58 protein-coding genes, 2 pseudogenes and 1 riboswitch are annotated in these 57,671 nt (G+C 29.1%); of the genes and pseudogenes, 47 read left to right on the top strand and 13 right to left on the bottom strand.

Going from position 1 to position 57,671, the window contains the following annotated elements; translation table 11 throughout:
- The first annotated feature begins 217 nt into the window (after positions 1 to 217).
- The 7 genes and pseudogenes from BUB83_RS03830 (at position 218) to BUB83_RS03800 (ending at position 7,300) form a co-directional block, all read left to right on the top strand.
- On the top strand, positions 218 to 1,357 hold the full coding sequence (locus tag BUB83_RS03830; RefSeq protein ID WP_073337131.1) for a PfkB family carbohydrate kinase: 1,140 nt from the start codon (positions 218 to 220) through the stop codon (positions 1,355 to 1,357).
- A gap of 173 nt (positions 1,358 to 1,530) precedes the next feature.
- A complete protein-coding gene (locus tag BUB83_RS03825; RefSeq protein ID WP_073337130.1) occupies positions 1,531 to 2,421 on the top strand; it encodes an ABC transporter ATP-binding protein in 891 nt (296 codons plus the stop codon).
- Entirely contained in the window at positions 2,414 to 3,214 is an 801-nt protein-coding gene (locus BUB83_RS03820) for an ABC transporter permease subunit (RefSeq protein WP_073337129.1), read from the top strand. Before BUB83_RS03825 ends, BUB83_RS03820 begins: the two co-directional genes overlap by 8 nt.
- 282 nt (positions 3,215 to 3,496) lie before the next feature.
- Positions 3,497 to 4,397 (top strand): annotated as a pseudogene (locus BUB83_RS03815) (NUDIX hydrolase).
- A 24-nt stretch (positions 4,398 to 4,421) separates the two neighbouring features.
- Positions 4,422 to 5,225 (top strand): ribose-phosphate diphosphokinase, encoded by an 804-nt coding sequence (locus tag BUB83_RS03810; RefSeq protein ID WP_073337128.1) that lies wholly within the window; start codon positions 4,422 to 4,424, stop codon positions 5,223 to 5,225.
- Positions 5,226 to 5,261: 36 nt separating this feature from the next.
- On the top strand, positions 5,262 to 5,801 hold the full coding sequence (locus BUB83_RS03805) for a cysteine hydrolase family protein (protein ID WP_073337127.1): 540 nt from the start codon (positions 5,262 to 5,264) through the stop codon (positions 5,799 to 5,801).
- 38 nt (positions 5,802 to 5,839) lie between these two features.
- Positions 5,840 to 7,300 carry a nicotinate phosphoribosyltransferase gene (locus tag BUB83_RS03800; protein ID WP_073337126.1) on the top strand — a complete coding sequence of 487 codons (1,461 nt, stop codon included), beginning with the start codon at positions 5,840 to 5,842 and terminating at the stop codon, positions 7,298 to 7,300.
- 126 nt (positions 7,301 to 7,426) lie between these two features.
- Here the strand turns inward: BUB83_RS03800 and BUB83_RS03795 are convergent, their stop codons facing one another.
- The 3 genes from BUB83_RS03795 to BUB83_RS03785 form a co-directional block, all read right to left on the bottom strand.
- Positions 7,427 to 8,161, bottom strand: coding sequence for an amino acid ABC transporter ATP-binding protein (locus tag BUB83_RS03795; RefSeq protein WP_073337125.1), 735 nt, complete (start codon positions 8,159 to 8,161; stop codon positions 7,427 to 7,429).
- 18 nt (positions 8,162 to 8,179) lie between these two features.
- Positions 8,180 to 8,962 (bottom strand): amino acid ABC transporter permease, encoded by a 783-nt coding sequence (locus BUB83_RS03790; RefSeq protein ID WP_073337124.1) that lies wholly within the window; start codon positions 8,960 to 8,962, stop codon positions 8,180 to 8,182.
- Between the two features lie 66 nt (positions 8,963 to 9,028).
- Positions 9,029 to 9,847 (bottom strand): transporter substrate-binding domain-containing protein, encoded by an 819-nt coding sequence (locus tag BUB83_RS03785; RefSeq protein WP_073337123.1) that lies wholly within the window; start codon positions 9,845 to 9,847, stop codon positions 9,029 to 9,031.
- Positions 9,848 to 9,953: 106 nt separating this feature from the next.
- Positions 9,954 to 10,135, bottom strand: a riboswitch (Lysine riboswitch).
- A gap of 744 nt (positions 10,136 to 10,879) precedes the next feature.
- Here BUB83_RS03785 and BUB83_RS03780 point away from each other — a divergent pair.
- The 3 genes from BUB83_RS03780 to katG all read left to right on the top strand — a co-directional run bounded on the left by BUB83_RS03780 (position 10,880) and on the right by katG (position 14,899).
- A complete protein-coding gene (locus BUB83_RS03780; protein WP_084133389.1) occupies positions 10,880 to 11,635 on the top strand; it encodes a glutamine amidotransferase in 756 nt (251 codons plus the stop codon).
- 464 nt (positions 11,636 to 12,099) lie between these two features.
- Positions 12,100 to 12,432: a hypothetical protein gene (locus tag BUB83_RS03775; RefSeq protein ID WP_073337122.1), complete on the top strand. Its 333-nt coding sequence runs from the start codon at positions 12,100 to 12,102 to the stop codon at positions 12,430 to 12,432.
- A gap of 265 nt (positions 12,433 to 12,697) precedes the next feature.
- Positions 12,698 to 14,899: a catalase/peroxidase HPI gene (katG, locus tag BUB83_RS03770; protein ID WP_073337121.1), complete on the top strand. Its 2,202-nt coding sequence runs from the start codon at positions 12,698 to 12,700 to the stop codon at positions 14,897 to 14,899.
- 81 nt (positions 14,900 to 14,980) lie between these two features.
- Here the strand turns inward: katG and BUB83_RS03765 are convergent, their stop codons facing one another.
- Positions 14,981 to 15,481 carry a hypothetical protein gene (locus tag BUB83_RS03765; protein WP_207649324.1) on the bottom strand — a complete coding sequence of 167 codons (501 nt, stop codon included), beginning with the start codon at positions 15,479 to 15,481 and terminating at the stop codon, positions 14,981 to 14,983.
- A gap of 23 nt (positions 15,482 to 15,504) precedes the next feature.
- On the bottom strand, positions 15,505 to 15,849 hold the full coding sequence (locus BUB83_RS03760; protein WP_073337119.1) for a sulfite exporter TauE/SafE family protein: 345 nt from the start codon (positions 15,847 to 15,849) through the stop codon (positions 15,505 to 15,507).
- 581 nt (positions 15,850 to 16,430) lie between these two features.
- Between BUB83_RS03760 and BUB83_RS03755 the strand changes: the two genes are divergently transcribed.
- From BUB83_RS03755 to BUB83_RS03745, 3 genes are all read left to right on the top strand, one after another.
- A complete protein-coding gene (locus BUB83_RS03755; protein ID WP_073337118.1) occupies positions 16,431 to 16,862 on the top strand; it encodes a MarR family winged helix-turn-helix transcriptional regulator in 432 nt (143 codons plus the stop codon).
- Entirely contained in the window at positions 16,862 to 18,250 is a 1,389-nt protein-coding gene (locus BUB83_RS03750; protein WP_073337117.1) for an MATE family efflux transporter, read from the top strand. The genes BUB83_RS03755 and BUB83_RS03750 overlap by 1 nt, the downstream gene beginning before the upstream one ends.
- Before the next feature lie 275 nt (positions 18,251 to 18,525).
- The gene (locus BUB83_RS03745; RefSeq protein ID WP_073337116.1) at positions 18,526 to 19,281 is read left to right on the top strand and encodes a DUF975 family protein; all 756 of its coding nucleotides are present in this window, start codon (positions 18,526 to 18,528) and stop codon (positions 19,279 to 19,281) included.
- 135 nt (positions 19,282 to 19,416) lie between these two features.
- Here the strand turns inward: BUB83_RS03745 and BUB83_RS03740 are convergent, their stop codons facing one another.
- Positions 19,417 to 19,773, bottom strand: a complete 357-nt coding sequence (locus tag BUB83_RS03740; RefSeq protein ID WP_073337115.1) for a NifB/NifX family molybdenum-iron cluster-binding protein — start codon at positions 19,771 to 19,773, stop codon at positions 19,417 to 19,419.
- Between the two features lie 387 nt (positions 19,774 to 20,160).
- Here BUB83_RS03740 and BUB83_RS03735 point away from each other — a divergent pair.
- A pseudogene (locus BUB83_RS03735) lies at positions 20,161 to 21,231 on the top strand (PEP/pyruvate-binding domain-containing protein); the annotation flags it as partial.
- 191 nt (positions 21,232 to 21,422) lie between these two features.
- Here BUB83_RS03735 and BUB83_RS03730 read toward each other — a convergent pair.
- Entirely contained in the window at positions 21,423 to 21,971 is a 549-nt protein-coding gene (locus BUB83_RS03730) for a hemerythrin domain-containing protein (RefSeq protein ID WP_073337113.1), read from the bottom strand.
- 175 nt (positions 21,972 to 22,146) lie between these two features.
- On the opposite strand from BUB83_RS03730, the gene BUB83_RS22175 reads away from it, so the two are divergent.
- The 3 genes from BUB83_RS22175 to BUB83_RS03720 all read left to right on the top strand — a co-directional run bounded on the left by BUB83_RS22175 (position 22,147) and on the right by BUB83_RS03720 (position 24,791).
- Positions 22,147 to 23,004, top strand: coding sequence for a transposase (locus BUB83_RS22175; protein ID WP_200801426.1), 858 nt, complete (start codon positions 22,147 to 22,149; stop codon positions 23,002 to 23,004).
- 15 nt (positions 23,005 to 23,019) lie between these two features.
- Complete coding sequence (locus BUB83_RS22895; protein ID WP_207649325.1) at positions 23,020 to 23,493, top strand: DDE-type integrase/transposase/recombinase; 474 nt, start codon at positions 23,020 to 23,022, stop codon at positions 23,491 to 23,493.
- A 614-nt stretch (positions 23,494 to 24,107) separates the two neighbouring features.
- Positions 24,108 to 24,791, top strand: a complete 684-nt coding sequence (locus BUB83_RS03720) for an HAD family hydrolase (RefSeq protein ID WP_073337112.1) — start codon at positions 24,108 to 24,110, stop codon at positions 24,789 to 24,791.
- 122 nt (positions 24,792 to 24,913) lie between these two features.
- Here BUB83_RS03720 and BUB83_RS03715 read toward each other — a convergent pair whose 3' ends face one another.
- Positions 24,914 to 26,440: a sensor histidine kinase gene (locus BUB83_RS03715; RefSeq protein WP_073337111.1), complete on the bottom strand. Its 1,527-nt coding sequence runs from the start codon at positions 26,438 to 26,440 to the stop codon at positions 24,914 to 24,916.
- Complete coding sequence (locus BUB83_RS03710; protein WP_073337110.1) at positions 26,437 to 27,108, bottom strand: response regulator transcription factor; 672 nt, start codon at positions 27,106 to 27,108, stop codon at positions 26,437 to 26,439. The genes BUB83_RS03715 and BUB83_RS03710 overlap by 4 nt, the downstream gene beginning before the upstream one ends.
- A gap of 308 nt (positions 27,109 to 27,416) precedes the next feature.
- Between BUB83_RS03710 and BUB83_RS03705 the strand changes: the two genes are divergently transcribed.
- The 4 genes from BUB83_RS03705 (at position 27,417) to BUB83_RS03690 (ending at position 31,362) form a co-directional block, all read left to right on the top strand.
- Positions 27,417 to 28,112, top strand: a complete 696-nt coding sequence (locus tag BUB83_RS03705) for a polyphosphate polymerase domain-containing protein (RefSeq protein ID WP_073337109.1) — start codon at positions 27,417 to 27,419, stop codon at positions 28,110 to 28,112.
- 11 nt (positions 28,113 to 28,123) lie between these two features.
- Entirely contained in the window at positions 28,124 to 28,792 is a 669-nt protein-coding gene (locus tag BUB83_RS03700) for a DUF4956 domain-containing protein (protein WP_073337108.1), read from the top strand.
- A 15-nt stretch (positions 28,793 to 28,807) separates the two neighbouring features.
- Positions 28,808 to 30,556, top strand: coding sequence for a CotH kinase family protein (locus tag BUB83_RS03695; protein ID WP_073337107.1), 1,749 nt, complete (start codon positions 28,808 to 28,810; stop codon positions 30,554 to 30,556).
- Between the two features lie 320 nt (positions 30,557 to 30,876).
- Positions 30,877 to 31,362, top strand: a complete 486-nt coding sequence (locus tag BUB83_RS03690) for a hypothetical protein (protein ID WP_073337106.1) — start codon at positions 30,877 to 30,879, stop codon at positions 31,360 to 31,362.
- A 68-nt stretch (positions 31,363 to 31,430) separates the two neighbouring features.
- Here the strand turns inward: BUB83_RS03690 and BUB83_RS03685 are convergent, their stop codons facing one another.
- Positions 31,431 to 32,948 carry a SulP family inorganic anion transporter gene (locus tag BUB83_RS03685; protein ID WP_200801425.1) on the bottom strand — a complete coding sequence of 506 codons (1,518 nt, stop codon included), beginning with the start codon at positions 32,946 to 32,948 and terminating at the stop codon, positions 31,431 to 31,433.
- A gap of 281 nt (positions 32,949 to 33,229) precedes the next feature.
- Between BUB83_RS03685 and BUB83_RS03680 the strand changes: the two genes are divergently transcribed.
- On the top strand, positions 33,230 to 33,832 hold the full coding sequence (locus BUB83_RS03680; RefSeq protein ID WP_073337105.1) for a hypothetical protein: 603 nt from the start codon (positions 33,230 to 33,232) through the stop codon (positions 33,830 to 33,832).
- Here the strand turns inward: BUB83_RS03680 and BUB83_RS03675 are convergent, their stop codons facing one another.
- Positions 33,833 to 34,246 carry a hypothetical protein gene (locus BUB83_RS03675; RefSeq protein WP_073337104.1) on the bottom strand — a complete coding sequence of 138 codons (414 nt, stop codon included), beginning with the start codon at positions 34,244 to 34,246 and terminating at the stop codon, positions 33,833 to 33,835.
- Positions 34,247 to 34,346: 100 nt separating this feature from the next.
- Between BUB83_RS03675 and BUB83_RS03670 the strand changes: the two genes are divergently transcribed.
- From BUB83_RS03670 to lpdA, 20 genes are all read left to right on the top strand, one after another.
- Positions 34,347 to 35,372 (top strand): patatin-like phospholipase family protein, encoded by a 1,026-nt coding sequence (locus BUB83_RS03670; RefSeq protein WP_159434044.1) that lies wholly within the window; start codon positions 34,347 to 34,349, stop codon positions 35,370 to 35,372.
- 211 nt (positions 35,373 to 35,583) lie between these two features.
- A complete protein-coding gene (locus BUB83_RS03665) occupies positions 35,584 to 36,228 on the top strand; it encodes a TetR/AcrR family transcriptional regulator (protein ID WP_073337102.1) in 645 nt (214 codons plus the stop codon).
- The gene (locus BUB83_RS03660) at positions 36,221 to 37,075 is read left to right on the top strand and encodes an ABC transporter ATP-binding protein (protein ID WP_073337101.1); all 855 of its coding nucleotides are present in this window, start codon (positions 36,221 to 36,223) and stop codon (positions 37,073 to 37,075) included. The genes BUB83_RS03665 and BUB83_RS03660 overlap by 8 nt, the downstream gene beginning before the upstream one ends.
- A gap of 1 nt (position 37,076) precedes the next feature.
- Entirely contained in the window at positions 37,077 to 38,111 is a 1,035-nt protein-coding gene (locus tag BUB83_RS03655) for an ABC transporter permease (protein ID WP_073337100.1), read from the top strand.
- Between the two features lie 16 nt (positions 38,112 to 38,127).
- Entirely contained in the window at positions 38,128 to 39,129 is a 1,002-nt protein-coding gene (locus BUB83_RS03650) for an ABC transporter permease (RefSeq protein WP_073337099.1), read from the top strand.
- Between the two features lie 30 nt (positions 39,130 to 39,159).
- On the top strand, positions 39,160 to 39,366 hold the full coding sequence (locus BUB83_RS03645) for a hypothetical protein (protein ID WP_073337098.1): 207 nt from the start codon (positions 39,160 to 39,162) through the stop codon (positions 39,364 to 39,366).
- 134 nt (positions 39,367 to 39,500) lie between these two features.
- Positions 39,501 to 40,190, top strand: a complete 690-nt coding sequence (locus BUB83_RS03640) for a response regulator transcription factor (RefSeq protein ID WP_073337365.1) — start codon at positions 39,501 to 39,503, stop codon at positions 40,188 to 40,190.
- Between the two features lie 116 nt (positions 40,191 to 40,306).
- A complete protein-coding gene (locus tag BUB83_RS03635) occupies positions 40,307 to 41,230 on the top strand; it encodes an ATP-binding cassette domain-containing protein (RefSeq protein WP_073337097.1) in 924 nt (307 codons plus the stop codon).
- A complete protein-coding gene (locus BUB83_RS03630; RefSeq protein WP_073337096.1) occupies positions 41,223 to 42,122 on the top strand; it encodes an ABC transporter permease subunit in 900 nt (299 codons plus the stop codon). Before BUB83_RS03635 ends, BUB83_RS03630 begins: the two co-directional genes overlap by 8 nt.
- A 28-nt stretch (positions 42,123 to 42,150) precedes the next feature.
- Entirely contained in the window at positions 42,151 to 42,876 is a 726-nt protein-coding gene (locus BUB83_RS03625; protein ID WP_073337095.1) for an ABC transporter ATP-binding protein, read from the top strand.
- Positions 42,873 to 44,552 (top strand): putative ABC transporter permease subunit, encoded by a 1,680-nt coding sequence (locus BUB83_RS03620; protein WP_073337094.1) that lies wholly within the window; start codon positions 42,873 to 42,875, stop codon positions 44,550 to 44,552. The genes BUB83_RS03625 and BUB83_RS03620 overlap by 4 nt, the downstream gene beginning before the upstream one ends.
- A 56-nt stretch (positions 44,553 to 44,608) precedes the next feature.
- Positions 44,609 to 45,508, top strand: a complete 900-nt coding sequence (locus tag BUB83_RS03615) for a sensor histidine kinase (RefSeq protein WP_073337093.1) — start codon at positions 44,609 to 44,611, stop codon at positions 45,506 to 45,508.
- A gap of 172 nt (positions 45,509 to 45,680) precedes the next feature.
- Positions 45,681 to 46,100, top strand: coding sequence for a type VII toxin-antitoxin system MntA family adenylyltransferase antitoxin (gene mntA / locus BUB83_RS03610; protein ID WP_073337092.1), 420 nt, complete (start codon positions 45,681 to 45,683; stop codon positions 46,098 to 46,100).
- The gene (locus BUB83_RS03605; RefSeq protein ID WP_073337091.1) at positions 46,097 to 46,492 is read left to right on the top strand and encodes a HepT-like ribonuclease domain-containing protein; all 396 of its coding nucleotides are present in this window, start codon (positions 46,097 to 46,099) and stop codon (positions 46,490 to 46,492) included. The genes mntA and BUB83_RS03605 overlap by 4 nt, the downstream gene beginning before the upstream one ends.
- A gap of 53 nt (positions 46,493 to 46,545) precedes the next feature.
- Positions 46,546 to 47,724 (top strand): sensor histidine kinase, encoded by a 1,179-nt coding sequence (locus BUB83_RS03600; RefSeq protein WP_242950624.1) that lies wholly within the window; start codon positions 46,546 to 46,548, stop codon positions 47,722 to 47,724.
- Positions 47,725 to 47,826: 102 nt separating this feature from the next.
- Positions 47,827 to 48,015 carry a response regulator gene (locus BUB83_RS03595; protein ID WP_084133387.1) on the top strand — a complete coding sequence of 63 codons (189 nt, stop codon included), beginning with the start codon at positions 47,827 to 47,829 and terminating at the stop codon, positions 48,013 to 48,015.
- Between the two features lie 136 nt (positions 48,016 to 48,151).
- Entirely contained in the window at positions 48,152 to 49,405 is a 1,254-nt protein-coding gene (locus BUB83_RS03590) for an EAL domain-containing protein (RefSeq protein ID WP_073337090.1), read from the top strand.
- A 43-nt stretch (positions 49,406 to 49,448) separates the two neighbouring features.
- Entirely contained in the window at positions 49,449 to 49,880 is a 432-nt protein-coding gene (locus BUB83_RS03585; RefSeq protein ID WP_073337089.1) for a MarR family winged helix-turn-helix transcriptional regulator, read from the top strand.
- Between the two features lie 164 nt (positions 49,881 to 50,044).
- Positions 50,045 to 50,398, top strand: coding sequence for a carboxymuconolactone decarboxylase family protein (locus BUB83_RS03580; protein ID WP_073337088.1), 354 nt, complete (start codon positions 50,045 to 50,047; stop codon positions 50,396 to 50,398).
- Positions 50,399 to 50,456: 58 nt separating this feature from the next.
- Positions 50,457 to 52,154 (top strand): dihydrolipoyl dehydrogenase, encoded by a 1,698-nt coding sequence (lpdA, locus tag BUB83_RS03575; protein ID WP_073337087.1) that lies wholly within the window; start codon positions 50,457 to 50,459, stop codon positions 52,152 to 52,154.
- An 85-nt stretch (positions 52,155 to 52,239) separates the two neighbouring features.
- On the opposite strand, the gene BUB83_RS03570 is transcribed toward lpdA, so the two are convergent.
- Complete coding sequence (locus BUB83_RS03570) at positions 52,240 to 52,923, bottom strand: GntR family transcriptional regulator (RefSeq protein WP_073337086.1); 684 nt, start codon at positions 52,921 to 52,923, stop codon at positions 52,240 to 52,242.
- Between the two features lie 32 nt (positions 52,924 to 52,955).
- Positions 52,956 to 53,798 carry a YitT family protein gene (locus BUB83_RS03565; protein ID WP_073337085.1) on the bottom strand — a complete coding sequence of 281 codons (843 nt, stop codon included), beginning with the start codon at positions 53,796 to 53,798 and terminating at the stop codon, positions 52,956 to 52,958.
- Between the two features lie 174 nt (positions 53,799 to 53,972).
- Here BUB83_RS03565 and BUB83_RS03560 point away from each other — a divergent pair, with 174 nt between their 5' ends.
- The 5 genes from BUB83_RS03560 (at position 53,973) to BUB83_RS03540 (ending at position 57,164) form a co-directional block, all read left to right on the top strand.
- A complete protein-coding gene (locus tag BUB83_RS03560) occupies positions 53,973 to 54,827 on the top strand; it encodes an aldo/keto reductase (RefSeq protein WP_073337084.1) in 855 nt (284 codons plus the stop codon).
- An 83-nt stretch (positions 54,828 to 54,910) separates the two neighbouring features.
- Positions 54,911 to 55,291, top strand: a complete 381-nt coding sequence (gene gloA / locus BUB83_RS03555; RefSeq protein ID WP_073337083.1) for a lactoylglutathione lyase — start codon at positions 54,911 to 54,913, stop codon at positions 55,289 to 55,291.
- A 36-nt stretch (positions 55,292 to 55,327) separates the two neighbouring features.
- Entirely contained in the window at positions 55,328 to 55,705 is a 378-nt protein-coding gene (gene yedF / locus BUB83_RS03550) for a sulfurtransferase-like selenium metabolism protein YedF (RefSeq protein ID WP_073337082.1), read from the top strand.
- Positions 55,706 to 55,723: 18 nt separating this feature from the next.
- Positions 55,724 to 55,999, top strand: a complete 276-nt coding sequence (locus BUB83_RS03545; protein ID WP_073337081.1) for a putative Se/S carrier protein — start codon at positions 55,724 to 55,726, stop codon at positions 55,997 to 55,999.
- A gap of 19 nt (positions 56,000 to 56,018) precedes the next feature.
- Complete coding sequence (locus BUB83_RS03540) at positions 56,019 to 57,164, top strand: aminotransferase class V-fold PLP-dependent enzyme (protein WP_073337080.1); 1,146 nt, start codon at positions 56,019 to 56,021, stop codon at positions 57,162 to 57,164.
- The last annotated feature ends 507 nt before the right edge of the window (positions 57,165 to 57,671 follow it).

The following is a 57,671-nucleotide window of genomic DNA, read 5'->3' as shown; positions in this document are numbered from 1 at the left end:
TTATTTAGCTACTTTTTTTTGCGTGAATAAATTTTGTGTTTTAAAAGCGAAAGTTTTATTTAATATTTTATCCTTGACAGGTTTGATACAAAAATATAAAATTGAATTAACAATAATTGTAATTAAAAAAGTCAATATTTTAAAATGTAAATAAGCTTGAAAGTTCCAGGAGCATATTAATTAACATAAACCAAATTCTAATATAGAAGGTGAAATTATGGAAAATTTATTAAAAGCAAAATTAAATGAGTTAGTTACAATCTTAGAGGGGAAAGATAGGACAGGCTTAAAAGCAGTTATTGGACTGGACGGTTTTGTAGATGAAATTCTTCATGTAGTAGCAACTAGAAAGAATGCAATGGAATATGAAAGATTAAAAACCATAAAAGAATATGGAGAAAAAATTATTCAAGCCTCAGGACTTAGCACAAATATTGAGATGGTTAGGCTCCAAGAAAAATTAGGAGGAAATGGTCCTATTCTTAGCAATGCTCTTGCTCAATATGGAGTAGATTTATCTTATATAGGAGCATTGGGATATCCTCATTTAGAAAAAGTATTTGAAGCTATGGCTGAAATTTGTAAAGTTTATTCAATTGCTAATCCAGGTCATACAGATGCTGTGGAGTTTGAAGATGGAAAGGTAATGGTTGGAAAGTTAGAATCACTTAAAGATGTGAATTGGGATAATATAAAAAAAATAATAGGCATCACAAAATTAGTTGAACTGATAAATGAGTCAAAACTTTTAGGACTGGAAAATTGGACAATGCTACCTCATATGAGTGACATATGGAAAGGTTTACTTGAAGAAGTGTTTCCTTTATTAAATAAAAGCAATGAGGAAAAGCTTGTGTTTTTTGATTTGGCAGATCCAGAAAAAAGAGAAAAAGAGGATATTCTTGAAGCCATTAATCTTATACAAAGTTTTAGTGAGTACTTTAAAGTTATACTAGGATTAAATTTTAAGGAAGCAGTTGAAATAGCTGAAATTCTTGGATTAGAAATAATTAAAAATGAAGATAATAAAGTAGATTTAAAGATATTGGTAACACAATTAGCTGAAAAATTACAATTATACAGTATGGTAGTTCATCCTACTATAGAAGCCTCAACTGTAATTAAAGGAACCTACTACAACGTAATGGGACCTTATACTCCAAAACCAAAGCTTACCACAGGAGCTGGAGACAATTTTAATGCAGGATTTTGTTTAGCACAAATGATGGAGTTAACCCCAGAGCAATCTTTAATAATGGGTGTGGCTACATCAGGTTTTTATGTTAGAAATGCAAAAAGTCCAACTTTTAACGAAGTAATAGAATTCTTAAAGTTGTGGAGTGAAGATAGTATTTGAGAATATTGAAAGATAAAAAAAATTTAAAAATCAAGTTTAGAGGCTATAAAACAGCCTCTTTTACTATTCTTTTAATTATATAAGTTTGACAGAAAATTTAGAGGAATATATAATTTAATTAAAGACCGACGTTTGGTCAAAGGTGATTATTAAGATTGAATGGAGGCTTGCAAATGATAGAACTAAAAAATCTCACTCAAGTTTATAAAAGTGGTAAAGGGATATTTGATGTTAATTTTAGTGTTAAAGAAGGTGAAGTTTTCGGTTATCTGGGACCTAATGGTGCAGGAAAAACAACCACAATCAGAAACCTACTTGGGTTTGCTAACGCAAGTGAAGGATCAGCCACAATAAATGGGCTTGATTGTCGAAAAGATGCTAAAGAATTGCAGAATATTATTGGATATTTACCAGGAGAAATGGCGCTATTTGATAATATGACAGGTATGGAATTTTTGAAATTTATGACTGATATGAGAAAAACAAAAGATGTTTCAAGAAGAGATGAATTAATTGAAAGATTTCAACTAGACACTAAAGGAAAAATAAAAAAAATGTCTAAAGGCATGAAGCAAAAGCTAGGTATTATTACTGCTTTTATGCATGAACCTGAAGTATATATTCTAGATGAACCTACTAGTGGTTTGGACCCATTTATGCAGAATATATTTTTAGAATTAGTACAAGAAGAAAAGAAAAAAGGAAAAACAATTTTAATGTCTTCTCACATATTTGAGGAAATTCACAGAAGTTGTGATCGTGCAGTAATTATTAGAGAAGGAAAAATAGTAGCTATAGAAGATGTTAAGGCCTTGGATGAGATGAAAGCTAAAACTTATGTTATAACTTTGGGCTCTTCTACAGATGCTAAGAAAGTACTTTATAGTGATTTTGAAACTAAAAAAATATCTGATGATAAAGTACAAGCAATAGTTAAGTATCCGTATAACCAATTTTTTTGGTTCCTATCCACCTGTGATGTTACAAAACTTGAAGTAAAACAGGAATCTTTAGAGGATGTATTTATGAAATACTATGGAGAGGATGGACACTCAAATGAATAAAACATTATTTAAATCAAATATCAAATTTAATTGGGGAATATTTGCATTTATATCAGGAATGTTATTAATATATGTTACTACAAGTATAACTATGTTTGACCCAGATGGCGCTGAAGCTATGATGGCTATGTTTGAAATGTTACCAGAAGGAATGATCAAAGCTTTTGGGTTTGATGGATTAGGAGCTGATTTGACTTCTTATTTAGCATCTTATCTTTATGGATTTATTCTTCTTGTTTTTCCAATGATTTATACAATCATGGTGGCTAATAAACTTGTAGCAAAACATGTGGATAGTGGTTCCATGGCATATTTATTAGCAACACCAAATTCAAGAGTAGAAATCATTTTAACACAAGCCATATATTTAGTTACTAGTACTTTTGTATTAATAGTTTTTGAAATAAGTGTACTTATTATAATGGCAGAATCATTGTTTCCAGGTCTTTTAAGAATAAAAGAATTTATTTCATTAAATTTAGTGACATTTTTAGTTATAATAGTTGTAGGTGGGATTAGCTTTCTATGCTCTTGTATCTTTAATGAAACAAAGAATTCAATTGCTTTTGGAGCAGGGATACCTATTATTTTCTTTGTGCTAAAAATGGTAAGTGAGATTAGCGAAAAAGTTGAGTTTTTAAAATATTTTAGTGTTTACTCTATTGTTAATCCTGAAAAGATTATGAATGATGGTTCTTATACTACAATGGTTTGTTTAATTCTTGTTGGAGTAGCAGTAATTTTGTACGGAAGTGCAATTTATATTTTCAACAAGAAAAGCTTGGCTATATAATTAAAAAAGCCTTACATCAAGAAATTGAGATGTAAGGCTTTTTACTATGTTTTTTGATATAAATAATTATTTTGATTAGTAATGAAAATAAATTATAAATAACTCTTTACAAATAAAACCATATATTATATTATTAATACATAAAATCAAATTGATATTATCTAATTGATTAATAGTGATTTGGTGATTTTATGTGAGTAACAAATATTATGATATTTATGTAACTAAATTGGATAGATTTATAAAATAAACTTGAGGTGATATGATTTGGATAAAGAAAAAATAAGTGAAAATAAAGAGGAATTAAATATAAATGAAGAAAAATTTTTGAAAAAATATGATCCGAAAATTTTTGAAAGACCAAGTGTTACTAATGATGTAATTATATTTACAACGGATGACATGAAAGAAGAAAATTCACGAAAAGTTCCCCAAAAAGGACTTCAAGTGTTATTAATTAAAAGAGATGATTACCCTGACAAAGGTAAATGGGCAATTCCAGGTGGTTTTATAAGTATGGATGAAAGCTTAGAAGAAGGAGCTATTAGAAAATTAAAAGATGAAACAGGCATTGATAATGTATAATATGGAACAATTATATAGCTTTGGGGAAGTAAATAGAGATCCAAGAACTAGAGTTATTAGTGTAGGAAATATGGCTTTAATATCAAAAGACAACATTAACTTTAACAAAGAAAAACCTGTAAAAGAAAGTAAATGGTTTTGGGTAGAAAAAAAATTAATTGCAATTCAAAATCATGAAAAATATAACTTGAATAAATATCTATTAAAATTTATTAGTGAAGATGGCGAAATAGAAGTAAAATATGAAATTTCAGAAAAAATTGAAAATAGTATTTTAAGAAGAAAAGAACAAAGCTATAAATTGGTGGAAACTACTAATAAAGACTTAGCCTTTGACCATTATAAAATAATAGATTATGCAATAGATAGAGTAAGAAATAAAATAGAATATACCCCTATTGCTTTAAATTTACTTCCAAGATTGTTTACAGTAAAAGAACTTCAATACGTTTATGAAGCCATAATGGGAAGGGAAATTTTAAACTTTAGAAGAAAAATGGATGATATGATAATAGAAACAGATGAGAAAATAGAGGGTAAGCCTTTTAGACCAGCTAAGATATTCAAGTTTAATGAAAAATGGGAACATAATTTTTAAAAATTTAAGAAAAGAGGTAAAAAAATGATTTATTTAAATGGTGAAAAGCTTAATATAATAAAATTTCCTAATGGTGAAAGCTTAATTAGCAGTGAAAATTTGAAAGTAAAAGCCAATCAACTTAATAATATAAAACTAAAATTTGAAAATGATGAGGATATAACTCATTTGGTATTTCTAAAAAATCATTTAGATGAGGAGAAATCAAAGTGCAATTTAGAAATTGCTTATATGCCCTACAGTAGAATGGATAGAACAGAAGGAATGAGAGTATTTACCTTGAAATATTTATGCAAATTAATAAATTCTTTGGAGTTTGAAGAAGTATTAGTATATGAACCACATTCAGAGGTATGCATGGCACTACTTGATAGAGTTAGATTTATAGATATGTCAAAGGTTTTAACAGAAGAATTAATGAAAAAACTTAATATTAGTGAGGAAAATTTGTATATTGTGTACCCAGATGCGGGAGCTGCAAAAAGATATGGAAAACAAATTGAATATGATAAGGTACTAACTGCAAGCAAGGAAAGAGATTTTAAAACAGGTTTTATAAAGAAACTAGAGATAAATGGAGTTATTGAAAGCCAAAAGTTTAAAGCTATCATTGTAGATGATTTATGCTCACAAGGGGGAACTTTTATGCTTACAGCTTCTAAATTAAAAGAAATGGGAGCTACAGAAATATTTCTTGTGGTAACACATTGTGAAGACACAATATTCAAAGGAGATATTTTAAAAACTGATTTAATAAAAAAAGTTTATACTACAAATAGCATTTTAAGCAAAGACCATGAAAAAATTGAAATAAGTAAAATCATATAATAAAGTTTTATGTATAAAAAATAGGGGGCTAAAAACATGAAAAAATTATTAGTAGTTATTGATTATCAAAAGGATTTTGTGGATGGAGCATTAGGTTTTGAAAAAGCAAAAACTTTAGAAATAGGTATTTATAATAAAGTTAAAAATTATTTAGATAATAAAGATAAGGTTGTATTTACTTATGATACTCACTATGAAAATTATTTAGAAACAAGAGAGGGAAAGAGTTTGCCAGTTCCTCATTGTTATATAAATACTGAAGGACATGAGCTTTATGGTAAATTAAATGAATTTGTAGGAGCAGAAAACACTTTTCATTATAATGAAGAAGCTTTTGGAATAGCACCAAAGGATATGATTAAATTATCAGAAGATATTGGTGATGATATAGAGCTAATAGAATTAGTAGGTGTTGTAACAAATATGTGTGTAATAAGTAATGTTGTAACCTTTCAAGCTCAATATGTAAATGTTGATTTAAGTGTTGATGCATCGCTTTGTGCAAGTTTTGATGAGGAATTACATCATAAGGCATTAGATGTAATTGAAGCTTTAAGTGTTAAAGTAATAAGATAGAGTTGTAGAAAATATTGAATAGGAATGGGGAGAATAAAATGATAAATCCATTATTGTTAACTGATTTTTATAAGACAATACACCATATGTGCTATGCAGAAGGAATGACAAAGCTTGTATCTTACTGGACTCCTAGAATGAGTAGAAAAGAAGATATGGATAAAGTGGTTATGTTTGGGCTACAACCTTTTATAAAGAACTATTTAATAGAATATTTTAATGAAAATTTCTTTAGTGTTCCAAAAAATCAGATTATTGAAGAATACAAAAGAGTTATATCAAAAACTCTTGGTGATATAGCAGCAGATACAAAGCATATAGAAAAGTTACATGATTTAGGATATCTTCCTATACAAATTAAAGCAGTTGCAGAAGGTAGGAGAGTAAATATAAAAACGCCTATGATTGAGATTAGTAATACTCATGATGATTTCGCTTGGCTTGTAAATTACTTGGAGACTTTTATGAGTTGTAATATCTGGCAACCAATGACAAGTGCAACTATAGCTTACAGGTATAGAGAAATTATTGAAGAATATTTTGATTTAACTGTAGAAAATGGTGATGTAAGCAAAGCTTGTGGGGATTTTAGTATGAGAGGCTTTAGTTCAATTGAAAGTGCACAAGCTAGTAGTGCTGGACATTTGCTTTCATTTAAGGGAACAGCAACAATTTCAGCAATACTTTATTTGGAAAAATACTATAATTGCAATATGGAAAATGAAATTGTGGGAAAAGGAACTATGTCAACAGAACATAGCGTTATGTGTAGTTATGGAGTAGATGAAATTAAAGCTTATAAAAGATTGATTAATGAAGTTTTTCCAAGTGGAGTATTTAGTATAGTTTCAGATACTTATGATTATTGGAATGTGATAACTAATATACTTCCAATATTAAAAGATAATATATTAAATAGAGATGGTAAAATTGTAATAAGAGGGGATAGTGGAGATCCAATAAAAATAATCTGTGGGGATAAAGAAGCAAAGAAAGATTCTCCAGAATATAAAGGCACTGTTGAACTTTTATGGGAGATTTTTGGTGGAGAAGTTAATTCAAAAGGATATAAAGTTTTAAATTCTCATATTGGAACAATTTATGGAGATAGTATTACAATTGAAAGATGTAAAGAAATTTGTACACAACTTGCTGAAAAAGGCTTTGCAGCAAATAATTGTACTTTTGGTATTGGATCATATACTTATCAGTATAATACTCGAGATACCTTTGGATTTGCACTAAAAGCTACACATGCAGTAATAAACGGGGAAGAAAAGTTTATTTTCAAAGATCCAAAAACTGATACAGGAAATTTTAAAAAATCGCAAAAGGGAATGTGTTATGTTTACAAAGATGGAGAGGAAATTCTTTATAAAGATGAACTTACTATTAGCCAGCAAGAAGCTTTTAAAGATAACTTATTAGAAATTGTATTTAAAGATGGAAATTTAGTTCGGGATTATTCATTAAAAGAAATTAGAGAAAGATTACATTAATTAGGAAAAATATATGATTTTAATATTAGTATCTAGCAAAAAAGAACTGATTTTTAAGAATTGTATCAACCTTAAAAAATCAGTTTTTTGTTTTATATCAGCATAAGAAAGATAAATGCTTTATTTTTAATTCAAAGTACGCTTTAAAAATTCGCGAGTACGTTCTTGGGTTGGATTATTAAAAATTGTGTCAGGGTGTCCCTCTTCGGCAATAACCCCTTTATCCATAAATACTACACGATCAGCCACTTCTTTTGCAAAGGCCATTTCATGAGTTACAATTAACATTGTAAGCCCTAAATCTGCAAGTTCTTTCATAACTTTTAGAACTTCTCCAACCATTTCAGGGTCAAGAGCCGAAGTTGGCTCATCGAATAGCATAACATCCGGATTCATAGAAAGTGCTCTAGCTATAGCAACACGTTGTTTTTGACCTCCAGATAATTGTTTAGGTTTAGCATTAACAAATTGTTCCATGCCAACTACTCTTAAATATTCCATTGCTACTTTTTCAGCTTCTTCTTTTGAACGTTTTAAAACCTTGATTTGTCCAACTGTACAATTAGCCAGTACATTATGATTGTTAAATAAATTAAACTGTTGAAACACCATCCCTAGGTTTTTACGATACTCATAGACATCATGCTTATCATCTAAAATATTTTCACCTTTATAAATGACTTGACCACCACTTGGCTTTTCTAAAAGATTAACACAACGAAGAAGGGTTGATTTACCAGAACCAGAAGAACCAATAATACAAACTACTTCTCCTTTTTCAACTGAAAAATCTATATCCTTTAAAACTTCATGAGTTCCAAAGGATTTACTTAAATGTTGAATATCAATTATTTTTTCCATAGTTTTTTCCTCCTTCGCTTAATAATTATTTTTTTCATTTTCTTTTGTTCTATGCAACATATCTTCAGGAGTCTCTACCTGCATTTGATTAGAATACATAATATAATCAGTAGGACCATCCATTTTTCTTTCAAAATAACGTAAAAGTCTTGTTACAGAAAAAGTCATTATAAAGTAAAGTATACTTGCAACAAAAAATGATTCAAAGAATCTGAAATTATTTCCAGCAATTGATTTTGTTTGGAAATATAATTCTGATACCGCAATTACATTTAATACAGAGGTATCTTTTATATTTATTACAAATTCGTTTCCAGTTGCAGGTAAAATATTTCTAACTACTTGAGGAAGTACCACGTTTATCATTGTTTGAATATGGTTCATACCTATAGCATGAGCTGCTTCAAATTGTCCTTTATCGATAGAAACTATACCACCACGAACAATTTCTGACATATAAGCACCAGTATTAATAGAAACAATAAAAATTGCTGCATACATTTTATTCATATTTATTCCAAAAGCTATAGCAGACCCATAATAAATTACCATAGCTTGCACAATCATTGGGGTACCACGGAAAATTTCAATATATATAGAAAGTAAGGTAGTAATAATTTTTAGAATTATTTTTTTTGGTCCACGGTCAGGTTGAGGAATAGTACGTATAACTCCAACCAATAAACCAATAATAGAACCTAAAATTGTACCTGTAATAGCGATTAAAAGTGTGACACCAGCTCCACGTAGAAACATAGGCCAATTTTCAGTAATGATTTTTATAATCCATTCAGAAGTCATTTTTTTCCTCCTTGAAAAAAATAATAAAACCCGCTGCAAATAAATGCAGCTGGGTTTAAATAGTCTTTAGTTAGATGTTGGTTGGTTTTTTATAGCATCATCCATGATAGTACTTCTTTCTTCTTCAGAAATTCCAGCTAAAATTTCATTTATTTTTGAAGTTAATTCACTATCTTTAACTAATCCAACAGCTATTGCTGTATCGTCATCAGATGTTTCAAATTTATCAGTGAATTCTATCATTTTGTAGTTTTCATTGGCAGATTGAGCACTAACACCTTCTGGACGTTCAGAAACATATCCATCAATCATGCCGGCTTCTAAAGCAACTCTCATAGCAGGAAAGTTATCCATAGCTTGCTCTTTAACAACACCGTTAATTTGATCTATTACAGAATAGTGGAAAGTATTTAATTGAGCAGTTATTTTTGCACCACTAAAATCTTGTATAGAAGTAGCTCCATCATAAGCGCCACCTTTTTTTACAACCATAACTAAATCTGATTTGTAGTAATTATCTGAAAAATCTATAGTTTCTTTACGTTCTGCAGTTGGAGACATACCAGCAATAATTGCATCAATTTTGCCAGAAGTCAAAGCAGGAACAAGTCCATCCCATTCAGTTTTAACGATAACTAACTCTTTACCAAGTCCGTCAGCAATTTTTTTTGCTATTTCTACATCATAACCGCCTGCGAACTCAGAACCTTCATCAATTTTAATTCCACCATTTGAATCATCCATTTGAGTCCAGTTAAATGGAGCATATCCAGCTTCAAGACCTACTCTAAAAGTTTCTGTTTCAGAAGTTCCCTTTGATCCACATGCTGTTAATAACATAAATGCTGATAACCCCATTGCTAATAATGATAATTTCTTTTTCATGATTATTTCCCCCTGTAATTTTGTTATTATTTTATAAATAAAAAACGGCCTGAGATAAACACAGGCCGCAAAATATCAAATTTGCTTTCAAGCCCTCATTTTCCCTAATGGAGATAGCACACCTTAATAAACAGGGTAGTTTATTAAGACAGTCCTACAGTTCTTAACTGTAGACCCAGCAAATAATAGTGAGAGTATTATTTGCTTCGGCAATATTTCCTTCTTCCTAGTATCAATGCACCTCAAGCTCCACTAAAAACTGTTAAATATCGCGCCTCTACCTCACAAGAAAGTGAGGTTGTATTAAGTTATTAACTATAGTTTATTATAATTTTTTTGTCATGTCAACCGAATTTGTGATAAATTAATAAAATTTTATTGGGTTATTTGCGATTTTATTGTTTTTATTATAGAAGTTTGAATAAAAATATAAATCATAATAAGTATGAGAACTCTAGTTAATTAACAGTTTGGAAACATTTTCAACACTTAGTTGTCACAAAACTGTATTATTATATAAATAAGAAGTAAATAAAAAACTTATCCCCCTAAAATAAGTTAAATATTAACCTCGCACTTCTTAAAAAAAGTGTGGGGCTATTTTTTTATTGTATAGGAAAGTATAAATTTTTTTGATAAAATAGAGTTAGGTAAAGTATTTAAAATCAATGGGTGTCAGGATTATGCAAAATTAATCCAGTTAAAAAATAGAAGTGAATTTATAATGGCCAATGGAGTAATAAAAGAAATTTTTAGAGATAACTCGGATGAGTTTGTGAAACTTTATGGACATAGGATTAGACCGCATATTTTTGATTGAATTTATAAAAAGTTACTTATGCATTAAAAACTACAAAAAACTTTATGCAAGCTAACGCTTAACGCTGACGCTATATTTTGAATTGAGAAGATGCGGCTTTGCCGCCTTTTTTTACAATCTTTGTAATGAGCTAAATTGTATTTATTTTTATATTTAAAAAATTATAATCAAAAATCATAAGATAAAAATATAACTAAAGAGGAGGGTGAAAAATGATTGGAAACAATACTTTTTTGCTTAAAGAGATTAAGGATGAAAATAAAAAAGAGGAAATTGAGATGAATAAGAAAATTTTAATAATCCAAACAGGGGATGCCTATGATGAATTAGTTAATAGGAATTTGAATTTCCATGATATGATTCTAGAAAGAATTAAAACAAATCAATACATACTGTCAAAAGTTTTTAAAGGTGAGAAACTACCGGATTATCAAGATATAGATCGTGTTATCATAACAGGTGCACACAGTATGGTTACCGATGAAGACAGTTGGATAGAGTATTTATCCCATTGGCTTTTAGGGATTGAAAACAGGAATATTCCTGTCCTTGGAATTTGTTATGGACATCAGCTTTTAGCACAAGTTTTTAATGGAGTAACTTCATATCATTCAAATGGACCAGAAATAGGGATGACGGAAATTAAATTAACAAATCGGGGTGAAAAAGATAAGCTGTTTCAAGGGATTGAGAGTACTTTTTATGGATATGTGACACATTCACAAAGCGCAATTAAGTTGCCAAAGGAAGCAATTCTTTTAGCTTATAATGATTTTGAGCCACACCAGAGTTTTAAAATTAAAGGATGTATTTATGGGGTGCAATTTCATCCAGAATTTACAGCAGATATTATAAAAATTTATGCTATAAATCAAAAGGATAAGATTGATTCTTTTGACAAAACTTATAATAATATTATGGAAATTACCAGTGGAATTAAAATATTAGAAAATTTTATGAATTTATAATGTTAGCAAGTGCTCCCAACTACTTATCATATGAGGAAGGTTTTTATTTAAGCAAATTTATTCTCTTTTATCTTATAATTTTTATACTACAAATATTGATACTGTAATAGTAGATGCCTATTAGATATGGAAAGGTATTTAGCCATAAAAAACATAGTAAAAACAAATAGAAGTTTGTATCAAATCAAGGTATATTTGTAATAATAACAATATAGGAATTTCCAGGTAAGTTTAAAACGCTATAGAAAGATAAGGTTGAAATAAGGTATAATTAATATATACTAGGAGTTCAGATTATGGATACAGAAATAAAGCTATGTTAGTTTAAATAGTTAGATAATCAAAGTAAAACTAATAATAAATTAGAAAGAATTGAATCACATTTATCAATACTTAAGAAAGTAAAATTATTATGGAATCTAAAAATGATTCTGTATATAATCTTTTAAAGGAGCTGAAAGACTATGGAAAATGATAAAATATTTAACTTGATGGAAAAAATGTATATTCATATGCAAGAAGGATTTCAAAAAGTAAATAGTGAAATTAGTGAACTGAAGTCTGATGTAAATGGATTAAAACAAGAAGCTAATAAAACAAATACAATAATCGAGAATGAAATAAAACCTAAAATAGAAGATCTGTTTGATGGATATATGCAGAATTCAGAAAAAATAGATACAATTGATAGGAAAATTGATAAACTTCAATTGGATGTGAATTCTCTTACTATTAGAACAGTAAATAATGATTCAAGTATAATTAATTTAAGGAATGAACTAAAAGTAGTAAAGTAAGATGAATAATTATTAATTAAAAAGAGTCTACTCAAATTTTGAGTAGACTTTTTTGAAAGTAAGACGACCTTTTACGATATAGTTGATACATGAATTAATTTTAAAGAAAAACAATTCAAAAAACCTTACCAAACATTATTATCCAATTGACTCATAATACAAGTTATATATTTATATAATTTATTGTAACAGTATTTTTATGAGAAAAGTTGCATTACCTATAGGTATGCAGGTAGGTAAAAAAGACAGGTAAGGAGGATAAGTTATGTTAGAAGGTAAATGTCCGGTGACAGGAAGAACAAGTAGATCAGTAGCTGGTGAGGGAACAACTAATGAGTATTGGTGGCCACAGCAGCTTAAGCTTAATGTTCTTCGTCAAAATTCAGAGCTAAGCAATCCTATGTCTAAAGGTTTTAACTACGCTGAAGAATTTGAAAAACTAGATTATTATGAACTAAAGAAGGATTTATATAAGTTGATGACAGATTCTAAGGAATGGTGGCCTGCTGATTATGGTCATTATGGATCATTTTTTATTCGTATGGCTTGGCATAGTGCTGGAACTTATAGAGTTTACGATGGTAGAGGTGGTGGAGGGCAAGGATTGCAAAGATTTCCACCACTTAATAGCTGGCCTGATAATATAAATTTAGATAAAGCGCGTCGTTTACTTTGGCCAATTAAAAAGAAATATGGAAATAAAATATCTTGGGCTGATCTTATGATATTGACGGGTAATTGTGCATTAGAATCTATGGGGTTAAAGACAATTGGTTTTGGTGGTGGCAGAGTGGATGTTTGGGAACCTCAGGAGGAAATTTACTGGGGTAGTGAAAAAGAATGGCTTGGTGATGAGCGTGATAAAGATGATAATCAACTTGAAAATCCTCTTGCTGCAACACAAATGGGTTTAATTTATGTAAATCCAGAGGGACCCAATGGAAAACCAGACCCTAAAGCATCAGTCAATGATGTAAGGGTAACCTTCTCTCGTATGGCAATGAATGATGAGGAAACTGTTGCTCTTATAGCAGGAGGACATACTTTTGGTAAATGCCATGGTGCTGCATCTCCTTCATATGTTGGACCAGCGCCAGAAGCTGCACCTATTGAACAGCAAGGGCTTGGCTGGAAAAGTAGCTATAAAACTGGTAAGGGTCCAGATACCATAAGTAGTGGCATTGAAGGAGCATGGAAAGCAGAACCTACAAAGTGGACAATGGGTTACTTAAAAACATTATTTAAATATGAGTGGGAATTAGTTAAAAGTCCTGCAGGAGCATACCAATGGTTAGCTATAAATGTAGAGGAAGAGGATATGGTAGTTGATGCTTATGATCCATTAATAAAGCATAGACCTATGATGACTACAGCAGATTTATCACTTATTAATGATCCTATATACGAAGCAATAGCATTAGATTATCTAAAAAACCCAGAAAAATTTGCTGAGGCTTTTGCTAAAGCTTGGTTTAAATTGACCCATAGAGATATGGGACCAATATCCAGATATCTAGGACCAGAAGTTCCAACAGAAAACTTTATTTGGCAAGATCCAGTACCAAAAGCCAACTATAAATTGATTAATAAAAAGAATATTTCAGAACTTAAGAATAAGATTTTAGCTTCAGGATTGTCAATATCAGAACTTGTTACAACAGCTTGGGAATCTGCATCAACTTTTCGTGGTTCAGATAAGCGTGGAGGGGCAAATGGTGCAAGAATACGCTTGAAGCCACAAAAATATTGGGAAATAAATGAGCCGGAGAAGCTTAGCAAGGTTTTAAATACTCTAGAAGAAATTCAAAGTAGTTTTAATAGTTCACATTCAAAGGGAAAAAAGGTTTCTTTAGCTGATATTATTGTATTAGGTGGATGTGCTGCTATTGAAAAAGCTGCCCAAAATGCAGGTTGCAACATTATGGTTCCTTTTACACCAGGAAGAACTGATGCAACCCAAGAGGAAACAGATATACAATCCTTTAGTTTTCTTGAACCTAAGGCAGATGGATTTAGAAATTATGTAAAGGATAAATATGAAGTAACATCAGATAAAATGTTAATTGATAGAGCACAATTATTAACACTAACTATTCCAGAAATGACAGTATTAATTGGTGGTATGCGTGTGTTAAATACTAATTATAAACAATCAAAGGATGGCGTGTTTACAAAGAGAGAAGAATGCCTTACAAATGATTTCTTTGTAAATCTTCTTGATATTAACACTCTGTGGAACCCATTACCTGAATGCAGGGAAAAATTTATAGGTTTAGATAGAGAAACAGGGGATAAAAAGTGGACAGCAACAAAAGTTGATCTTATATTTGGATCAAATTCACAACTCCGCGCAGTTGCTGAGGTATATGCATCTAATGGCAATGAGAAAAAGTTTATAGAAGATTTTGTAGCAGCATGGAATAAAGTAATGAATGCAGACCGTTTTCATATTCAAGAACACCTATAAAGATAAAGGGAACAGCTCTATGAGAACTGTTCCTTTATTAAATTGTAGTGGATTTATTTCATGGCAATCAACAGTTATATTTTAGTTGCTAGGAATATATTTATTTCTTATAGATTCTACATCAACATTATTGATGTCATCAACAATTTCAATAACTCCAGCTATATTATTATCCAATAGAATTGCGTATCCATTTGCAGCGTCAAATTTAATCTGAAGTTCTTTTCCTTTTTCAGCAACAACAATTAATGGATTTAATTCTAACTGAACTCCTAAAATCTCTATAGATTGTTTTTTATTTTCAACTAAAGCAATTTTTACTAATACTTCAGCTAGAAATATACTCAAATCTGGTCCGTATATACTTTCGTAGGGAACTTCTTCAACATCAGCAGCCGCAGATTCTGCGGTGATTAAATCTAGATTATCAGTTACTTTAATCACTCCTGAAATCATACCCATCAAACAACTAAAATTATTATCTTTATCACTAGGGATGAACTTAATTAAATTCTCACCAGAAGTCAATTTCTTTTGAATATTGAAGGAAGGTATAACAATTGCATTATTACAGGATGGCAACTGTTCACCATCTACTATCATTTTTACAGGGATATTTTTTGAACATAAAGAACACTTGGAGTGTATCCTCTTGCCAGAGCGCTTATTTTTACTTCTTGATATCCATCTTTTATAGTAGCTTTTGCAAAATTCGTAGTATTCTCTTCTGTATTATCTGTATCAGTAGAATTATAATTAGTATCTGGAATTAAAGTTTTAATATTTAATCCAGATAAAGCTAAGCCCCTATTTGTCATTATCACTTCTAAAAATAAAATCATAAAACCGCTTAGTTTCAGTATTTTCTTTGTATAATCTTTACTTAAAAATCCTGTAAGAGCACCAAAAGATAGCATCAACGGAACAGTACCTAATGAAAAAGCAAACATTGAGGTAGCTCCACCTATAAAACTTCCAGTATACTCTGAAAACTCCAGGAAGGTTTTTTAAGTTCTTCTCAATTATTTTTTAGCAAGAGGTACAATGCATATCTTGTACTAATATTCTTTCTTTTATTATTTTCACTTTTATCATCCTTTCTTATAAGTTCATTTGATTTTATTTTGCAACATTATTCGAAATTTTGTATAAGTATATTAACATAAAGATGTAGAGATTTTATGGAGAATTAGTTAAGAGTAGTGAAAGGATTTTTGTTTATACTTTCATAGAGTGTATTTTAAATATAAAAAATTTACTAACCAATGCTTATAAATTCACAGATGCAGGGGGGGAAGTTGTTGTTGAGCTGTAACAAACAGAACAAAATCGAGTTAATTTATATGTGCATGACAATGGAGGTGGCATACCTACTGTTTTGTAATTGGTCTTAAAATTAAACGATGGATATATCATATTACTATCAAACGCCATACATAAAATGGTTAGTAAAAATAATAGTTGCCTTTGAAACTATTTTGATGTATAATAACAATGGTTTCCCAAGCAACTATTAAAAAAGGAGAAAAATATGCATAAAATAATAGGAAGAAATATCTCCATATTGTATAGAAATGAAAAAAACTATGCTGATATTAAGTTAAAAAAATATAATTTAAATAAAGTTCAAGCAGAAGTATTGATATTTTTAAAGCATGAGAATGGAGCAAATCAAACTAAAATTAATGAATTCTTTTTATTTAACAAAGCGACTATAACGAAAATAATTTCTCATCTTGAGAAATATGATTATGTTGATAGAGTTATTAGTGAAAATGATAAAAGAGAAAAAGATATATATTTAACTGATAAAGGAAGAAATATTTTGCCTATCATTAAAGAAATTTTGAATGAATGGGAAGATATTATAATTAATAACATTGAAGATGAAGATATTGAAAAAGTTAAATGTATTTTAGCACAAATGGTAGATAAAATAACAAAATTGAAGGAGCAAGAATAATGAATGAAAACATGTATAAACTAGGAAATATGGATGTAAAGAAGTTAATAATAAAAATGTCATTGCCTGCAATGCTGTCTATGATTGTGCAAGCCTTGTATAATGTTGTAGACAGTATATTTGTAGCAAGAATATCAGAACAAGCACTTACAGCTTTATCTATAGCTTTTCCAATACAAATAATAATAATATCAATATTTGTGGGTCTAGGTGTAGGGGTTAATTCATTTATATCAAGAAAGTTAGGCGAGGGAAACAAAAATGATGCTTCAAATGCAGCAGAACACGGATTTGCCATAGGTATTGCATTGTGGAGTATTATTGCTATTTGTGCTACATTCCTACCTAAAATGTTTTTTAGCATGTTTACTGATGATGCAGTTGTAATTAAATATGCGGTACAATATACTACCATCATTATGGTATTTTCTTTTGGTAGTATTATATCTGAAGTATGTATGAATATTTTAAGAGCCACTGGAGATATGATAAGTTCTATGAAAATACAATTATTAGGGGCAATAACTAATATTATTCTTGATCCGATTCTTATTTTTGGATTGCTGTTTTTTCCTAAATTAGGGGTATCTGGAGCTGCTATAGCAACAGTTATTGGTCAAATGAGTGCTATGATATATGCCTTAAAACTTGTACTTAAAAACAAAAATGGATTAGAACTAAACTTAAAGAAATTTCATTATAGTAACAAAATCACAGGGGAAATTTTTAAAGTTGGAATTCCAGCTATAGTTATGCAAATGTTGGGATCTATAATGGTGTCCGGATTAAATCTAATCTTAGCCGGATTTTCAGGAACAGCTATTGCAGTATTTGGAGCATATTTCAAATTACAGTCTTTTGTATATATGCCTGTATTCGGTTTGGTACAAGGAATTATGCCTATAGTTGGATATAATTATGGAGCTAAAAATAAGCAAAGATTATTAGATGCTATTAAATATGGTAGTATATATGCATCTACAATAATGTTGGTTGGTACTATTATATTCATGTCAATGCCAAAACAATTACTTATGCTATTTAGTAGTACACCACAGATGGAAGCAATCGGTATTGATTGTTTAAGAATAATCAGTATAGGATTTGTTTTTTCAGGTACAGCAATAGTTTTATCTACTGCTTTTCAAGCACTTGGGGATGCGCAAGCAAGCCTTATTACATCTTTTACAAGACAGATTATAATTTTATTACCAGCAGCTTACATTTTGAGTAAATTAGTTGGAGTAACAGGAGTTTGGATGGCATTCCCAATATCTGAAATAGTTTGTCTTGCAATTTCTGGGTACTTAGCTATTAAAATTTATAAAGAAAAAATTCAAGACTTAGATGACAAAATTCAAGTTGAACCTAATTGTGATTTAGTATAAAAATGTTAGGTGTCAATTTTTTTAAGAGTAGCACAATGTGCTACTCTTTTTCTGCAAAATTTTATAATTTATATTATATAGGTAAAGCTTACGTAAAATCAACGTATTTTAAATTTTGTTTGCAATTTACCATTAGCTGATAAATTTATTATACTGATAAAATATTAGGTTTTGTAACTTGTTTGTTAATATTGGAAAGAAATTATTGATATAATATATTATATAAAAGGAAATTAGTTTGGAATTTTTCACTTAATTAAAGAGGGGGTAAATGTATGTGGACAAGAGAGTTAATTAAAACTCGAGCAAAAGAAGTTTTAAGATTTACTTACTGGAAGTCTTTTTTAGTTAGTTTAATTATTTTAATAGCAGGAGGTAGTGAAAATTCATGGAATTTTAGCAATACAAGAAATAATTCAGATTCATATATTAATCATGGAAATTCATTTCCTGGAGAAATAATATATGTATATAATAGATTTTTTGCTTTTTTAGCATCCATAATATTGATTTTAATAATTCTTAGAATAGTAATAGGCTATATGCTTGAAGTGGGTGGTAAAAAGTACTTTTTAAAAGCTTCAGAAAAAAATGCTGATATTAGTTACTTGGGTTTTTGCTTTAAAGATGGAAGATATGGTCAAGTTTTAATTACCATGTTTTTAAAAGAAGTGTATACACTGTTGTGGACACTTTTGCTTATAATTCCAGGAATAGTTAAATCATATGCGTATAGAATGGTTCCTTATATTCTAGCTGATAATCCAGGTATTGGTTCAAATAGAGCAATTGAATTAAGTAATGAAATGACAAATGGAGAGAAATTAGATATGTTTGTTTTGGATCTATCTTTTTTTGGTTGGTATTTGTTAGGGGTTCTTTTGTTTGGTGTAGGAGTATTATTTGTAAATCCATATAAGGATGCCACCATGGCTGAGTTATATTTAGAATTACGTGAAAATGCAATAAATAAAGGTTTTACTACTTATGATGAACTTAATCTTCAAAAAGAAAATATAAATTATATATAAACAATACAAAATAGTGTTTTATTTAAAATTTAGTTTTGATTGTGGAACAACCAAAAAACTTAGTAAAGAGAATTTCTCGCGCTGAGTTTTTTGGTTATTACCAAAATATTAATATTATGTTTATTTTTGATTTATTTAGTCATGACATTCATGCTGGTGGCAAGAATCACCAGAGTCAGAAATAACACCTTCAAGCCATTTGGCAGAAACAGTTTTAAGGTCTCCAGAACAACCACGTATTACTTCGATGCCAGAATTGTTCAATACATTTACAGCACCACCACCCATATTACCAGCTAGCATAAGGGATACACCCTTATCTGCTAAAATCTTTGCAATATTTGATTTGCAACCACAGCCGGCAGGTGATGGAATGGTTTCTTCGGAAAGTATTTCTTTGCTATTTAGGTCAATGGTATAAACAGTAAAGTATTCGCAATGACCAAAATGGTCGTCTATAAGATTATCTCTAGATGGTAATGCAATTTTCATAATAGTATTCCCCCTATAAAATATTTAAAGTAGCATCATGCATATAATTTGATTATTAGCATATGCCCCTTTATAATATGATATAGATGTATAAAGGTTATGTCAATAGTTGATTGATGTGATAGCTATAGGAGTTATAAATCAAGTTGCATTGATTTTAGGTTGAGTAAGATATGCCTATAGATTTTTGACTTGATAAATGATAATATATAATTATTATTTAAAATTTTATTGTAGTGAATTTCAAAATTAGTCATATTGGAAACTAGTTCATTGTGAAATCCGAAAGAGATAAAGTAAAGGTTTACTATATATAGAACGATAATAAGGGTTCCTTTAAATAGTGGGATGTATTAAATAATAATTGAAAAAAATGAGGGGATAGAGATGGAAATCAAAAAATATGTGTATCTATTTGATGAAGGTAATTCGAAGATGAATAATCTTCTAGGAGGTAAAGGAGCCAATTTATGCGAAATGAATAATTTGGGGATTCTTGTTCCTTATGGATTTATTATTTCTACAGATGCATGCAATAAGTTTTATCATGAGGGTAGAAGTATACCAGAATATATAATTAATGAAATAGAAGCTTCCTTGATTAAAACTGAAGAAGTTGTAGGAAGAAAGTTTGGTGATAATAAAAACCCCCTTTTAGTAGCTGTTAGGTCTGGTGCGCGAACTTCAATGCCAGGAATTATGGATACTATCTTAAATATTGGGTTGAATGATAAATCAGTAGTAGGTTTAGCGAATATTTCTAATAATGAAAGATTTGCATATGATTCTTATAGAAGGTTTATTCAGATGTATTCAGAGGTTGTTTTAGGTCTTGAAAGAAAAGAATTTGAAGGTATTTTATATACTGCAAAGGAAAAAAAAGGGGCTAAATTCGATACGGATTTGAATACGGAAGAGTTAAAAGAAATTATTGTAAGATTTAAGGAATACATTAGAAAAGAGATAGGGAGAGATATTCCAGAGGATCCAAAAGTACAATTAATTGAGGCAGTAAAAGCTATCTTTGGATCATGGAATAATCCTATAGCAGAGGTTTATAGAAAAACAAATGATATTTCATGTGATTGCGGAACAGCGGTTAATGTGCAAGCAATGGTTTTTGGAAATATGGGTGAAAACTCAGGAACAGGAGTTGCTTTTACAAGAAACCCTGTAACAGGAGAAAATAAGATATTTGGAGAATATTTAAGCAATGCTCAAGGAGAAGATATTGTGTCGGGTAGTAGAACACCTAAATCTATTGAAGAATTAGAAAAAGATATGCCAGAAGTATATAAAGAGTTTATAAAAATTTCACGAAAACTTGAAGAACATTTTAAAGATATGCAAGATATAGAGTTTACTATTGAACAAGGAAAACTATATTTGCTACAAACAAGAAATGGAAAAAGAACAAGAACGGCTGCAGTTAAAATTGCTGCTGACTTCCTTGAAGAAGAAATAAAACAGCATTAACATTTACTTTAATATTGGGGTAAGTGAATTAACATTTTGGAAACATTTTTAACACTTAGTTGTCACATAAGTATATTATTATATTAATAACAGATAAATAAAAAACTTATCCCCCTAAAATAAGTTAAATATTAACCCCAAACTTTTTAAACAAAGTATGGGGTTATTTTTTATTATAGAAATTCTTTTTCCATTTTTTCTAATAAAGCTATATACTTTTTAGCAATTTCGGTATTATTTTCCTCGTAATCTAAGCAAGCAGTTTCTATTTCATTACGACTTTTCTCACATAAATTTTTTTCAGCATAAGTATAAATAACGGAATCTTCCTTATCGATATGACGATTTAAAAGGTCTGTGTAAGAAATTGCATTGGCTATTAAGTCTAATTTAGCTTCATTATCCTCAGAGATAACTTTATTCACTGCTTCTTCTAGCTGTCGAATATATAATCTACCTAAATCATGTTCTACCAACATTCCATTTCTAATAAGCTTATATCCAATTGGGCCCAATTCCTCTTCCATTTTATTAAATAGAAAATTTTCTTCTTTTCCATGATGATGTTTATCAGCATAGTTTTTAATGAAATCTATTACATTAAAGAATTCATTGTATTCAATATCTTCATTATTTAAAACCTTTGAACAAGCTTTTCTTGTAACCTTTAACATTCTTTTTATATATTTATGCTCATGCACCATAATTTCAATACTTTTCATAATAAACCTCCTTGATTTAGATAGGTAGTGTCAAAAGTTATGCTAATAACTTTCACACAAACCCTTTATTTATCTACTTTTTCTATATATAGACTTGCACCCCCTCAATAAAGAGGTTATTATTTTAATTTACGAGATCAAAATTTCCAAATAAAGAAGGAGGCAAGTTTATAACATGATTAATACATTACTAATTCAATACATAACTTATTTGCATAGTTTAGTTACAACTTTAATGGTTATAGTCTTTGGAAAGGGATTTACTTCTCTTCCGGAAGAAAAACCTACTAAAAAGGAGTATCGAAAGATGGAAGTCGATGATCTTCCTATATTTGAAGAACCACAAAAACTAAACTATAAGGAAGTACTTAGAAATTATTTCAATGAACATGGCAAGGAATTAAAGCCTGTGAGATCCCGTAAGGGTAAAACGGCTACGCCTAGTTCTTTAATATGCCCAATTTGTAACGCTCCACATAACTATATCTATGACAACAACGGTGGTGGTGGTCAGTACCTTTGCAAGGTATGTTCCACTACTTTTAAACCCAATAACTATCGTTTAACTGTTAAACTCAAGTGTCCTCATTGCAGTAAGGCTCTTTCAAAAATAAAGGAACGTAAAGATTTTATCATCCACAAGTGCAAAAATGATGATTGTTCTTACTATCAACATAACTTAAATTCAATGACAACTGAAGAAAAAAAGTTATTTAAAAAGGACCCTCAGGCACTTAAGGTAAGATACCTTTATAGAGAATTTAACTTTGATTTTATGCCTCTTAGTAAAGATAGCCCTATCGCTCCAAAACACTCTATTTCTAACTTTATGGCCTCATCCTACACAATTGGCTTAATTCTTACTTATTACGTAAACTATAGCTTATCTTTAAGAAAAACAGCTGCAATAATGTATGATATCCATGGTATAAAAATATCTCATCAATCAATAAAAAACTATGCTGATGCTGTTTCTACAGTTGTTAAACCGCTAGTTGACAACTATCCATATGAGCTATCAGAATCCTTTTGAGGTGATGAAACGTATATCAAAGTCAACGGTAAATGGCATTATATTTGTTTTTTCTTTGACGCTGCAAAGAAAATCATTCTATCTTATCGTATATCTCCAAATAGGGATACTCCTTTAGCTATTAGAGCAATAAACGATGTTTTAGTTAAGCTTAAGGAACTTCCTGAGACACTAAACTTTGTTGTTGATGGCAATCCAATATATCTATTAGCTAGACTATTTTTTGCACAACACAATATAAATTTTGATGTAACTCAAGTTATTGGTCTTACTAATGACGACCCTATTTCTAAAGAATATAGACCCTTAAAACAAATAATAGAATGCCTTAATCGAACTTTTAAACGTAGTTACAAAACAACAAATGGTTTCAATAGCTTTAATGGCTCTATTTCTTTTGTTACCTTGTTTTGTACTTATTTTAACTTTCTAAGACCACATTCATCTATTGAAGGTAGAATTCCAGTTGTAATACCAGAGTTTGATTGAATCAAGGACATGCCCTCTCGTTGGTGTAAATTAATTGAGTTATCTCAAAAATACTGCGTTGAAGCCTCGCAGGCTAACGCCTAATAAATTCAAAATTTAGTTTTACCCTTAAATATTTTTAATTTTTCTAAGGTTTAAGGTCTTTTTGTCGTACCTAAAATCATTAAAATACGCTCCCTGTCGGGATTCCTAATAGGTCTCTTGAGTGAAAAAAAGCTAAGAAACAATTATTTACATTATTGTATTTCCTGATTTTAACTTTTAAATAGCTTTTTCATAAAAGTTTTACACTACCTAGAAATCAAATTTGAGATAATTCAATTCACAGTGGAATACTGTGGATTATATACATAGTATAGCACATAAAAATAAAATGAAGAGTCGCATATGTTACAGGAGTACTCAAATAATTAGCAAAGAATCTATAAAGAATTATGCGGAAGGTGTGTATTATAGATATACCACAGTGAAAGTGATTGGATAAAAATAGCAAGGGCAGTTGCTAATGTTTACTGGTGAAGTTAAAATAAGAATATGAAATTGTAATTATGTTTTATTTATTGTTTAATAACTATAAATTAATCAATCATGTAGGGGTAAAAAGGAGACTAAAAATGTATAATGCGGTGATTTTTGATAAAGATGGAACATTAATGAACACTGATAAGTTATGGAATAAAGTTTACAGAGAAGCTATTGCTATACTTGCTGAAAATTATGGCTTGGATTTAGACTTTGATAAAGTAATGTTATCTATTGGGATTATTGACGATAATCTTAAAAAAGACAGTTTAGCATCTATAGGAAGTGTAAAAGAGGTTCTAGATGAAATAATTAAAAGTTATTCATTAGATATTGATAATAGTAGTATGGAGTATATGTTAGAAAGTTTTGAAAAAACTATAAATGAAAAGGTAAAGGAAAATATAAAATATGTTGAATTATTACATACAGATATTCTACATATGTTGAAGTATTTGGTTAAGAACCAAATAGTTATTGGATTAGTTACAACTGATTCCAAAAAAAATACTATGGGTATGTTAGAATACTTAGGACTAAAAGATTATTTTTATTATATTGGTTGTGGAGACGATTTAGAGCTAAAGTCAAAGCCAGAGGTAGACCATGGCATACATTTTATGAAGGATTTAAGTTTGAGTCCAAGCAGTGTTTTAATGGTGGGAGACAGTTCCTATGATGAACTATTTGCTGAAAAATTAGGAGTTGATTTTCATAAAATAACTATTGAAGAGGATATTTATGATTTATACTGTAAACTAAAAACCAATAAATAAAATTTTTATAATCTTTAAACAATAAATTAAAAGATAAAAGTATATTAAATAAGACAGTAAGTTTAAGCTTACTGTCTTATTTTTGTACAAGTATAACAAAATTGTGAAGATTAGGGTTTAAATTAAGTTCGATTTATATCAATTTCAAACCAAAAGCATATACCCGTAGGTACGTTTTTAGCTCCATAACTATTTCCATGAGCCTCCTGAATGGCTTTTACAATGGATAAACCTAAGCCATGGCCACCTTTTTCTCTAGAACGCGCTTTATCTAATTTATAAAAGGAATCCCATATTTTATCCAAATCTTTCTCATCAATGATTTCACAGGTATTAAAAACTTCAACTTTAATGGTATTATTTAATTTAAAAAGTCTAACTGAAATTTCAAGATTTTCATCAACATAATTAATAGCATTAGTTATATAGTTTTCAAATACTCTTTCAATCATAAAAGCATCGCCAATAACTTCTATGGGCGCAATTGTATTAATAGTAAAAAGTATACTTTTATCTTGAAATATTTTGTTGTATTTATCTAGTGTTTGAACAATAAATTCATTTATCTCAAAAGTAGATTTGTGCAATATGTTATCGCCAAATTCCATTTGATCAATATTTAAAAGACTTTCAACTAATCTATTCATTTTTATAGATTCGTCAATGATAACATCACAATAAAAATCTGATTTTTCTTTATTTTTAATTACATTAAGCTTTAGACCTTCTGCATAACCCTGCATTAAAGACAATGGAGTTTTTAATTCATGGGATACGTTATTAAGAAGAGTACGTCTTTTTTCATCCAATCTATTTTTTTCTTGAATTTCCTTTTCCAGTTGAGTATTTTTAAAGTTTAAAGATGTTATAGTTGAGGATAAAGCCAAAGACATTTTATTTATACTGTCGGCTAACTGCCCAATCTCATCATTTGAAATAACTTCGCATGAAGTATCAAAATCCAGATGTTTTAAACGTTTGGTTACATCATTCATTGCTGTTATAGGTTTTGTAAAATAATTTGAAACAACATATGCAAATATCATTGAGATAGCAAAGACTATCAAACCAATAATCAATAAAAAATCATTGGATACTTTGATGTTAGTTTTTATTGCTGCAATAGGAAGTCTTAATTCAATTAAATTTCCGTTATCTAAAGTTCCGAATAGTAAAAGATTTGTATTAGATAAAAGAGGGTCGCTAGCCCAAACAAAACTGGTTTTATCATCAATTTTCTCGGATTTTGTAATTTGATTTTTAGGACTAGGTGCAGGGTGAATATTAATAGGGGTCTGAGTAACTGGGGCAAAGTTTGTCATATTAATACTCATAAGATTCATTAGTTCATCTAGTAATCTTTTATCAGCTAAAAAACTATTAGAGGCATAAAGTACATCGCCGGTACTGCCCATAACTAATATATCTACATTTGAAGCACTTTCAATAGCAAGAAAATCCAATAAGTTATCATCATAATCAGTTGAATCCATTGAATTAATAGTAGCGTAATAATCTACTAATTTGTTTTTTTGTTTATAAGTATAATAAGATTCCAATAATAGAGTATTAGCTAGTAGTAAAAGAATTACTAGAAAAACAATTAGCGAACCTATTTGAAGAAAAAGTTTCTTTTTTATGGAATTCATTTTATCACCTCAAATTTATATCCATAACCTCTAACAGTTTTTACATAATCCCCGGATTCTTTTAGCTTTATTCTAAGTCTATTAATATGAGTATCTACAGTTCTATCAGTTCCGTCATAGTCATATCCCCAAACCTTACTTATAAGTTGTTCTCTTGAAAGTACGCTATTCTCATTATCTATCATATAAAGTAATAATTTATACTCAGTAATACTTAGATCGATTGTATCTCCTTGGGATTTAACTATATGTTTCTCCGTATCAATTGTTAGGCAATCTTTTATAAGCAAATTACTATCACCATAAGTTCTATCCATTAGTGCATTAACTCGAGCAACTAAAATTGAAGGACTAAAAGGTTTTTTTATATACTCGTCAGTTCCTTTTTTAAAACCAAATAACTCATCGTTTTCTGCGTTTTTAGCTGTAAGCATGATTATAGGAACCTTACTTATTTTTCTGATTTCCTCACAAACTTCCCATCCGGTTAGATAAGGCATCATTATATCTAGAATTACAAGATGTATTGTTGGCTCATTTGTAAATTTTTCTAAAGCTTCTTTACCATCAGATGCCTCTATAATTTCATAACCTTCATTAATTAAAAAATCTGATATTAATATTCTCATTCTCATTTCATCGTCTGCTATAAGAATCTTTTTTTTCATAAAACAAAAACCCCCGGTTAGTAAGAATTTAAATTAAGTATTTACTATAAAATTGTAACTTTATCTTACAATATATATGTTACATCTATATTACATTAACCACAATAAGAAAAATTAATCCTGTGATATTACTGTGACAAACTTAACTTATATTTAATATAACAGTAAGAAAACAAGCAATTCTCAGAAATTATTATGAAAAATATAATTAAATTTTAATTAATATTTTAAAAACAACTAAAACTGTGATATTGTTGTGACAAACTTAATGTATATTTAACATAACACATAAGAGGGGAGGGCAAAAGATGGAATTGTTGAAAGCTAAAAGACATGAATTGAAGTATACAATTAGTGATTTGGATTGTTTGGTTTTAAAAAACAGATTAAGTAAAGTGTTAAAAAAAGACAAAAATTGTCCAGATGAAGGATATAGTATTGCAAGTGTATATTTTGATGATTATAATAATAAGGCTTATGCAGAAAAGTTAAATGGTGATGCTATAAGGCATAAATATAGAATTCGTTTCTATAATGATGATACAAGTTTTTTAAAGCTTGAAAGAAAATCAAAAGTACATCAAATGACAATGAAAGCATCAGGTAATTTAACAGAGGCAGAGGTTAAGGAAATTTATAGTGGAAACTTTGAATTTCTAATGGAGAAAAAAGAAGATTTATATAAAGATTTCTACTTTGAACTATCTAATGGTTTAATTAAACCAAAAGTAATTGTTAGATACAACAGAATAGCTTTTATTCATCCAGTAGGTGATTTAAGGATTACCTTTGATACAAATATAAAAACATCTATGAATCAAGTGAATATATTTAAGGACAACATCAATTATGTACCAGCTTTAGGTATAAATGAAAACATATTAGAAATTAAATTTAATGGAGTTATGCCAGATCATATAAAAACACTTATTGAATCTGGACAAGTAATGGCATCATCGTCATCAAAATACGTTTATTCAAGAAAATATAATTATAAATTTTAGGAGGAATATTTATGTCATTTCAAGATATTTTTAAAGATAGTTTTTTAGAGGGTACAAGTAGTTTATCAGCATTAAACATTGGTGTTACGTTATTATTATCATTCGTAATAGGTTTATTTATTTTTCAAGTATACAAGAAAACTTATCAAAGTGTTGTTTACACAAAAAGTTTTAATATGTCTTTAGTAATGATGACTATGATTACTGCACTAGTGATTATGGCGGTTACTTCAAATGTTGTTTTATCATTAGGTATGGTAGGTGCTTTAAGTATTGTTCGTTTCAGAGCGGCTATTAAAGATCCTATGGATATAGTATTTATGTTTTGGGCAATTGCATCTGGTATTGTTACTGGAGCTGGTTTCTTTTTACTTGCAACGATTGGTGCTTTTGTAATAGGAACAATTCTTTATATATTTAATTTGAATTTAAAAAGCGAAACTCCATATATTTTATTAGTTAATTTTTCTAATCAAGCTGATGAAACTGAAGTTATCAACAGTATTAAATCAAAGGTAGCAAAGTATTTTGTAAAATCAAAAACAGTTGATAGTTCTCAAATTGAATTAACAATAGAATTAAGATTAAAAGGTGAAGAAATAAGTTTTGTAAATGATTTAAAAAGTATAGAATCAGTTACTCATGCAATGTTGGTAAGTAGCAGCGAATATTCTTGTTAGATAGAAGGTGTTTTGATGAAATGGGTTAAAAGTTTAGTAGCAATCATTGTATTAGTGATTGTATTAATTACGGCAGATTTGTTACCAATTGATGCCATTAGCACATTTTCTTTTAATAGTGATAATTCTGTGGATAGCATTATATTTCCTCATGATGAAGTTGTAGAGGTCAATATTGAAATTGATGAAGATGTATATCAAGAAATGCTGACTAATGCCACTGAAGAAGAAATGGTTATGGCAGATATAACTTATAATGGTTACACATTTAGTGATATTGGTATAAGACCAAAAGGAAACTCAAGTTTAAGAGATGTGGCAAGTTCAGATAGTGATAGATTTAGTTTTAAAATTGATTTTAATTATTATCTTGAAGGACAAGATTTCTTAGGTATAACTAAAATAAATCTTAACAATATATTTATGGATCCTTCTTACATGGCAGAATATTTAGGTTATGAAATGCTAGATGAGTTGGATGCGGTTTCTTCAAGAACAACTTATGCGGCGGTGTCTATTAATGGAGAATACTATGGATTATATTTAGCAGTAGAGCAAGTAAATGATTCTTTTTTAGTTGATAACTTTGGTAATGATTCAGGAGAATTGTACAAGCCAGATTTGGGAGTAGGTTCAGACTTAGCGTATATTTCTGATAATGGTATGGATTATACTGGAATGTTCCCGGAAAATATGGACGAATATGATAATGAAACTTTGGTAGAGCTTTTAAAAACAATTGAGGATGGTGGAAATTTAGATTCTATTTTTAATGTTGACTCCTTCTTAAAGTATTTAGCAATTAGTACCATGACAGTGCATCCAGACAGCTATCAAGGTGCGATGTACCATAATTATTATCTTTACAATAACGAGGGGATTTTTGAATGGATTTCTTGGGATTTGAATATGATTTTCAATGGATTTCCAGGGTCAAGTTTAACGGATTTGGAAGCAACTGAATTTTTAATTGACGAACCTGTAAAAGGTGCAATGTCAAATTATCCCTTGATAGAAGCGATTTTCAAGAATGAAGAATATGTAGAGCAATATCATGAATATCTTGAAATTCTATCTGAAGGGTATCTAGCAGAAGATAATATAAACGAAAAATTATTGTCAGTTTATGAAATGATTAAGAGTTATGTTGAAACAGATCCATCTTCTTTTTACACTTATAATGAGTTTGAAACAGCTTTGTTTCAAGATGAAGGCAATAACTTAAGTATATTAAGTTTTGTAGAAAAAAGAGTGGATAATGTAGCTCAGCAACTTTCAGGAGAAATTGCAAGTACAAATAATGGAGAGGGTAATTCAGGTTCTGGATCATCAGGTGGAATGGGCCAAATGCAACCGGGTATGAACCAGGGAACTGGTGAAGGTGTTTCTGGAGAAATGCCTGAACTAGTAGATGGAGAAAGACCTGCAAGACCTGAGGGTATAGAAGGTGAGAGACCGGCAGGTCCTGGAGTAGTAGATGGAGAAATGCCAGCCATGACTGAAACCGTGGATGGAGAAATTCCTGCAATACCTGATGGAGTAGAAGGCCAAATGCCAGAAATGCCTGAAGTGGGAGAAGGTGAAATGCCTGAAACTGTAGATGGACAGATGCAATCAAAGCAACAAGGTATGCAAGATGAGGCAGTAAATAAAGAAGTTATAGTTGAGGAAAGTAGTACTATCAGCACAACAAATATCATTATATTTTTATCAATGGTAGTTGTAATTATTGGAACAAGTTTATATTTATCAAAAAAACACTAAGGATGCGCTTTTGCATCCTTTTTTATTTAAAATAATATTGTAAATGTAGATTTCGTTTTATTAAGTAGTTGTGGTATAATATATATAGGAAGTATTATTTTTATAATATGTGTAATAATATAAAGTATATGGGTTCATTACCATAGTGTTGAAGCATCGTCACCTTATTAGGTGATTTTTTCAACATTTAAGGTTGTTATTATAATGATTTCTATAAAAAATATATGTTTCTATACGCCAAGAGAGCTAAGGGCTCTCAATAAATAGCCGTAATATAAAGTGCTATTTTAGGTGATCAAATATAAGGGAGAATGAATTAATTGAAGAAAAAGTATAATATTAAGAAGACAGTGTCAATGAAAATGTTTATTGAAGAATTTGGAGAAGAATTTTCTGAACATATTAAAGAAAGATTATTAGATTTAGATTTAAGAGGAGTTTTAAAGAGAAAAGAACCAACGTATTGTTTTAATTTAAATCATGTTGAGCATATAATGCACGATACCAAAAATAAAGATAATACAAAAACCCTTAAAAAAGAGTACACTTATGGTGAATTTAAAGTAATAGAAAATGTACTTTATTTTTCGGAAAATTGCTTATTAAGTGATAAAGTAATGCAAGCACCTATTGTAAAAACTATATATGAAGAATTAGATACTGAAGGGCTAGTAAATGATGAAGGTTGCGATGCTAAAATAATTAATGATAGCAATGTAGATTTTGTAGTTGATTCCATATTATCAGTTTGTCCAGATGCATCACAAAAATACTTAGATATTGTAAAACAAATGAGTTCATATTAATAAAACTCAATTCCCTGATAAAAACTAAAAAGGCCATTTCTTATTATAAGGAATGGCCTTTATTTATTTTATGCTAATTCATCTAATGCTACATGGTATTTTGGGTCTTCAATTATATTTATTTCTACAATATTATTTGAATCTTTTATAAAATCGTAACACTCTTGACTTAAATGTCTTAAATGAAGCTTTTTATTTTGAGCTTTATATTTTTCAGTTAAGGTATTTATAGTATCAATGGCAGAGTGATCAAAAACTCTTGCATTCATAAAATCTATAATTACATCTGTAGGGTCATTTTTTACATCAAAAGCTTCAAGAAAATTACGAGAAGAACCAAAGAATAAAGCACCACGTATCTTGTAAATTTTAGTTCCTTTTTCATCAACTTCTTCATAAACATCTATGTTTTTACCTTTTTCCCATGCAAATACTAATGAAGATACAATTACACCTACTACAACAGCAACTGCTAAATCCTCAATAACTGTTATTCCAGAAACTAATACAATAATAAAAGCATCTGATTTTTTTATGTTTCTAATAAGCTTAAAACTACTCCATTCAAAGGTAGAGATAACAACCACAAACATAACACCAATTAAAGCAGCTATAGGAATGTTGTCAATAAGATTTCCACCAAATAAAATGAAACTTAATAAGAATAAAGAAGCAGAAATTCCTGAAAGTCTTCTTTTACCGCCTGAATTAATATTTATCATACTTTGGCCTATCATAGCACAACCACCCATTCCTCCAAAGAAACCAGTTACTATGTTTGCTACACCAAGACCAACACATTCTTTATTACTTTTACCACGAGTATCTGTTATTTCATCAATTAAAGTTAAAGTTAATAATGATTCAATAAGTCCCACTGCTGCAAATATTAATGCATAAGGTAAAACGATCATAAATGTTTCAAAATTAAGTGGTAAATTAGGTATACTAAAAGTTGGTAAACCTCCTGAAACTGATGCAATATCACCAACAGTTCTGGTATCAATATTTAATAGTGTTACTAATAAAGATACAACTACAATTGCTACTAAAGAAGATGGTATTGCTTTGGTAAGTTTTGGTACAAGGTAAATAATTGCAACAGTTAAAGCAACTAAACCTAGCATTATCCAAAGAGAAGATCCTGTCATCCATTGTATATTACCAGAAGAGTCGGCTACTTTAAATTGATTTAATTGAGCTAGTAGAATTACTATGGCAAGACCATTAACAAAACCTAGCATAACTGGATGAGGAATTATTCTTATAAATTTACCCCACTTTAATAGGCCTACAATAATTTGTATAATTCCCATTAAAATTACTGCTGCAAATAAGTATTCTACACCGTGACTTGATACAAGCTCTATCATAACAACTGCAAGTCCTCCCGTTGCACCGGAAATCATTCCAGGTCTTCCTCCAAAAGTTGATGTTATAAATCCTATAAAGAAAGCTGCATATAGTCCCACTAAAGGGTCAACTCCTGCAACAATTGCAAAAGCCACTGCTTCTGGAACTAAAGCTAAAGCTACGGTTAAACCAGATAAAAGTTCATTTTTCAAATTCATTTTTTTAATATCCATATTGTATATGATATTCTCCTTCCGTTTATTATTGTTTATTTCACACAAGCACTTATTTTAACATATACATTAAGTATATTCCACGAAAAATCCCAATTACTTAATAAACAGTAGATATAGGTAGTTAGAAGGAAGAAAATTTTTTATCATTTGATTTTCCATGAAAATTTTAATCTATCAATTTGAATACAAGAAAGTTATATGTTGTATTTCTTAGGTTTTGTAGTTATAATTTGGGTTAAAGGTATATAAAATTTAAATATATTGACAGGGGGATTTTTATGCTTAACAAAAGAAAAAGAAAATCAATGAATTTAGTTCAAACATTAATGGTATTCATTTTTATATTATTTTTAATCCAAGGGTTATATTTTATTGGAAACACTATTGAAGGTAATAGTGTTTTGCATAATTTATTGACTGGAATTATCTTATTTATGATAGCTTTTTTTATGTCTATTGTAATTTTTCAATTTGTGAAAAAAAATTACATTGAAGAAATAAAAAAGGAATTGGCTAATGATATTCTTAAGCACAAAAATTCATTACAAGATAAGGTTAGCTCAACTAATAATAGGATTTTCAGCTTTGAAGCTAATTATTCTAAAAACTTAAAGAAAATGACTAAAGAGTATAATATAAAATCTAAGGAAATAGAAAATATAAATAAGGAATTAGATAATAAACTGAATGAAATTGATAGAAAATCAGCTTATTTGGAAATACAACTTTGTATTTTGAAAGCAGAGAGAATTCAAGGAGAATCTCCAGAGAATATAAAAGAAAAAACTGTTATTTATAAAAGGATAATTGAATTAAGTGAAATTTATCCAGATATTATAACAGCGGAGATATTAGAATCCTTTATTAATTATAATAAATGATTATTTGCTGTCAGAAGCGAAAGTTTTTATGAATTGTTTAGTTGATTCAAGTGATTGCTGTTGTTGAATAGATTTTAACAGTATATCTAAGTTATCAAAATTTTGTATTTTATTGATGTCGTTCAAAAATTCAGGGTCGCTGATTTCTCCATATTTAGATTCAGTGAATTTTAATATTACTGAATGAATTTGTTGTGACTGTGATTTAGAAATAATTTTAATAAGTTCTTCAATTAAAAGCCCAGTTTCAAGGGCTTTTATTAAATTACAAGTTATTACATTAATTATACTTTGAGTAATTTCATCTATAAGACATTTATCAATTAATTTTTCAACAGCTTTTACAATTCCTTTCTCAACACCTTTTTCTACACTTTTCTCTAATGTTTTTTCTAAATCCTTTTCAATACTCAAACAAAGCCAACTCCATTAATCAATTTTATATAAAATATTATAACTAGCACAGAATTATTACAATAATCATATATGTATTATATAAATGGGGGTGGAGATTGTGGCATCAAATTATAAGAATAAATTTGCTGATGCAGTTTTTGAAGGTGGAGGAGTTAAGGGCATTGGACTTATAGGAGCTATGAAGGTTATGGAAGATGATGGGTATGAATGGAGAAATGTAGCAGGGACTTCAGCAGGGGCCATTGTAGCTTCCTTGGTATCAGCAGGGTATAATGCTATTGAGTTAAAAGAAATAATAGAAAATATTAATTATAAGGATATGCTAGGTAATGGTAAAAAAAACAATTGTATGCTAGGCAAAGCAAATAACTTAATATTTAAAAAAGGAATTTATAAAAGTGATTATTTAAAGCAATTTGTTAATGGTTTGTTATATGACAAGCTTAAAAATAAATTAGAAAATAGAAAGCAAGTTAAATTTAAAGATTTAATAATCCCAGGTAAAAAAGGAATTCTTTTAAATAATCCAAAGTATAAAAGAAAATATAAACTTCATATAATAGCCACAGATATAACAAAAGGAAAAATGTTGATTTTGCCAGAAGATATAGCTGACTATGGCTTAAACCCAGATGAATTAGATGTTAGTTTAGCGGTAAGAATGAGCATTAGCATTCCTTTCTTTTTTCAACCAATAATCTTAAAAAGTGCTGTAACAAGGGAAAAATCATTAATTGTAGACGGAGGTGTGCTAAGTAATTATCCAGTTTGGCTTTTTGATGTAAATGGAGTTCCAAATTATCCTACTATAGGGTTTAAACTTGGAGCCAGTGATGAAAAAGCTAGATTAAACAAAACTAATAATATTTTCAATATGGGGGCCGCTGTTATTAGTACAATGTTAGAAGCACAGGACGATGTTCATATAGCTGAAATGGAATATTTAAGGAGCATTAAAATTAATACCTTAAATGTAAAAGCAACTGATTTTGATATAAGTAAAGGAAAGGTAGAAGAACTTTATTTATCCGGTGAAAATTGTGCAAGAAGATTTTTAGAAGTTATGAATCCTAATTATGAAAAATATATTGAGTACAGAAAAAAAAATACCCTTTCCGTATAATCATGGTATCCCTCCACAATGTGGTAGGACTTCGCTAGAGGTACCCTTTCATGTTGTGGTTTTCATTAATAGCCTATCTAGCTACCTCATGGAGTAAGGCGTAACATTATTTTTTCGAATTAATTGACAATTCTTACAATTGAGGATATAATATGACCATAGAGTCACATGACTTGATGGTCATATTATATGTAGTAAAGGGCGGTTGAAGATGCCAAAAGAAATTTTTTTTAATCTACCAGATGAAAAACGTGAAAACATAGAAGAAGCAATTATTACTGAATTTGAAAACTATAACTATGAATTAGCAAGTACTAATAGAATTATTGTAAATTGTGGTATATCTAAGGGAAGCCTTTATCAGTATTTTGAAGATAAAAAAGATATGTATAAATACCTTATGGAAAAAATAACTAACGAAAAGATGAAGTATATGTCTCCAATAATGATGAATCCTGAAGGCTATGATTTTTTTACAATTGTTAGAGAAATGTATATTTCAGGATTGAAGTTTGTAGAAGATCATCCTAGGTTTGTTGCCATAGGAAATAGATTGGTTAAAGACACTACTCAACCAATATACCAAGAAATTATTGGAGATAGTAGTTCTATTGCTAATAATATATTTGAGAGTCTACTTAAACAGGCTTTTGAACGAGGAGAGATAAGAGGTAATATAGACACTAAATTTATAGGGACCCTTATATCCTCAATGAATACTTCAGTGGCGGAGTTTTACCTAGAAAATGTTAATGCTAAATGGGATAATCAATTAATGGAAACAGTAGATAAATTTTTAGATTTTTTAAAATTTGGTATATCAGCAAATAATCAAGGAGGAAATAAAAATGATTAAAGTTGAAGGGTTATATCATTCATACACAAAGGATGAGAATTATTCAGTAAAAGGTATAGATTTTGAAGTTACAAAAGGAGAAGTTTTTGGATTTTTAGGGCCATCAGGTGCAGGGAAATCTACTACTCAAGGAGTTTTAACAGGCTTACTTCCACTACAAAAGGGTAATGTATCTGTAGCAGGCTATGATATTAAACATCCATCAAGAAAAATGTTTAATAAAATAGGAGTATCTTTTGAACAATCTAATGTGTATGGAAAATTAACTGCTTTAGAAAATTTAGAGTTTTATAGAAAATTATTTGATGTTCCAACAAAAGACCCTATGGAACTTTTAAAATTAGTTGGATTAGATCATGTGGCTAAGAAAAAGGCAAGTGAATTTTCGAAAGGAATGAAGCATCGTTTGACTTTTATAAGAAGTATGCTTAATAGCCCTGAACTTTGGTTTCTAGATGAGCCAACAACAGGTCTTGACCCAGCTATAGCTAGCCAAATAAAAGATATTGTTTCTTTTGAAAAGGAAAAAGGAACAACAGTATTTTTAACTACACATAATATGTTTGCAGCAGATCAATTATGTGATAGAGTTGCTTTTATCATCGACGGGGAAATAAAACTAATTGATTCTCCAAGAAATTTAAAACTTCAATATGGTGAAAAATTTGTAGAAGTAGAATATAAAGAAAATGAAGTTTTGAAAAAAGAAAAATTATCATTACTTATTGAAAAAGATAAATTACAATTAAATGAAATTATAAAAGCAGGAAATATTGAGATGATGCATACTAAAGAAGCAACTTTGGAAGAAATCTTTATCAAAGTTACGGGCAGGGGGTTGAAGTAGAATGAAACTATGGTATAGCTTCCTAAAAGATATGAGTTTGTCTTCAAAGAGTTTTTATTTCTATATTGAAGTAATTATGGCTTTTATCTTTGTAGCAGTATTGTTATTTGTGGTTCCAGAAAACTTTGAAGCTAAACAAACCATTTATGCTAGTTTTGATTTAGAAGAACCTTATGAAACTATGATAAAAGAATCTTTAGCAGAAAGTGGAGATGATATTGAGTTCTTTGGTTCAAAAGATCTTGTTAAAGAAAAACTAAGTAAAAATAGAAGTAGTGTAGGTTTATATATTTCCTCTGAAAATGATAAAATTAATTATGAGTATATTCTCCAAGGTTATGAAAATGAAAAGTTTAGAAAAATCATAGAAACATCAACTAAAGCGGCTTTTCTTTCTGAAATGCCAGATTATAAAAAGATCACTAAAGTAACAACCTTAGACAGCAATGCAGAAAAATTAACAGATAGATTAAAAATGGTACCAGTATTTTTAGTACTTAATGTAGCTTTTATGGGGTTATTTATTATTGCTTCTTATATATTTATGGATAAAGATGAGGGCACAATTAAAGCTTTTGCTGTAACTCCAGCTTCGGTATGGCAATACTTGCTTAGTAAAGTAGGAGTTATGTTGATATCCGGTTTGCTTTCTGGATTGATAGTTACTATTTTTGTTGCAGGAACAAATGCCAATTATCTTCAGTTGATGTTATTATTAATTTCTTGTAATATATTTGGTTCATCGGTGGGTTTATTTATTGCAAGTTTCTTTGATTCAATAACAAAAGCTATGGGGTGGCTTTATATGGCGATAATCACCATGGGTTTTTCTACAGTGTCGTATTACATGCCATCTTTTTCTCCAACAGTGTTAAAGATTTTACCGTCTTACCCAATGCTATTTGCATTTAGAGAAACCCTTCTTCAGCATGGAGATACTAGTTATGTTTATGCTAACATTGTAGGTTTCACTTTGCTAGCTATTATATTTTTTCTTTTAGCTAACCAAAGATTTAAGAAAACATTAACGGTTTAAGGAGGGATGATTCTAAATGATTAAAAGAATACTCGCAGTTATGAATAGAGATTTAAAAAGTGGCTCAAGAGATTTTATGATTATTTATATAATGATTGCACCTTTTCTACTTGCTTTAATATTAAAACTCATGATACCAGGAGCAGGATCTACAACAATTAATATAGCAGTTGAAAAAACTATGGATCAGCAAATCATAGAGTATCTTAAAGATTATGGAAAAGTAGAAGTTATTGAGGATGGTGAGGAAATAAATAATAGAATAGAAAAAACAGATGATATCTTTGGTCTAGTGAAGGATTCTGAAGGATACAACATTATTCAGCAAGGAAATGAAACAAAGGGCGGTTTAGAAATGCTAGAATTTGTGGTGAATTCTTATGAAAATGAAGATATAAACCTTCCTTTTCAAGTTACAACCTCAGATATTGGCTGGAAGTTATCACCTTTAAAGCAACAAGGAGCAAATTTTTTAATTGTGTTTGTGTCAGTTTTTGGAGGCATGCTTATTACCCTTAATCTAGTTGAAGAAAAAATGAATAACACTTTAGCAGCTATTAACGTAGCAGCAATTTCGAAAACAGAATATGTTATTGGGAAAGCTTTGTTGGGATTTTTGGTGCCTATTATTGGAGCTTTTGGGATTTTACTTATATTGGGATTTGAAGGTATAAACTTTGGAATGGTTACTATGCTTGTCATTAGTATAGCTTTTATTAGTGTAATAATAGGTTTTGTAATTGGGGTTATGAATGAAGACCCAATAAGTGCAATAGCTAGTATGAAAGCTATATTTGTACCAGTGCTAGGATCCATTTTCGGGGGGATATTCTTATCACAAAAATGGTTGTTTTTACTTTATTGGTCACCTTTTTATTGGGCTTATGATGCTATGGATGCTATTTTATTAAATGAAGCAACCTGGAAGCATGTACTTACTAATAGTTCCATTATTGTTGTAATTACTGCAGTGGTATTTGCTATGTTAAGTAAAAGAATAAAACAAGGTTTAAATTAAATTTTAGAAAGAAATCAAGGAGGGAATTTTATGAATGGGTTAGCATTATTAGGTTTATTTTTAATTATTTATTCAGGGTTAGTAGTATTTATTGCTGTAAAAAAACCTACAAAAATATGGGAAATGGGAAAAATAAAATTCTTTAGAAAAATACTGGGAGAGCAAGGCACAGTGATTTTCTTTTATGGTTTTGCTTTAATAGCATTAGGTTTTGGAATATGGTTACTTACAAAATAAAAGGGAACAAATTAGTAGTGCCTGTTTTAATCGGCACTACTTTTCTTTTACAATATGGAAAATTATTGTTATAATTTTATAAGGGAATAGATATGGGAAGGTATCTAAATATTATCAAAGATGGTGATTATGAGATGAAAGGAATTAATATTTTACTGGTAGAAGACGACGTAGATATAAATGGATTATTATTTAAGATTTTGACCCGGGAAGGCTATAATGTGAGAGCAACTTATTCAGGAACAGAAGCAAAAATGTGTTTAGAACAATATAATTATGAGATTGTTTTGTTAGATTTAATGATTCCTGGTATTTGTGGAGAAGATTTAATAAAAGAAATTAGAAAAATAAAGGTAATGCCTATTATTGTTATATCCGCAAAAACTTCTAGTGAAGATAAAATTAATGTATTAAAACTTGGAGCAGACGATTTTATCAGCAAACCCTTTGCCATTGATGAGGTTTTAGCTAGAGTATCCTGCCAATTAAGAAGATATATGGAGTATTCAACACTAAAAACCAAAGACAGCATACTACACTTTAAAAATATTATTTTAGATACAGAAGCAAAAAAAGTTAGTGTAAATAAAGTAGCCCTATCTTTGACCTTTAGAGAGTTTGCAATTTTAGAATTGTTAATGAGAAATCCTAATAAAGTTTTTAGTAGAGCTAATATCTTTGAAAACATATGGAATGACGAATTTCTTGGGGATGAAAAAACAGTAAATGTTCATATTAGTAATTTAAGAGCGAAGTTATCAAAGGTGGATGAAATAGAATATATTCAAACGGTTTGGGGCATTGGATTTAAACTTAAAGAGTAAAGAAATAAATCTTTATACTTTCTTAATATTTTATTTAAAAGAACTTACAAGTTTAATAATAATATATAATCGTGGACAGTGGTTAAGCCACTAAATAAGTTGAAGGAGATTAAAACATGAGCGATACAGTTTTAAAAACTTATAATTTATCAAAAAAATATAAAAATTCTTATGCTTGTAACAATGTAAGTATGAATATTAAAAAAGGCCAGATTTATGGTCTTATAGGGCAAAATGGAGCAGGAAAAACTACTTTGTTTAGAATGATTACTGGACTTGTTAGTAAAGACTCTGGAGAAATTCAGTTGTTTGGAGAAACAGACGCTAAAAAACTTGATTTGGGAAGAGGATTTATTGGAAGTTTAATTGAAACTCCAGCTTTTTATGGTGGAATGACTGCAAGAGAAAATTTAGAAGTGTCTAGATTGGTTAGAAATATTGCAGGTAAAGAATGTATTGAAGAAGTATTAGGACTAGTGGGTTTAAAGGATACAGGGAAAAAGAAAGTTAAAAACTTCTCTTTAGGTATGAAGCAACGTCTTGGTATTGCTAATGCTTTACTTGGAAATCCTAAATTCCTTATGTTAGATGAACCTATAAATGGGTTAGATCCTATGAGTATCGTTGAAATAAGAGAACTTTTAAAAAAAATAAATAAAGAAAAGCAAGTTACTATTCTTATATCCAGCCATATTTTGGGAGAACTTTCCGAGCTTGCAACTAACTACGGAATAATAAATGATGGAAAGTTAATAGAAGAATTCTCCTCAAAAGAATTAAAAGAAAAATGTAGACAATATATAGAGATAAACACTAATGATGCAAATAAAGCCGTAGTAATTCTGGAACAAGAACTTGAAATCTTCGATTACGAGGTATTGCCAGGTAACCTTATAAAAGTATACAGCCATTTAGATAAGGTTGGCAAAATAAACACTTTACTATCTTCAAAGAGCATAGAGGTAGATAAAATACTTTTAAAAGGTCAGAATTTGGAAGAATACTTTATAAAAGTAGTTGGGGGTGGAAGGCATGAGTAGATTATTAAAAGCTGAAATATTTAAACTATTTAAAAATAAAACTTTTATAGTGCTTTGTATAGTAGCTTTTGCACTAGGAATTTTTAATTTTGGAATGACAAATATAGTTTCATCTGAAGATTTTATTAGAAGTAGTTTAACCAATATGACAGAAGCTGAAAAAGACGAGGCTATAGAGCAGATAAAACTAGCTACTGAAGTTAAGTCTTCTGATGAAAAGGTAATAGTTCAACCAGGTCGTATTGGAAGTAGTTCACAATTCGAAAACCTTTTTAGCCCTAAAGGTAAAGAAATTTTTCATTCTGCATTTGGTCAAGGATTAATGGAAATACTACTTTCAATATTAATAGCAGCTTTAATAGCTAAAGAATATTCTTCGGGTACAATAAAGAATATGATAGCCTATGGAAAAAAAAGAGAAGATTATTATATAGCTAAATTCTTAGTAGCTTCCATTGGCGGAATGATATTAATGGGTATAATTGTGATTTTTACATGTCTTCCTAGTTTGTTGTTTTTTCCATGGGGGAAAGCTTTTGATATTAACGAAGTGATTTATATTATTTTGATATTTGCAGGGGCTTCGGTTTCAGTTATGGCTATGGTTTCACTTTTAATGTTGCTAGCATCTATTCTTAAAAGTAATGGCTCAACTATTGGTATTGGGATAAGTATATTTGTTCTGTTACCAACTATTGTATCATTTTTGTATGGAAAGTATACTTTATTTGATAAAGTATATGAAAGTACAGTATCTTATAATTATGCATTAGCTACTGCCATATATGCCTCAAATAATGATATAATAAAAGCGGTAACAATTTCCATTGCCACAATTATAATAAGTTTATTGATTGGAATAACTTTGTTTAAGAAACAGGATATAAAATAATACTAATATAAAGAATGAAGGTGATTTCATGTTAAAAATTGAAAATTTAAGTAAATCCTATAATAAAGGGAAAATTAAAGCAGTTGATAATGTAAATTTTCATGTGAAACCAGGAGAAATCTTTGGATTTTTAGGACCTAATGGAGCAGGAAAAACCACCACAATTAAAATGATTGTGGGATTACTTAAACCTGATGAAGGTAAAATTCTAATAAACAATATTGATAATCAAAAAGAGATTATCAAAGCAAAAAAACAGATAAGTTATGTGCCAGATAATCCAGAGGTATATGAGCGAATTAAAGGAATTGAATATCTAAATTTTATAGCTGATGTTTATGGCGTTGATGGGAATCAAAAGCTTGAAAGAATTAATAAATATTTAGAGATTTTTGGATTAAAAGAGGTAGTAAATGATCCTATAGGTAGCTATTCTCACGGAATGCAGCAAAAGATTGTTTTAATTGGGGCACTCATACATGAACCAGATGTATTTATACTAGATGAACCTATGGTTGGATTGGACCCTAAATCTTCTTTTCAATTAAAAGAGATTATGAGAGAGCATTGTAATGAAGGTAAAAGTGTTTTCTTTTCAACTCATGTATTAGAAGTGGCAGAAAAGATTTGTGATAGAATAGCTATAATAAACAAAGGTAAAATTATAGCTGTTGGTACTATGGATGAAATTAGGGATTTATATGGAAATGAGCAATCCTTAGAAAATATATTCTTGGAGTTGACGGAATCATGAAGGAATTAATGTCATTAACTAAAATTCATTTAAATTCAACTTTTGGATTTTCTGATATGAAATATAAAATGTTTAAACAAAAGAAAGATTTGTGGAAACCAATATTGTTTATCGTTCTTATTGGAAGTTTAATTCCTGCATATATGTTATATTTAGCTTTAATAGACACTATGTATTTAGGTCTTAAAATGATAAATCAAACTAATTCCATGATTACACTAGCTTTTAGTGCAACTTCCTTAATGATTTTAGTTTTTAGTATAATACAAGCTATGTCAGTTTATTATTTTTCAACAGATATAAATGTATTACTTCCTTTGCCTATAAAACCTAAGAATATAATATTATCTAAATTTATAGGAATGGTAATTACTCAATACCTATATGTGCTGCCTTTTATTATACCTATATTAGTTACTTTTGCTACAAATGAAGGAAAAGGGTTAGTTTTTATAGTATATTCTATAATTTTCTTAATTTTACTACCTATAGCTCCATTAAGTATTTCAACTATTTTAATAATGTTATTAATGAAAACAACAAATATTAAAGGTAAGAAAGATTTAATTAGAACAATATCTATGTTTGGTTTGTTAGCTATAATCTTAGTGGTGCAAATGTTTATATCAAAAGGTGCAAATAATATCCCCGTTGGAGAAGAACAACAGTATTTAGCCCAAATGTTTCAGGATAATATGAATTTGGTTAATATGGTAGGCAAAGCATTTCCATTAAGTATAATTGTTACAAAAGCTTTAGTAATAAAAAGTGTTTCAAGTATGATTTATTTCATAGTTGGGGTGCTAATCTCTTTAATATTTCTATGGGCAACTATTATTTTAGGTGAAAAAATATATTTAGCAGGAATTCTAGGGGGACAGGAGAGAACTAGTGGAGCTAAAAAATTATCTTCTAGTGACTTGAAAGATAAATTGAGAAAAAAATCTCATCCTAGTATAGCAGTTTTTATGTTAGATATGAAACTTATACTGAGAACTCCACCATATATACTTAACTGTGTAGCTATGGTAATTTTAATGCCAGTTATATTAATTGTAATGCCTATTCTTTCGGGTGATATGGCAGTTGAAGGGATTACTAAAGTTTATAAAGAATCTTATGGTATTATAAACCTTGTGGTAATTGGATTTTTTATATTTATAGCGGCAACTAACCCAACAGCCTCCACCACATTCTCAAGAGAAGGTAAAAACTTTTGGATTAGTAGATTGGCTCCAGTAAAACCTATGGATCAAATTAAAGGACGAATTTTAACTAGTTCAGTTCTTCAAGTAGTAGGAATTCTTTTTTCAATAATTGGAATGAGCTTTTTAATTTCATTAAGAGTAGATACGATTTTCATAAGTTTGTTTTTCGGAATATTAGGTAGCTTGCCAATTTTTTTAGTAGGATTACTTATCGACTTATTGCGACCAGTATTAAAGTGGGATAATCCTCAAAAGGCAGTGAAACAAAATATGAATGTACTTTTTTCTATGTTAATAGGGATTGCTTATATTGTGATTTTAGGTTTACTAGTGTTTTTTATGTGGAAGATATTTAATTCTTTCTTATTAATTTATAGTATTCTTACAGTGATTTTTACTGCTGTTACAATATTATTGCTGTTCATAATAAATAATATTTTTGCTGAAAAATTTGTTGATATTGAGTAATTTTAGAAATTCAGTGATTTTGTATTAGAAATTTATTTGTAAATGGGGTGAGTAAAATGCTTTGGTTTGTTTTAGTAGTAGTATTATTAATAATAGGTATTATTGTTTTGCTCACCTATATTAGGTTGTTGAAGAAGGATATTAAATATATAACCAGCCAAATAAAAAGTAGTAAGGGAGACTTTACTAGTATTAAAGTTAGCTCTTTGGATAAGACCTTGGATGATTTAGCTTTACAAATTAATAAGTCATATGATTTGTGTAATATAAAGAATATAAAAATTATAAATGATGAGAAGGAATTAAGAGGTAGAATAGCAAATATATCACATGATTTAAGAACTCCATTAACCTCTATAATGGGCTACTTAGAACTTTTAAGAGAAGAAGATTTATCAGGTGAAGAAAAGAAAGAATATTTCGATATTATAACTAAAAGAACTAAAGTTCTACAAAATTTAATAAATAGTTTTTATGATTTATCTAGGATTCAATCAAATGAAAATAAATTAAATTTAAAGTCTTTGAATTTAACAACCTTACTTTCGGAAAACTTAGTTTCTTTTTTTAATGAATTTAAGGAAAAGGGAATAGAGCCTAATATTTATATTGAGGAAGATTTGCCTAATATAATAAGTGATGAAAGTTCAGTTTCGAGAATATTTTCAAATCTACTAAATAATATAATAAAGCATGGTGAACAAGAAGTTTATATAGAGCTTAAAAAGGATGGAAATACTATTATTTCTCAATTTACTAATGCTACTTCAAATTTAAATGAGGAAGATATTGAACTGATATTTAATAGCTTTTATACTAAAAATCCTACGAGAAATGATGAAAACACAGGACTTGGATTATATATTGTAAAAACATTAGTTGAAAAGCTGGGAAACAAAGTAGAGGCGAATTTGAAAGATGGGAAGCTAAGTATAATAATTTATTGGTGCATTTAAAAGTTTAGTTATGATTTGCTAATTATTTTTTAGATTGATAGATAGTTATTGATACAATAATTGAATATGGGTATAATTAGTATATAAGAAATTAAAAAACAAGTCATTATGTAGTATAATTTGGACTTGTTTTTTATTTGCTAAATTAATTTATAGAGTAGGTGATTAGTAAATGGAAAAAGTTTTAGATAGAGAGGAAATAATAGAAAGATTAGAATCTAAAGAGGTAATGGATTTTGCAAATAAATACAATATAACTACCATGATTATCTTCGGAAGTATAATAAGCAATGAATTTAATGTAGAGTCAGATGTTGATATAGCCATATTATCCCATGATGAAATTGAACTGGATAATATTTTAGATATAGAATTATTCTTGCAGAATCTTTTGAATAGAGAGATAGATGTTTTAGATTTGAGAAGTGAAGGGCTAGATTTATTTCTAAAGATAAACATTTTGAATAAAGGGAAGGTTCTTTATACTAAAGATAATAGAGAATCTTTAGATGTATTATATAATGAAACTGATAAGACATATAAAGAAAATGAGAACTTTATACATTTTAGAAAGGTGGATGTTCTATCATGAATCAAGAAAGACTTATGAAAATAATTGAAGATATGCAAGAATGTATCGAGGATATAAATGAGTGCGTTGAAATATTAGAGAATAGAAAAGATGATAAGTTAATTATTAAATTATCAAAATCAAGTTTAAGACAATTATTTGGTAGCTTTCATACTATATTAGAGGATTTTTGTTCTATATTGCTTAAAGAGATAAAGAAGTATAGGATAGGAATAACGCTACATGATAGCTTAGATATACTAAAAGAAAGCGGAATTATAGAAGAAGAAACATATATTTTTCTTGAAAAATCGAGACTTATTAGAAATAGGATTTCTCATAGATATAAGGAACCTAAACATGAAGAACTTATAGCACACATTTTAAAGTATAATAGTAACTTGGAGATATAGTTAAAATAGCTAAGGCATATATTATTTAAATATTCAGTACTTAAGGACGGATTATGGAAAATAAAATTAGAAATTCGATTTTAATAATCAACTATTTTTTTCTTACAATAATTATGATAGCTACGGCCATATCAAATATTAATAAATCAACCATTATAATCTTTTTATATCTAATTATTTTATCTTTATATACAGTTAAAACTTATTTTGCTTATAACGATAAAAGAGCTAGTTTTAGTTTTTGTGTTATATTAACTTATGTATTAGAAATACTAATAACTTTCTATTTACAATATTATGACGTATATTTTTTATCATTTATAGTGCTATGTTTAATAGTTGAAGATGTAGCTTTAAATTTAAATAAGAAAGCATCTTTATTGGTAACCTTTAATGTATATATTATATCTTGTATTATTTTATATATAAAGCTAAATGAGAACATGCCTTTTCTAGTAATAACAATGCTTCTACTATGTTTACTTTATACAATCATCTATATTATATTCTTTCTAATAAAATATCTATTCAAACAAAATGAAATAATAGATAGAGCTTTAAAAGATATAACTATTAAGAATTTAGAAAAAGAGAATATGTATAAAAACTTAAAAGAAGCTTATAGTAAAGTTGAAGTTGTAACTGCACTTAAAGAAAGAAATAAAATAGCAGCGGAAATTCATGATACTGTGGGACATACTTTGACCACAGTGCTTGTTGAATTAGAAGCATCTAAAAGATTAATGAATAAAAATATGGATAAAGCTATAGAAAAATTAAATTTAGCTCAAGGTCAGGTTAGAAAAGGATTAAACGAAATAAGAAGTTCTGTGAGAGTTATTGAAAAAGGAGAAGATGCTTTAGATTTCTTTGAATCTTTAGAAGCTTTTATTGAAAGTACAGAAAAAAATTCGGACATTATTATCAAAACTCAAATAGATAATAGTATGCAAATTTATAAAAAAGCTGAGACCGTAATTTTTTCTTCTCTTATGGAGGGATTATCTAATGGAATCCGCCATGGGAATAGTACTGCTTTTTTATTTAAATTATATAGGGAAGAGACCCAAATTTGTTTTTCCCTTGAGGATAATGGAACGGGTTCTCCTGTGATTTCTCCAGGTTTTGGGCTAAGAGCAATGAAAAACAGAGTAATAGAGATAAATGGTGAGTTTCAAGTGGATTCCAAAGAGGGAGAAGGCTTTGGGATCTATATCACTTTACCGCAATAGCCCAAAGGGCTACCATATGGCAAAAGCCATACCATGGCAGATTGTCTGCCACCATAGGCTACCGGCCTATAATATGGCGAAGCCATAAAAGGGGGTTTTTTTATGGATAACATTAAAGTATTAATAGTGGATGATCAAACTTTAATGAGAGATGGACTTAAAACTATTATTGATTTAGAAGATAACATGCAGGTTATTGGCACAGCAAAAAATGGACAAGATGCTATAGAATTTTGTAAGAATAATAAACCCTTAAAAGGGGTTATTTCCTTTTATTGTGATGTTAATTAAATAAATTATTATAAATAACAATATTTTTGTGTTAAAATGATAAGAGCACATTGGTATATATATTAAATTTATCATTAAACAAATTTTAGTGTGGATTTTATGATAAAAATTACTTAAGCATACTTAGGAGAACAATATGAAAAATACACCAACAAAGGAAAATACCTTTGATATAAAAACTTTGGTATCCAAGAAATTAATAAAAACCTTATTCCAACCAATTATTTCCGTTTCAAGCAATTCAGTAATGGGTTTTGAAGCGTTAGCGAGAGGGCTTCATGAAGTAACTGGGGAAGAGATACCACCTCTTTTACTTTTTGATGAAGCTAAAAAAGAAAACCTTTCATTAGAATTGGATAGAGTCTGCAGGGAAATAGCTTTAAAGACGTTTTCATATCACTATGAAAAAAACAAAGACTTATTGCTTTTTATTAACTTGGATACATCTATTTTAGAAGAAGTAGTAGGTTCAAACTATTTGTACGAGAGTGTGAGAAAAAATAATATAGACCCATCCAATATAGTTATAGAAATTAATGAATCTCAATGTGATGATTTAAATATCCTTGAGAAGTTTATAAAAAAATATCGGGAGTATGGATTTTTAATAGCTCTTGATGACATTGGGTCAGGATTTTCAAATTTAAATAGATTATCTGTTACTTCGCCGGATATTATTAAAATTGATATGTCCTTAATTCGTAATATTCATATGAACTATTATAATCAAGAGGTGGTAAAATCACTTATAAATCTTTCTAATAAAATAGGCGCTATTGTTATTATAGAAGGTGTAGAAAGTGAAGCTGAGGCATTAAAAACTTTGCAAATAGGTGGAAATATAATTCAAGGGTTTTATTTTTCAAGACCAGATTTAATCAACCCACTGGTTGAAATAAGCATAAAAGAAAAAGTGAAGAAATTAAGAACTTCTTTTAGAAAATATAATATGAAGCACTTAAATAATATTCATACCAGAAATAAAGAATATCTAATTATTTTTGATGATATTAGTGAAAAACTAGTAAAAATCTCAGAAGATTATTTTGAAAATGAACTAGTTTCTATTGTTAATAAATCGCAATGCATTCAATGCAGTTATATTATTGATAAAAACGGCATTCAAATAAGCAAAACCATAGGTATAAATGATAAAATGAAGAATCTTAAACATCCTATATTTAATCCCGCTAAAAAAGGAGCAGATAATTCTACAAAACATTATTATTATAGTACTATAGATAATAATGGGGTTTATCAATCTGAACCTTACCTTTCTATCGCAACTGGAAAACTTTGTACTACATTTTCAAAAATCTTAACTGCTGAGAATGAAATAGACTATATTTTATGTGTGGATTTTAATGTTGAAGAAAATAATAATCATTGATATAATTAAATGTAATTAATATAAAACAAAAGGTGAGAAGATTATGTTTGATTTAGAGAATTGTTTAGCTTTTATTACCAATAAAACAACAAAAAATTTAAATGAAGTTTTTAACGATAAATTAGTAGCTAAAGGAAGTACTCGTGTACAGTGGACTGCCTTGTTTTACCTAGGAAAGTATGAAGGTATAAGTCAAATTGAGTTATGTCAATTAATGGAAATAAAACCTTCCACTATGGCAAGGTTAATTGATAGATTAGAAGCTAATGGATTTGTTGAACGTGAAAAAAATAGTAAGGATAGAAGAACCATTAAACTTGAACTAACAGAAGAAGGCAAGAAAATGAGGGAAAAACTTCTACCAGAAGGCATTGCTTTCAGTGAAACTATCACCAAAAATATTACAGAAGAAGAATTAAAAGTATTTTTAAAAGTTTTAGAAACTATGGGACAAAATGTATCAGAAAATTTATAAAATATAATTTTGAAGTTAAAGGAAAGTCATTTAAAAAGACTTTCCTTTTTTGTATAAAAAAATAAAAATTTCACAAACATATTGATTATATAAGGAAAGGTTGCTATAATAATAATTAGCATAGCAATAAAAAATTAATGAATATATTTTAAGGAGGTATTTTTATGTCATACGAACCAAGAAAAATGTTAAATGATTTTATGGGTGGGCTTGAAGGATTAGGACAAACAAATCCAGATCACGTTGGAGCATTTATGAATTTATTAGGAACTACATATACTGAAGGGGCTTTAGATGTAAAAACTAAAGAACTTATGAGTGTAGCAATTGGGGCTTATAATAGATGCGAATATTGTATTGTTTTCCATGTGTATAAATCTCTTGAAGCAGGTGCTACTAGAGAAGAAATATTAGAAGCAGCAATGGTTGCAGTTGCTTTTGGTGGAGGACCATCAATGGCATATAGTGTTACCTTACTTAAAGAATCTATTGACGAATTTGAAAAGGATTTTAAATAAGACAAACTAAGGGGCAGATTATATCTGCTCCAATTTTCTATTTGTGGGAGGATACAATATGAATATAGATTTAAAATTAACTACTACCATATCAGGAGCAAAAGAAGGAATCATAGGAAAAATTAATAAAATTATAGGAGACCAAGTTTCAATAGGAGAAGTAATAATGACCATAGAAGCAAGCAAGGGAAGTACAGATCTAAAAGCAACTTCAAAGGGAACTATTACTTCTTTAGTAGTGGAAGAAGGAGATTCTATTAAAGTAGGGCAACTGTTGGGTACTATGGATGGAGAAAAGGATCAAGCTAAAAAATCACCCAATAGTTATTTTTCAGGAATCCTAAAAGCAGAAAAAGAAGAATTGGATACAGAAATCACTATTATTGGAGCGGGCCCTGGTGGATACGTAGCAGCTATTCAAGCTGCAAAAATGGGTGCAAAAGTTATTCTTATAGAAAATGAAAAATTAGGTGGTACATGTCTCAATTGGGGATGTATACCCACAAAGGCATTGGTTCGCTCAGCAGAAGTTTATAAAAATTGTAAAGAAGCAGAATCTTTTGGCGTTATTACTAATAATGTTGAAGTAGATATAAAAAAAATGATTTCCCGTAAAAACAGTGTGGTAGAAGAACTAGTTCAAGGAATAGAATATTTATTAAATAAACATAATGTGAAAATAATCAAGGGAAAAGCCGAAATTACTGATAAAACTACGGTGCTAGTAAAATCAAAAAGATTAGAATCAACGATAAAAACAAAAGATATTATTATTGCCACAGGTTCAGAAACTTCTATATTAAATATTCAGGGATGTGAGTCTAAAAATATTTTAACAAGCAAAGAAGTTTTAGATATAAAAGAATTACCAAAAAGAATGGTTATTATTGGTGGTGGCATCATAGGAATGGAATTTGCATTTATTTTTGCTAGTTTAGGGGTTGAGGTAACTGTTATTGAATACTTCGAATCGATACTCACTTGTTTAGATAAGGATTTGTGTGAAGTGATTACTAATAGTGCTAAAAAAGCAGGAATAAAATTGTTTACTGGATGCAAAGTAGAAAAAATATTAGACAGCGAAGATGGTCAAAGTATAGTGTGTTTTTCAAAAGAAGGAAGTGATTCTTGTATGGCCACAGATAAAGTATTGATGTCAGTTGGAAGAAAACCATACTTTGAAGGAGTAGGCATAGAAAAAATTGGGGTAGAGATTAGTGATAAAACAAAGGGAATTAAGGTTAATGAAAAGATGGAAACTTCTGTAGAAAATGTTTATGCCATCGGAGATGTAACTAATATTATTCAACTAGCTCATGTAGCTTCACATCAAGGGATTACAGCTGTGAAAAATATTTTAGGAGAAGAAGAAAAAATAAGCTACGATACTGTACCAAGTGCTATATTTACCTCACCTGAAATAGCTATGGTAGGGGTAACAGAAAAACAAGCAGCTAAAGATAATATGGATATTAAAATCGGTATGTTCCCTTTTGCTGCTAATGGAAAAGCACTTACTCTAGGGGAAAAAACGGGTTTTGTAAAACTAATAATGGATAACAGCACAGATAAATTAATTGGTGGGGCAATAATAGGTCCACATGCTACTGACTTAATTAGTGAAATAACTTTAGCTATACAAAATAATCTGACTGCTGAAGCTATAATTTCAACAATTCATGCTCACCCAACTACAGCAGAAGCATTACATGAAGCAGCACTTCAATTAAAAACAGGAGCAATACATTTTGCTTAATAAAGCGGTAAATTTGTAGGGGCTGGTTTCCATGCCAGCCCTATTCAACTTAGTATGAATTTCACAAATAATATATTATCTATTCTCAAAATAAATCGTCTAAAGAAGTATACTCAATTTTATCTAATTCTAGGTCTTTAAGACTGCTAATTATATGATTTCTTGCTACTGACTTTAATTGAATCAAATCTTTTTTGCTCAGTAGGTCTACTATTACCTCATGATCATTTATATGGCTTACGTCATTTAAATTTACATTTAAAATTGTGTCGTAAATCTGCAGGTATATATTAAGTCTATCTATAATACTCTCGGTAAATTCAACAAGAAACTTATTTCCTGTTTTCTTAGAAATTGATACATGAAATTTCTTGTTCAAGCTAAGATAAGAGTCTATATCCCCATTGTTTATAGCATCATATTCTTCTTTTATTATTGAGTGTAGTTCGTTGATATCTTCTTCATCAATTTTATGAATACATAGTTTTAAGGAGATTATTTCAAATTCCTCACGAAGTTCATAAGCTTTAATAATATCTTCACTGGAAGGTTGAATTACAAAAGCACCTTTATTTGCGATAATGTCCACTAGATTATCTTCAGAAAGTTTTTTTAAAGCATTACGGACAGGGGTCCTACTAGCTTCAAATTTTTTGCAAATAGTAGCTTCTATTAATTGAGTTCCCGTAGCTAGTTTATTTTGAAGAATAGCGCTTTTTAAAGTCTCATAAATAGTATGTTCTATAGGTACAGTTATTTTGTTAGCCATAATATAAGCTCCTTTAGTAGGGTTTTACATTATTATACCATAAACCTGAATCCTTGTATTTCTTCTATACTGTGAGAAGTTATATAGGCCATATTATCAATCTGATTTACATATTTTTTAAGTTTTAAATAACCTTTTTTCATTAAAATAATTCGAATAACATCTCTTTTTTCATTAGAATTAGCATCAAAAGCTTGATAAATAGTAGCGCTTTGATTAAACTCTTTATGAATAAAGTTCATAATTTTTTTGCTTTTATTACTTATAATAATAATTTCTTGAGTGGAATTAATGTTTAGAATAATATAATCAATAAGTAATCCGTTTAGTAATAGTCCTAAAAAGCCGTAAATACCTACTTTAAAGCCAAAAACAAAAACAGAGGATAAAACTATTAATAGATCAGAAATTAATACAGCTTTTCCAATACTCAATCGAAAGAATTTATTTAAAATTTTAGCTATAATATCTGTGCCTCCTGTAGATGCATTTTCATAAAATACTAATGCTAGGCCAAGAGAAGCCATAATAGAAGCAAGTATAAGTTGAGCTAATAAGTCATCTGATAAACTCTTATGTATAGGGAAAAACTTTTGGAGAACCCAAACCATGCTTGACAAGGATAAACTACATATTATAGTTTTTACTCCAAATTCTCCTCCTAAGAAAACAAAAGCAATTATAAATAATATAATATTTAATATTAACATAATGAATCCTACAGAAATATTGGTAAAGAAATGATTTATAACTATGGCTAGTCCTCCTATTCCACCTGATACAATATTATTTGGTATCATTATATAGGTAATTTCAAGTGCAACTAATAGTAATCCAATAAAAATAATAAAATATTCCTTAAATAACTTTTTCATAATGCTCTCCTCATGAATTAATGTACAAGATTGTAGTACAATATTGATTTATTTAATTATAGCTTCTTTCTTTTCTCTTGTAAAGTAAATGCTGAGGTATATAGTGCAAAAATTAAAAAATGCTTTATAATATAAATATTAAGATTTAAAATAATTTAAATAAAGGGTGATATAATGGAAAAACGTACTTTAGGCAAAACTGGGGAACAATTATCAATTGTTGGATTTGGGGGTATTGTAACTTCTCTAGAAAATCAAAAGGATGCAAACAGTTATGTGGCTGAGGCAATAGATGCAGGAATAAATTATTTTGATGTAGCTCCTACATACAATGATGCAGAAGATAGATTAGGCCCTGCATTAAAAGGAAAAAGAAATAATATATTTTTAGCATGCAAAACTGTGGATAGAACAAAAAAAGGAGCGGAAGAATTATTACACCAATCTTTGAAAAAATTAAATACCAATCATTTTGATTTGTATCAACTTCATGCTATGACAACCTTGGAGGATGTAGAACAAGTTTTTGCAGCAGATGGGGCAATGGAAACCTTTTTAAAGGCTAAGCGTGATGGAATTATAAAGCATATTGGTTTTTCGGCACACACGGAAGAAGCAGCAATGGCTTTATTAGATAGATTCGATTTTGATTCAATTCTATTTCCTATAAACTGGGTTAATATTTTGAATGGTGGTTTTGGAGCGAAAGTTATAAAAAAAGCTGAAGAAAAAGGAATGGGTATATTAGCTTTAAAAGCTATGGCTAAAACAAGCTTATCAAAAGATATAGTAAATAAATATCCAAAGGGGTGGTATGAAGCTATTGATGATAAAGAATTAGCCATGTTAGCTTATAGATATACTCTTTCTAAATCAATCACAGCAGCAATTCCTCCCGGAGATATAGAACATTTAAGATGGGCAATAGAAGCTACTAATAAATTCAAACCTATTACCTTTGAAGAAATAGATAAACTTGAGAAAATGGCAAAAAAAATCCATCCTTTATTTCCATTGAAAGATTTATAGAAATGAGCAGAAGTTATAATATAATATTGAAATTTATGGTATAATAGGTTGGGAATATTACCATTTATAAAAGGAGAGGTAAAATGAAATATAATATAGTACATGGATGTATCAGAGTTATGGATTTGGAAAAATCTTTAGATTTCTATATGAATGCTTTAAGTTTAAAAGAAGTAAGTAGAAAGGATTTTCCAGAGCATAAATTCACTTTAGTTTATTTGAGCGATGAAGCAGGAAATTTTGAAATCGAAATTACTTATAATTATAATCCAGAAAAGCCTTATGAAATAGGAAATGGATTTAGTCATTTTGCATTAACTGTAGAGAATCTAGAAGAATCTCATGAAACACATAAAAATATGGGATATGAGGTTACTGATTTGAAAGGGCTTCCAGGATCAGCACCACAATATTATTTTGTTACAGATCCAGATGGTTACAAAGTAGAAATTATAAGAGCTTAATTTATAAAAAAAGATTAAAAGAAAGAAGGAAAGAAGATGAAAGAAGAAAAATTAAAAGAAGTAGCAATAATAGAAAGTGATAATTTAGTTATATCTATTACAGATGATGTTTTAGGTGGAGGAGATATGGAGTTAGGTAAAACTTTAATGAAGTCATATATATATGCATTGACAGAAGTGGACCCTAAACCTAATACAATTATATTTATAAATAAGGGAGTATTTCTTGCTACTGAAAATTCTCCGGTTTTAGAAAGTTTAAAAACTTTAGAAGACCAAGGAGTAGAAATTTTATCTTGTGGTACTTGTTTGAACTTTTATGAATTAAAGGAAAAATTGATGGCAGGAACTGTTAGTAATATGTATACTATTGTAGAAAAATTAAATAAAGCTAGGAATTCTATAAAGATATAAAAAGATGAAGGTGAAAAAATGGATAGCGAAATATTTTATGTGATTTCTTTTGATTCAACCAATCATGCTATGCAAACTGAAAAAAATATAATGAAACATTTTGAAATTGCTATAATACCAACACCAAGAGAAATTACTCGAAGTTGCGGATTGTCCATCAAAATATTTTCTTTGGATATTGAAAAGATAATTGACTATGTAAAAAAACTAACATTTACTTATGGTCTTTATAGTGTTAGTAACAAAAAAATAGATGGAAAAAGAAAAATAAAATCCATATTAGTTAATGAATGAAAAAATAAAGGAGAAAAAAATGCTTTATTTAGACAATGCAGCTACTTCCTTTCCAAAACCCGAACAAGTTTATCAAGCAGTAGACAAATGTATGAGGAATTATTGTGGTAATCCAGGAAGAGCAGGTCATAAGATGGCTTTGCAATCGGCAAGAGAGATTTATCAAACAAGGGAATTAATTTCTAAACTATTTAATATTAAAGATCCTATGAGAATAATATTTACTAGTAATGCAACTGAAGCTTTGAATTTAGCTTTTAAAGGATTGCTAAAGCCACAAGACCATGTAATAACTTCCAGCATGGAACATAATTCTGTAATAAGACCATTAAATCATTTAAAAGAAATAGGGGTTGATACTACAATTATCAAATGTGATAATGAAGGAAGATTGAATTTAAGAGCTTTAGAAGAAACAATCTGTCCTAATACTAAACTAATATGTATAACTCATGCGTCTAATGTAACGGGCACACTTTTACCTATAGATGAAGTGGGCAAAATATGTAAGAAGCATAATATAATGTTTATGGTAGATGCATCACAAACTGCGGGTTCTTATGAAATTGATGTAGTAAAGTTGGGAATTGACTTGCTTGCTACAGCTGGCCATAAAGGATTAATGGGTCCCCAAGGAACTGGAGTTTTATATATTAAAGAAGGCATTGATTTAAAACCTCTTAAAGAAGGTGGCACAGGTAGTAAGTCAGAATTATTAACTCAACCATTTATAATGCCTGACTATTATGAAAGTGGAACTTTAAATACTCCTGGTATTGTAGGTTTGGGAGCAGGTATTAAATTTATACTTGATACAAGTATAGATAAAATAAAAAAACATGAACAAAAATTGACTAAGCTAATGTTAGAAGAACTAAAAAAAATAGAAAATGTAATAATTTATGGGGTAGTTGATTCAAATCAGCAAGCAGCAGTTATTTCATTTAATATTAAGGGTCTTGATTCTTCAGAAACTAATTATATTCTTGATAATGAATATGATATTTATACTCGATCAGGATTACATTGTGCTGTATTAGCTCATGAAACAATAGGTACAGTAGAAATAGGTGTTGTTAGGGTTAGTTTTGGTTATTTTAATGATGAAAATGATGTTATTACAATTATAGAGGCTATTAAAGAAATAGATAGGGCACAGTTATAGGTATTTTATATAACAGGCATAATAATAAAAATCAGGTTTTTTTATTCAACCTGGTTTTTATTAAGGAAAAATTTATAAAAATTGCAAAAACAGAGTATAAACTCTTTAAAATATAAATGTTATTATTGCAATATTTGCAAAGTTATAAGATAATATAATTACTCAGGTTTTTAAATTAATAAATTTAGGGAGTATTATAGACTCTCGGAATAAATTGAAAATAACATTAAAAAAAGTAATAAATTAACTGGGAATTCTATTTGTGTTCTAAAAGTAGCTTAATTTAGTATTCAATTTGTAAAAAAGGGCATGGCAAATAAACCTACGAGGTTGAATTTTTTTTAAATTCTTTAAAACCATAGATTAGTTAAAAATAATTTTTTTAAGATCTAAAGAATCATTATTATGGCTCTGCCAAGCATCAATGTGCTGGCACATCATGATTGCATAAGTACGGATATACCACATTTTAGTAGAACGATGGCGACCATCTTCTAAGTGATAATC

Origin of the sequence: Clostridium grantii DSM 8605 (assembly GCF_900129965.1) — a bacterium.
GTDB lineage: Bacteria > Bacillota > Clostridia > Clostridiales > Clostridiaceae > Clostridium_AF > Clostridium_AF grantii.
Note: the sequence above shows the minus strand (reverse complement) of the source record. Positions and strands in the feature narration are given on the sequence as shown.

Coding starts and splice junctions, on each gene's coding strand:
- BUB83_RS03645 (WP_073337098.1), top strand. CDS start 39,160: ATGAATGGGTTAGCATTATTAGGTTTATTTTTAATTATTTATTCAGGG.
- BUB83_RS03705 (WP_073337109.1), top strand. CDS start 27,417: ATGGAATTGTTGAAAGCTAAAAGACATGAATTGAAGTATACAATTAGT.
- BUB83_RS03740 (WP_073337115.1), bottom strand. CDS start 19,773: ATGAAAATTGCATTACCATCTAGAGATAATCTTATAGACGACCATTTT.
- BUB83_RS03655 (WP_073337100.1), top strand. CDS start 37,077: ATGAAACTATGGTATAGCTTCCTAAAAGATATGAGTTTGTCTTCAAAG.
- katG (WP_073337121.1), top strand. CDS start 12,698: ATGTTAGAAGGTAAATGTCCGGTGACAGGAAGAACAAGTAGATCAGTA.
- BUB83_RS03660 (WP_073337101.1), top strand. CDS start 36,221: ATGATTAAAGTTGAAGGGTTATATCATTCATACACAAAGGATGAGAAT.
- BUB83_RS03780 (WP_084133389.1), top strand. CDS start 10,880: ATGATTGGAAACAATACTTTTTTGCTTAAAGAGATTAAGGATGAAAAT.
- BUB83_RS03680 (WP_073337105.1), top strand. CDS start 33,230: ATGCTTAACAAAAGAAAAAGAAAATCAATGAATTTAGTTCAAACATTA.
- BUB83_RS03785 (WP_073337123.1), bottom strand. CDS start 9,847: ATGAAAAAGAAATTATCATTATTAGCAATGGGGTTATCAGCATTTATG.
- mntA (WP_073337092.1), top strand. CDS start 45,681: ATGGAAAAAGTTTTAGATAGAGAGGAAATAATAGAAAGATTAGAATCT.
- BUB83_RS03710 (WP_073337110.1), bottom strand. CDS start 27,108: ATGAAAAAAAAGATTCTTATAGCAGACGATGAAATGAGAATGAGAATA.
- BUB83_RS03810 (WP_073337128.1), top strand. CDS start 4,422: ATGATTTATTTAAATGGTGAAAAGCTTAATATAATAAAATTTCCTAAT.
- BUB83_RS03730 (WP_073337113.1), bottom strand. CDS start 21,971: ATGAAAAGTATTGAAATTATGGTGCATGAGCATAAATATATAAAAAGA.
- BUB83_RS03790 (WP_073337124.1), bottom strand. CDS start 8,962: ATGACTTCTGAATGGATTATAAAAATCATTACTGAAAATTGGCCTATG.
- BUB83_RS03830 (WP_073337131.1), top strand. CDS start 218: ATGGAAAATTTATTAAAAGCAAAATTAAATGAGTTAGTTACAATCTTA.
- BUB83_RS03720 (WP_073337112.1), top strand. CDS start 24,108: ATGTATAATGCGGTGATTTTTGATAAAGATGGAACATTAATGAACACT.
- BUB83_RS03820 (WP_073337129.1), top strand. CDS start 2,414: ATGAATAAAACATTATTTAAATCAAATATCAAATTTAATTGGGGAATA.
- BUB83_RS03755 (WP_073337118.1), top strand. CDS start 16,431: ATGCATAAAATAATAGGAAGAAATATCTCCATATTGTATAGAAATGAA.
- BUB83_RS03585 (WP_073337089.1), top strand. CDS start 49,449: ATGTTTGATTTAGAGAATTGTTTAGCTTTTATTACCAATAAAACAACA.
- BUB83_RS03750 (WP_073337117.1), top strand. CDS start 16,862: ATGAATGAAAACATGTATAAACTAGGAAATATGGATGTAAAGAAGTTA.
- BUB83_RS03700 (WP_073337108.1), top strand. CDS start 28,124: ATGTCATTTCAAGATATTTTTAAAGATAGTTTTTTAGAGGGTACAAGT.
- BUB83_RS03745 (WP_073337116.1), top strand. CDS start 18,526: ATGTGGACAAGAGAGTTAATTAAAACTCGAGCAAAAGAAGTTTTAAGA.
- BUB83_RS03565 (WP_073337085.1), bottom strand. CDS start 53,798: ATGAAAAAGTTATTTAAGGAATATTTTATTATTTTTATTGGATTACTA.
- BUB83_RS03560 (WP_073337084.1), top strand. CDS start 53,973: ATGGAAAAACGTACTTTAGGCAAAACTGGGGAACAATTATCAATTGTT.
- BUB83_RS03775 (WP_073337122.1), top strand. CDS start 12,100: ATGGAAAATGATAAAATATTTAACTTGATGGAAAAAATGTATATTCAT.
- BUB83_RS03665 (WP_073337102.1), top strand. CDS start 35,584: ATGCCAAAAGAAATTTTTTTTAATCTACCAGATGAAAAACGTGAAAAC.
- BUB83_RS03635 (WP_073337097.1), top strand. CDS start 40,307: ATGAGCGATACAGTTTTAAAAACTTATAATTTATCAAAAAAATATAAA.
- BUB83_RS03795 (WP_073337125.1), bottom strand. CDS start 8,161: ATGGAAAAAATAATTGATATTCAACATTTAAGTAAATCCTTTGGAACT.
- yedF (WP_073337082.1), top strand. CDS start 55,328: ATGAAAGAAGAAAAATTAAAAGAAGTAGCAATAATAGAAAGTGATAAT.
- BUB83_RS03545 (WP_073337081.1), top strand. CDS start 55,724: ATGGATAGCGAAATATTTTATGTGATTTCTTTTGATTCAACCAATCAT.
- BUB83_RS03695 (WP_073337107.1), top strand. CDS start 28,808: ATGAAATGGGTTAAAAGTTTAGTAGCAATCATTGTATTAGTGATTGTA.
- BUB83_RS03805 (WP_073337127.1), top strand. CDS start 5,262: ATGAAAAAATTATTAGTAGTTATTGATTATCAAAAGGATTTTGTGGAT.
- BUB83_RS03600 (WP_242950624.1), top strand. CDS start 46,546: ATGGAAAATAAAATTAGAAATTCGATTTTAATAATCAACTATTTTTTT.
- BUB83_RS03640 (WP_073337365.1), top strand. CDS start 39,501: ATGAAAGGAATTAATATTTTACTGGTAGAAGACGACGTAGATATAAAT.
- BUB83_RS03625 (WP_073337095.1), top strand. CDS start 42,151: ATGTTAAAAATTGAAAATTTAAGTAAATCCTATAATAAAGGGAAAATT.
- gloA (WP_073337083.1), top strand. CDS start 54,911: ATGAAATATAATATAGTACATGGATGTATCAGAGTTATGGATTTGGAA.
- lpdA (WP_073337087.1), top strand. CDS start 50,457: ATGAATATAGATTTAAAATTAACTACTACCATATCAGGAGCAAAAGAA.
- BUB83_RS03715 (WP_073337111.1), bottom strand. CDS start 26,440: ATGAATTCCATAAAAAAGAAACTTTTTCTTCAAATAGGTTCGCTAATT.
- BUB83_RS03685 (WP_200801425.1), bottom strand. CDS start 32,948: ATGGATATTAAAAAAATGAATTTGAAAAATGAACTTTTATCTGGTTTA.
- BUB83_RS03615 (WP_073337093.1), top strand. CDS start 44,609: ATGCTTTGGTTTGTTTTAGTAGTAGTATTATTAATAATAGGTATTATT.
- BUB83_RS03630 (WP_073337096.1), top strand. CDS start 41,223: ATGAGTAGATTATTAAAAGCTGAAATATTTAAACTATTTAAAAATAAA.
- BUB83_RS03800 (WP_073337126.1), top strand. CDS start 5,840: ATGATAAATCCATTATTGTTAACTGATTTTTATAAGACAATACACCAT.
- BUB83_RS03825 (WP_073337130.1), top strand. CDS start 1,531: ATGATAGAACTAAAAAATCTCACTCAAGTTTATAAAAGTGGTAAAGGG.
- BUB83_RS03580 (WP_073337088.1), top strand. CDS start 50,045: ATGTCATACGAACCAAGAAAAATGTTAAATGATTTTATGGGTGGGCTT.
- BUB83_RS22175 (WP_200801426.1), top strand. CDS start 22,147: ATGATTAATACATTACTAATTCAATACATAACTTATTTGCATAGTTTA.
- BUB83_RS03650 (WP_073337099.1), top strand. CDS start 38,128: ATGATTAAAAGAATACTCGCAGTTATGAATAGAGATTTAAAAAGTGGC.
- BUB83_RS03540 (WP_073337080.1), top strand. CDS start 56,019: ATGCTTTATTTAGACAATGCAGCTACTTCCTTTCCAAAACCCGAACAA.
- BUB83_RS03605 (WP_073337091.1), top strand. CDS start 46,097: ATGAATCAAGAAAGACTTATGAAAATAATTGAAGATATGCAAGAATGT.
- BUB83_RS03590 (WP_073337090.1), top strand. CDS start 48,152: ATGAAAAATACACCAACAAAGGAAAATACCTTTGATATAAAAACTTTG.
- BUB83_RS03620 (WP_073337094.1), top strand. CDS start 42,873: ATGAAGGAATTAATGTCATTAACTAAAATTCATTTAAATTCAACTTTT.
- BUB83_RS03760 (WP_073337119.1), bottom strand. CDS start 15,849: ATGTTTGCTTTTTCATTAGGTACTGTTCCGTTGATGCTATCTTTTGGT.
- BUB83_RS03595 (WP_084133387.1), top strand. CDS start 47,827: ATGGATAACATTAAAGTATTAATAGTGGATGATCAAACTTTAATGAGA.
- BUB83_RS03570 (WP_073337086.1), bottom strand. CDS start 52,923: ATGGCTAACAAAATAACTGTACCTATAGAACATACTATTTATGAGACT.